General features: G+C 47.6%; 57 protein-coding genes and 1 other annotated feature (2 of these 58 cut by a window edge). Of the genes, 19 read left to right on the forward strand and 38 right to left on the reverse strand.

Annotation, left to right across the window (positions count from 1 at the left end):
- The 4 genes from P402_RS0101870 to P402_RS0101885 all read left to right on the forward strand — a co-directional run.
- Window positions 1-1,058: the 3' portion of a sensor histidine kinase gene (locus P402_RS0101870; RefSeq protein WP_026827170.1), read on the forward strand. Its footprint begins 328 nt before the window's first position; 1,058 of the gene's 1,386 nt are visible here — the last part of the coding sequence; the start codon falls outside the window, past its left edge; the stop codon is at window positions 1,056-1,058.
- 97 nt (window positions 1,059-1,155) lie between these two features.
- A complete protein-coding gene (locus P402_RS0101875; protein ID WP_026827171.1) occupies window positions 1,156-1,533 on the forward strand; it encodes a DUF1499 domain-containing protein in 378 nt (125 codons plus the stop codon).
- The gene (locus P402_RS0101880) at window positions 1,530-2,957 is read left to right on the forward strand and encodes a dihydrolipoyl dehydrogenase family protein (protein ID WP_026827172.1); all 1,428 of its coding nucleotides are present in this window, start codon (window positions 1,530-1,532) and stop codon (window positions 2,955-2,957) included. The genes P402_RS0101875 and P402_RS0101880 overlap by 4 nt, the downstream gene beginning before the upstream one ends.
- Before the next feature lie 3 nt (window positions 2,958-2,960).
- A complete protein-coding gene (locus P402_RS0101885; protein ID WP_026827173.1) occupies window positions 2,961-3,494 on the forward strand; it encodes a DUF420 domain-containing protein in 534 nt (177 codons plus the stop codon).
- An 84-nt stretch (window positions 3,495-3,578) separates the two neighbouring features.
- On the opposite strand, the gene P402_RS0101890 is transcribed toward P402_RS0101885, so the two are convergent.
- The 4 genes from P402_RS0101890 to tnpB all read right to left on the reverse strand — a co-directional run bounded on the left by P402_RS0101890 (window position 3,579) and on the right by tnpB (window position 6,788).
- The gene (locus tag P402_RS0101890; RefSeq protein WP_026827174.1) at window positions 3,579-4,352 is read right to left on the reverse strand and encodes a flagellar motor protein MotB; all 774 of its coding nucleotides are present in this window, start codon (window positions 4,350-4,352) and stop codon (window positions 3,579-3,581) included.
- Entirely contained in the window at window positions 4,327-5,112 is a 786-nt protein-coding gene (gene motA / locus P402_RS0101895; RefSeq protein WP_012371742.1) for a flagellar motor stator protein MotA, read from the reverse strand. The genes P402_RS0101890 and motA overlap by 26 nt, the downstream gene beginning before the upstream one ends.
- 97 nt (window positions 5,113-5,209) lie before the next feature.
- On the reverse strand, window positions 5,210-5,380 hold the full coding sequence (locus tag P402_RS17125; RefSeq protein ID WP_235188802.1) for a hypothetical protein: 171 nt from the start codon (window positions 5,378-5,380) through the stop codon (window positions 5,210-5,212).
- Between the two features lie 235 nt (window positions 5,381-5,615).
- Window positions 5,616-6,788: an IS200/IS605 family element RNA-guided endonuclease TnpB gene (gene tnpB, locus P402_RS0101905; RefSeq protein ID WP_026827176.1), complete on the reverse strand. Its 1,173-nt coding sequence runs from the start codon at window positions 6,786-6,788 to the stop codon at window positions 5,616-5,618.
- Window positions 6,789-6,958: 170 nt separating this feature from the next.
- Here tnpB and P402_RS0101910 point away from each other — a divergent pair, with 170 nt between their 5' ends.
- The gene (locus P402_RS0101910; RefSeq protein ID WP_026827177.1) at window positions 6,959-8,350 is read left to right on the forward strand and encodes a TrkH family potassium uptake protein; all 1,392 of its coding nucleotides are present in this window, start codon (window positions 6,959-6,961) and stop codon (window positions 8,348-8,350) included.
- Between the two features lie 62 nt (window positions 8,351-8,412).
- On the opposite strand, the gene P402_RS0101915 is transcribed toward P402_RS0101910, so the two are convergent.
- Genes P402_RS0101915 through P402_RS0101925 form a run of 3 tightly spaced genes read right to left on the reverse strand, consistent with a single transcriptional unit; the run spans window position 8,413 to window position 12,379 of the window.
- Window positions 8,413-9,156, reverse strand: coding sequence for a sugar nucleotide-binding protein (locus P402_RS0101915; RefSeq protein ID WP_026827178.1), 744 nt, complete (start codon window positions 9,154-9,156; stop codon window positions 8,413-8,415).
- The gene (locus P402_RS0101920) at window positions 9,153-10,238 is read right to left on the reverse strand and encodes an SDR family oxidoreductase (RefSeq protein WP_026827179.1); all 1,086 of its coding nucleotides are present in this window, start codon (window positions 10,236-10,238) and stop codon (window positions 9,153-9,155) included. Before P402_RS0101920 ends, P402_RS0101915 begins: the two co-directional genes overlap by 4 nt.
- Entirely contained in the window at window positions 10,235-12,379 is a 2,145-nt protein-coding gene (locus P402_RS0101925; protein WP_026827180.1) for a PAS domain-containing sensor histidine kinase, read from the reverse strand. Before P402_RS0101925 ends, P402_RS0101920 begins: the two co-directional genes overlap by 4 nt.
- Window positions 12,380-12,595: 216 nt before the next feature.
- Between P402_RS0101925 and P402_RS0101930 the strand changes: the two genes are divergently transcribed.
- Both P402_RS0101930 and P402_RS0101935 read left to right on the forward strand, forming a co-directional pair.
- On the forward strand, window positions 12,596-13,120 hold the full coding sequence (locus P402_RS0101930; RefSeq protein WP_026827181.1) for a restriction endonuclease: 525 nt from the start codon (window positions 12,596-12,598) through the stop codon (window positions 13,118-13,120).
- A 172-nt stretch (window positions 13,121-13,292) separates the two neighbouring features.
- Entirely contained in the window at window positions 13,293-13,769 is a 477-nt protein-coding gene (locus P402_RS0101935; RefSeq protein ID WP_026827182.1) for a hypothetical protein, read from the forward strand.
- A gap of 49 nt (window positions 13,770-13,818) precedes the next feature.
- Here the strand turns inward: P402_RS0101935 and P402_RS0101940 are convergent, their stop codons facing one another.
- Window positions 13,819-14,439: a DUF1836 domain-containing protein gene (locus P402_RS0101940; protein WP_026827183.1), complete on the reverse strand. Its 621-nt coding sequence runs from the start codon at window positions 14,437-14,439 to the stop codon at window positions 13,819-13,821.
- Between the two features lie 116 nt (window positions 14,440-14,555).
- Between P402_RS0101940 and P402_RS0101945 the strand changes: the two genes are divergently transcribed.
- Window positions 14,556-15,203, forward strand: coding sequence for a diacylglycerol/polyprenol kinase family protein (locus P402_RS0101945; RefSeq protein WP_026827184.1), 648 nt, complete (start codon window positions 14,556-14,558; stop codon window positions 15,201-15,203).
- Between the two features lies 1 nt (window position 15,204).
- Here the strand turns inward: P402_RS0101945 and P402_RS0101950 are convergent, their stop codons facing one another.
- The 7 genes from P402_RS0101950 to P402_RS0101980 form a co-directional block, all read right to left on the reverse strand.
- A complete protein-coding gene (locus P402_RS0101950) occupies window positions 15,205-16,068 on the reverse strand; it encodes a tetratricopeptide repeat protein (RefSeq protein WP_026827185.1) in 864 nt (287 codons plus the stop codon).
- Window positions 16,069-16,176: 108 nt separating this feature from the next.
- Window positions 16,177-17,301 (reverse strand): alanine dehydrogenase, encoded by a 1,125-nt coding sequence (gene ald / locus P402_RS0101955; protein WP_026827186.1) that lies wholly within the window; start codon window positions 17,299-17,301, stop codon window positions 16,177-16,179.
- A 120-nt stretch (window positions 17,302-17,421) separates the two neighbouring features.
- On the reverse strand, window positions 17,422-18,639 hold the full coding sequence (locus P402_RS0101960; protein WP_026827187.1) for a PucR family transcriptional regulator: 1,218 nt from the start codon (window positions 18,637-18,639) through the stop codon (window positions 17,422-17,424).
- 207 nt (window positions 18,640-18,846) lie between these two features.
- Complete coding sequence (locus P402_RS0101965) at window positions 18,847-19,701, reverse strand: sulfite exporter TauE/SafE family protein (protein WP_026827188.1); 855 nt, start codon at window positions 19,699-19,701, stop codon at window positions 18,847-18,849.
- Between the two features lie 107 nt (window positions 19,702-19,808).
- A complete protein-coding gene (locus tag P402_RS0101970; RefSeq protein WP_026827189.1) occupies window positions 19,809-21,365 on the reverse strand; it encodes a solute symporter family protein in 1,557 nt (518 codons plus the stop codon).
- Complete coding sequence (locus P402_RS0101975; protein WP_026827190.1) at window positions 21,362-21,688, reverse strand: DUF485 domain-containing protein; 327 nt, start codon at window positions 21,686-21,688, stop codon at window positions 21,362-21,364. Before P402_RS0101975 ends, P402_RS0101970 begins: the two co-directional genes overlap by 4 nt.
- Window positions 21,689-21,984: 296 nt before the next feature.
- Window positions 21,985-22,629, reverse strand: a complete 645-nt coding sequence (locus P402_RS0101980; protein ID WP_026827191.1) for a TVP38/TMEM64 family protein — start codon at window positions 22,627-22,629, stop codon at window positions 21,985-21,987.
- A 236-nt stretch (window positions 22,630-22,865) separates the two neighbouring features.
- Between P402_RS0101980 and trhO the strand changes: the two genes are divergently transcribed.
- The gene (gene trhO, locus P402_RS0101985; protein ID WP_034769600.1) at window positions 22,866-23,783 is read left to right on the forward strand and encodes an oxygen-dependent tRNA uridine(34) hydroxylase TrhO; all 918 of its coding nucleotides are present in this window, start codon (window positions 22,866-22,868) and stop codon (window positions 23,781-23,783) included.
- Between the two features lie 61 nt (window positions 23,784-23,844).
- Here the strand turns inward: trhO and P402_RS0101990 are convergent, their stop codons facing one another.
- The gene (locus P402_RS0101990; RefSeq protein WP_026827193.1) at window positions 23,845-24,624 is read right to left on the reverse strand and encodes an alpha/beta hydrolase; all 780 of its coding nucleotides are present in this window, start codon (window positions 24,622-24,624) and stop codon (window positions 23,845-23,847) included.
- Window positions 24,625-24,639: 15 nt separating this feature from the next.
- A complete protein-coding gene (locus P402_RS0101995) occupies window positions 24,640-26,316 on the reverse strand; it encodes a GGDEF domain-containing protein (protein WP_026827194.1) in 1,677 nt (558 codons plus the stop codon).
- Between the two features lie 125 nt (window positions 26,317-26,441).
- Window positions 26,442-26,663: a binding site (T-box leader), on the forward strand.
- 56 nt (window positions 26,664-26,719) lie between these two features.
- Here P402_RS0101995 and argS point away from each other — a divergent pair.
- Window positions 26,720-28,402, forward strand: a complete 1,683-nt coding sequence (gene argS, locus P402_RS0102000) for an arginine--tRNA ligase (protein ID WP_026827195.1) — start codon at window positions 26,720-26,722, stop codon at window positions 28,400-28,402.
- A gap of 30 nt (window positions 28,403-28,432) precedes the next feature.
- Window positions 28,433-29,038 (forward strand): hypothetical protein, encoded by a 606-nt coding sequence (locus tag P402_RS0102005; RefSeq protein WP_026827196.1) that lies wholly within the window; start codon window positions 28,433-28,435, stop codon window positions 29,036-29,038.
- Window positions 29,039-29,113: 75 nt separating this feature from the next.
- Here P402_RS0102005 and P402_RS0102010 read toward each other — a convergent pair whose 3' ends face one another.
- The 3 genes from P402_RS0102010 to P402_RS0102020 form a co-directional block, all read right to left on the reverse strand.
- The gene (locus tag P402_RS0102010; protein ID WP_026827197.1) at window positions 29,114-29,707 is read right to left on the reverse strand and encodes a metallophosphoesterase family protein; all 594 of its coding nucleotides are present in this window, start codon (window positions 29,705-29,707) and stop codon (window positions 29,114-29,116) included.
- A 63-nt stretch (window positions 29,708-29,770) separates the two neighbouring features.
- Window positions 29,771-30,184 (reverse strand): carboxymuconolactone decarboxylase family protein, encoded by a 414-nt coding sequence (locus P402_RS0102015; RefSeq protein WP_026827198.1) that lies wholly within the window; start codon window positions 30,182-30,184, stop codon window positions 29,771-29,773.
- Between the two features lie 87 nt (window positions 30,185-30,271).
- Window positions 30,272-31,156, reverse strand: coding sequence for a LysR family transcriptional regulator (locus P402_RS0102020; protein WP_026827199.1), 885 nt, complete (start codon window positions 31,154-31,156; stop codon window positions 30,272-30,274).
- A gap of 114 nt (window positions 31,157-31,270) precedes the next feature.
- Between P402_RS0102020 and P402_RS0102025 the strand changes: the two genes are divergently transcribed.
- Entirely contained in the window at window positions 31,271-32,053 is a 783-nt protein-coding gene (locus P402_RS0102025) for a 3-hydroxybutyrate dehydrogenase (RefSeq protein WP_026827200.1), read from the forward strand.
- A gap of 48 nt (window positions 32,054-32,101) precedes the next feature.
- Here the strand turns inward: P402_RS0102025 and P402_RS0102030 are convergent, their stop codons facing one another.
- Window positions 32,102-32,596, reverse strand: coding sequence for a YajQ family cyclic di-GMP-binding protein (locus P402_RS0102030; protein WP_026827201.1), 495 nt, complete (start codon window positions 32,594-32,596; stop codon window positions 32,102-32,104).
- A gap of 161 nt (window positions 32,597-32,757) precedes the next feature.
- Here P402_RS0102030 and pulA point away from each other — a divergent pair, with 161 nt between their 5' ends.
- Together pulA and P402_RS0102040 are read left to right on the forward strand one after the other, a co-directional pair.
- On the forward strand, window positions 32,758-34,770 hold the full coding sequence (pulA, locus tag P402_RS0102035; RefSeq protein ID WP_026827202.1) for a type I pullulanase: 2,013 nt from the start codon (window positions 32,758-32,760) through the stop codon (window positions 34,768-34,770).
- Between the two features lie 217 nt (window positions 34,771-34,987).
- A complete protein-coding gene (locus P402_RS0102040; protein WP_026827203.1) occupies window positions 34,988-35,470 on the forward strand; it encodes a hypothetical protein in 483 nt (160 codons plus the stop codon).
- 63 nt (window positions 35,471-35,533) lie between these two features.
- On the opposite strand, the gene P402_RS16805 is transcribed toward P402_RS0102040, so the two are convergent.
- Window positions 35,534-35,710, reverse strand: a complete 177-nt coding sequence (locus P402_RS16805) for a YycC family protein (RefSeq protein ID WP_081776595.1) — start codon at window positions 35,708-35,710, stop codon at window positions 35,534-35,536.
- Between the two features lie 115 nt (window positions 35,711-35,825).
- Between P402_RS16805 and P402_RS0102050 the strand changes: the two genes are divergently transcribed.
- The 3 genes from P402_RS0102050 (at window position 35,826) to P402_RS0102060 (ending at window position 40,005) form a co-directional block, all read left to right on the forward strand.
- Window positions 35,826-36,620 carry a hypothetical protein gene (locus tag P402_RS0102050; protein ID WP_235188803.1) on the forward strand — a complete coding sequence of 265 codons (795 nt, stop codon included), beginning with the start codon at window positions 35,826-35,828 and terminating at the stop codon, window positions 36,618-36,620.
- Window positions 36,621-36,680: 60 nt separating this feature from the next.
- Window positions 36,681-38,786, forward strand: coding sequence for an MMPL family transporter (locus tag P402_RS0102055; protein WP_026827205.1), 2,106 nt, complete (start codon window positions 36,681-36,683; stop codon window positions 38,784-38,786).
- A 103-nt stretch (window positions 38,787-38,889) separates the two neighbouring features.
- The gene (locus P402_RS0102060; RefSeq protein WP_026827206.1) at window positions 38,890-40,005 is read left to right on the forward strand and encodes an NADH-dependent flavin oxidoreductase; all 1,116 of its coding nucleotides are present in this window, start codon (window positions 38,890-38,892) and stop codon (window positions 40,003-40,005) included.
- A 50-nt stretch (window positions 40,006-40,055) separates the two neighbouring features.
- Here the strand turns inward: P402_RS0102060 and P402_RS0102065 are convergent, their stop codons facing one another.
- From P402_RS0102065 to P402_RS0102105, 9 genes are all read right to left on the reverse strand, one after another.
- Entirely contained in the window at window positions 40,056-40,628 is a 573-nt protein-coding gene (locus P402_RS0102065; protein ID WP_026827207.1) for a 3'-5' exonuclease, read from the reverse strand.
- 109 nt (window positions 40,629-40,737) lie between these two features.
- Window positions 40,738-42,129 (reverse strand): MATE family efflux transporter, encoded by a 1,392-nt coding sequence (locus P402_RS0102070; RefSeq protein WP_026827208.1) that lies wholly within the window; start codon window positions 42,127-42,129, stop codon window positions 40,738-40,740.
- A 166-nt stretch (window positions 42,130-42,295) separates the two neighbouring features.
- Window positions 42,296-43,375, reverse strand: coding sequence for a site-2 protease family protein (locus P402_RS0102075; RefSeq protein ID WP_026827209.1), 1,080 nt, complete (start codon window positions 43,373-43,375; stop codon window positions 42,296-42,298).
- A 78-nt stretch (window positions 43,376-43,453) separates the two neighbouring features.
- The gene (locus tag P402_RS0102080; RefSeq protein WP_026827210.1) at window positions 43,454-44,719 is read right to left on the reverse strand and encodes a sensor histidine kinase; all 1,266 of its coding nucleotides are present in this window, start codon (window positions 44,717-44,719) and stop codon (window positions 43,454-43,456) included.
- Window positions 44,716-45,399 carry a response regulator transcription factor gene (locus P402_RS0102085; protein WP_026827211.1) on the reverse strand — a complete coding sequence of 228 codons (684 nt, stop codon included), beginning with the start codon at window positions 45,397-45,399 and terminating at the stop codon, window positions 44,716-44,718. Before P402_RS0102085 ends, P402_RS0102080 begins: the two co-directional genes overlap by 4 nt.
- Before the next feature lie 11 nt (window positions 45,400-45,410).
- Window positions 45,411-46,301 (reverse strand): hypothetical protein, encoded by an 891-nt coding sequence (locus tag P402_RS0102090; RefSeq protein WP_026827212.1) that lies wholly within the window; start codon window positions 46,299-46,301, stop codon window positions 45,411-45,413.
- Window positions 46,302-46,401: 100 nt separating this feature from the next.
- A complete protein-coding gene (locus P402_RS0102095; RefSeq protein WP_026827213.1) occupies window positions 46,402-46,953 on the reverse strand; it encodes a maltose acetyltransferase domain-containing protein in 552 nt (183 codons plus the stop codon).
- A gap of 123 nt (window positions 46,954-47,076) precedes the next feature.
- Window positions 47,077-47,961, reverse strand: a complete 885-nt coding sequence (locus P402_RS0102100) for an SDR family oxidoreductase (RefSeq protein WP_026827214.1) — start codon at window positions 47,959-47,961, stop codon at window positions 47,077-47,079.
- Between the two features lie 226 nt (window positions 47,962-48,187).
- Window positions 48,188-49,540, reverse strand: a complete 1,353-nt coding sequence (locus P402_RS0102105) for an FAD-dependent oxidoreductase (protein WP_026827215.1) — start codon at window positions 49,538-49,540, stop codon at window positions 48,188-48,190.
- A gap of 441 nt (window positions 49,541-49,981) precedes the next feature.
- Here P402_RS0102105 and P402_RS0102110 point away from each other — a divergent pair, with 441 nt between their 5' ends.
- Together P402_RS0102110 and P402_RS0102115 are read left to right on the forward strand one after the other, a co-directional pair.
- Window positions 49,982-50,596 (forward strand): YitT family protein, encoded by a 615-nt coding sequence (locus P402_RS0102110; RefSeq protein WP_026827216.1) that lies wholly within the window; start codon window positions 49,982-49,984, stop codon window positions 50,594-50,596.
- Between the two features lie 75 nt (window positions 50,597-50,671).
- The gene (locus P402_RS0102115; RefSeq protein ID WP_026827217.1) at window positions 50,672-51,232 is read left to right on the forward strand and encodes a GNAT family N-acetyltransferase; all 561 of its coding nucleotides are present in this window, start codon (window positions 50,672-50,674) and stop codon (window positions 51,230-51,232) included.
- Window positions 51,233-51,560: 328 nt separating this feature from the next.
- On the opposite strand, the gene P402_RS0102120 is transcribed toward P402_RS0102115, so the two are convergent.
- The 7 genes in view from P402_RS0102120 to P402_RS0102150 are tightly spaced (at most 13 nt apart) and all read right to left on the reverse strand, a layout consistent with a single transcriptional unit that may run on beyond the window.
- On the reverse strand, window positions 51,561-52,256 hold the full coding sequence (locus P402_RS0102120) for a phosphotransferase family protein (protein WP_026827218.1): 696 nt from the start codon (window positions 52,254-52,256) through the stop codon (window positions 51,561-51,563).
- A gap of 13 nt (window positions 52,257-52,269) precedes the next feature.
- Window positions 52,270-53,652: a hypothetical protein gene (locus P402_RS0102125; protein WP_026827219.1), complete on the reverse strand. Its 1,383-nt coding sequence runs from the start codon at window positions 53,650-53,652 to the stop codon at window positions 52,270-52,272.
- Window positions 53,649-54,566 carry an FTR1 family iron permease gene (locus tag P402_RS0102130; RefSeq protein ID WP_026827220.1) on the reverse strand — a complete coding sequence of 306 codons (918 nt, stop codon included), beginning with the start codon at window positions 54,564-54,566 and terminating at the stop codon, window positions 53,649-53,651. Before P402_RS0102130 ends, P402_RS0102125 begins: the two co-directional genes overlap by 4 nt.
- A gap of 12 nt (window positions 54,567-54,578) precedes the next feature.
- Complete coding sequence (locus tag P402_RS0102135) at window positions 54,579-55,316, reverse strand: hypothetical protein (RefSeq protein WP_026827221.1); 738 nt, start codon at window positions 55,314-55,316, stop codon at window positions 54,579-54,581.
- Entirely contained in the window at window positions 55,313-56,044 is a 732-nt protein-coding gene (locus P402_RS0102140; RefSeq protein WP_026827222.1) for a glycosyltransferase family 2 protein, read from the reverse strand. The genes P402_RS0102135 and P402_RS0102140 overlap by 4 nt, the downstream gene beginning before the upstream one ends.
- On the reverse strand, window positions 56,041-57,474 hold the full coding sequence (locus P402_RS0102145) for an alkaline phosphatase family protein (RefSeq protein WP_026827223.1): 1,434 nt from the start codon (window positions 57,472-57,474) through the stop codon (window positions 56,041-56,043). The genes P402_RS0102140 and P402_RS0102145 overlap by 4 nt, the downstream gene beginning before the upstream one ends.
- Before the next feature lie 5 nt (window positions 57,475-57,479).
- Window positions 57,480-57,671, reverse strand: partial view of a lysylphosphatidylglycerol synthase domain-containing protein gene (locus P402_RS0102150; protein ID WP_235188804.1) — the 3' end only. It continues 648 nt past the right edge of the window; the window shows 192 of its 840 coding nt (coding positions 649-840); its start codon lies beyond the right edge, outside the window; it ends in the stop codon at window positions 57,480-57,482.

The raw sequence follows: 57,671 nt of genomic DNA on the forward strand, positions 1-57,671 counted from the left end.
GTCTGTTGAGCGGTGGAACGATCACAAAACGTTATGATGATCCGACGACGAATGAACATCTGCTTGAGGTGGCGGAACCGATCGTATCCTTCGGACAGACGACAGGAGCGCTACGTTATACGACGTCGCTTGCCAAGATTGATCAACGGGTCATTGAAATTTGTTTGGCGATTTTCTTATTAGGTGTCGTGATTTGGGGACTGGCCTACATTTATTCCTCCCGTCTCGTTTCGTCGATCGTTCGACCGATTCAGGAAGTTATCGGTGCATCCGATCAAATCGCAAAACAGCATTATGACGTCAAGGTCAATGAGGAGTATACGTTTGAACTGGGGGAACTTGCCCGAACGATCAACTATATGGGACAACAGATCAAGCAACAGGAAACATTGAAGGATGAGTTCATCTCCGGGATTTCGCACGAGTTACGAACACCGCTCACTTCCATTAAAGGATGGAGTGAAACATTACTGGCAGAACCGGAACGTTTACCGGAGGAAGCGTCGCTCGGGATGGGAATCATCCATTCGGAGACGGAACGGTTGATTTCGTTAGTGGAACAGTTGCTTGATTTTTCGAAACTGGAGACGAGCCGGCTCGTCTTATACCGGCAGGAAGTAAATTTGACTGAAATCATTGAAACGGTAACGGCACAATTGCGTCAAAAACTGGAAGAAAAAAACATCCGTATTGTCCGCAAATTGCCGGCACAGGTGATTGGTCTTTACGATGAAAACCGTTTAAAACAGGTCTTTTTAAATTTACTGGATAACGCGATCCGCTTTTCGCCGATTGACGGCGAAATCACAATTCGCCTTGTCCGCTCAGAACGTGTCCTCTTTTTATCTTTCAGCGATGAAGGACCCGGTATTCCTAAAAATCACCTCAGACATGTCACGGAAAAGTTTTATCAGGTTCAAAAAGGGAAAGGTGGAACAGGGTTAGGTCTCGCAATTTGCCGTGAACTGGTTGAAGCACATGAAGGGAAATTGTTCATCGATAATCAACCGGAAGGCGGAGCGATTGCAACGATCCTCCTGCCGGTCACGAAAGCATAACGGGAAAGTCAAATGAGAAGCGCTTTCGAAACTGAACTGGTAAAGTGAAATGAGGATAACGATTTACAGCAAGACGAAACGAATGGAGGAATCAGTCATGGCACTTGGCGTATCGAACGGCAGATTAAGTCCGCTTACAGGGAAACCGAACGCGGTATCGACACAGACGGATAAAGAAGCGTTGAAGATGACACCTTTACCGTTCAACGGAAATCTAGCAGAATCAAAATTTCAAATCATGCGAGTTCTTCAAAGTCTTGACCGGGTGACAGTAGTCAAAGAAGATCCAACGTACATTCATGTTGTCTTCTCGAGTAAAGTCCTTCGTTTTAAAGATGATGTTGAATTTTATTTCGACGAAGCTTCTCAAAAAATTCATTTCCGCTCAGCTTCCCGTGTCGGCTATTCCGACTGGGGCGTTAACCGAAAACGAATGGAAGACATTTCGGCACGATATAAGGAGGCTTCCCGATGAAAAGTTATCAGTTGGTCGTAATTGGTGGTGGAGCAGCCGGAATGACAATTGCGGCAGGAGCAGCCAGTCTTGGTGCCCATGTCGCATTGATTGAGCGTCATACACATTTAGGTGGAGATTGTTTGCATTACGGTTGTGTCCCGTCAAAAGCGTTGATTGAAGCTGCACATGACGTCCATGTCATGAAGCAGACGGCAGCCAAATACAACGTGACATTAAACGGAGACGCAGTGTACAGCAAAACAAAAGCAAGCGTCGACCGTGCCCGGAATATCATTCAGTCGCATGACGGAACGAAACGGTTCGAAGAGCTTGGTGTCGATGTTTACATCGGCGAAGCCAGTTTCTTGAGTGCCAATGAAGTTGAAGTAGCGGGTCAACTGGTTGTCGGAGAGAAATTCGCGATTTCGACGGGATCACAGCCGATCATTCCGCCGATTGAGGGGCTTGATACGATTCCGTACTTAACGAATGAGACGATTTTTGAACAAACGGAACGCCCTGAACGATTGCTGGTCATCGGCGGCGGAGCGATTGGTCTCGAATTATCGCAAGCCTATGCCCATCTCGGAACGGAAGTGACCGTGATTGAAGGTGCTAAATCCTTGATGCCAAAAGAAGACCGCAGCATGGTCACGGTACTACAACGACAAATCGAACAAGAATTGACACTCCATTTGGATACGACCGTCACAAGTGTCCGGAAAGCTGCGAACGGAATCGAAGTCACAGTCAAAACAGGCGAAGAATCCCGTGTCATTGAAACGGATGCCGTACTCGTGGCTGTTGGCCGGAAGCCGCGGATTGATGCGTTACGCCTTGATCGCGCAGGTGTTCATGTTGAAAAAGGTTATGTTCAAGTCGATGGTTCCCTTCGGACGAACCAACGTCATATCTTTGCTGTCGGTGATACGATTCAATCGTTGCCGTTTACGCACGTGGCTGGTCTTGAAGGGAAAACAGTCGTTACGAACGCTTTGTTCGGCTTACGTACTAAACCAGATTACCGTGCCGTTCCATGGGTGACGTTTACGACACCTGAACTGTTCCACCTGGGACTGACAGAAGAAGAAGCACGTCAAAAATACAGCGACATCAAAGTTTACGAAACCGGACTTGATGAAGTCGATCGGTTTGTCATCAATGGTCGGACGGAAGGACGCGTCAAACTGATTGCCGATAAACGCGGTAAACTGATTGGTGCCCATGCAATTGGTGAGCAAGCCGGCGAATGGATGCAGGAAGTCGTTTATGCGATGGCTCGTAAAGATAAGGTCGGTCAGTTATCCCGTGTCGTTCATCCGTATCCGATTCGTGGTGCTGCGGTCCAACGTGCAGCTGATTTATACTGGCGTGAACGTCTCTTTGACGGTCCGTTGCCAAAATGGTTAAAACGATACTTTGATTGGAAACAAGGAGAATAATACATGCAACAATCTGCTAAAAAACGTAATTTCGTTCCGGTCGTCATCCTCTTGACGCTCGTCATCAATCTGTTGGTCGCGCTGTTGTTTTTTGCACCGCCTTTACAGATCGGTGACGGGTTTGACTGGACGCTGCTTCCTTTTTTAAACGCCATCTTCAACAGCTTCACGTTCATGTTGTTGCTCGGTGCCTGGATTTCGATCCGTCGGGGAAACCGGATCAATCACCGTCGCTTTATCGGCGGTGCCATGACGACGACGACGTTATTCTTGATTTCGTACGTGACGTATCATGCGGTCAGTGAATCGACGAAGTTCGGCGGAGAAGGGTTTGTCCGTCCCATCTATTTCTTTATTCTGATTTCGCATATCATTTTAGCAGCGGTCATCGTTCCGCTCGTCTTGATGTCGCTCGCTCATGCATTGAATCAAAATTTTGAGAAACATAAGAAGTGGACGCGTTTTACGATGCCGCTTTGGTTATATGTCAGTCTCACGGGTGTTATCGTCTATGTGATGATTCGTCCGTACTATTAAAACCGCACATCAAAACAGGCCCATTCCGATTTTTCTCGGAGTGGGCCTGTTTTTGATTGCCGAATCGTCATACAGCAAAGGAGATTACGGTTTTACCTTCGTTTTATCCAAGACATTTTGTGCTTTGATGTCAATTAGTGGACGGATCAAGACCTCAACACGCCGGTTTTGACTGCGACCGTTTTCTGAATCATTTGAAGCAATCGGTTGATACTCTCCGTATCCGCTGACCGTAAATCGTTTTGGAGCAAGCTGTGGATTCCGCTGAAGGGCACGCATGAAACTGATGGCCCGTTCTGCACTGAGTTCCCAGTTCGACGGATACTGAACGGTATTAATCGGAATGTTATCCGTATGACCCGAAACCTGGATCTGACGCTGTCCTGCTTTGACAAGCAGGGTACTCATGCCTTGAGCGATTTGAATCGCATCACCTTTTACATCTGCTTGGGCAGGTGAAAAGAGGGCCCGGTCACGGATCGTAAAGACAAGCCCTTCATTCGTGACCTCAACTTTGATGTCTTTTTCAAGCTTCTGCTGTTTGATGTAGTCATTTGCTTCTTCTTTGATTTTTTCGAGTTCAGCGATTTCATAGCTTTGTGCTTTCGTTCGGGCATCAGTCTTTTTCGAGTCCTCTTCTTCCTGTGAGGTCGATAAGGAACTGTTCGTAATCATGCCTGAACCACCATTGAAGACAGAACTGAACGATTGAGACATTGCTTTCAGTTTGACGGCATCGACGTTACTCGAAGCGAAAAGAACGATGAACAGAGCGAGTAACAAGGTAAGGAGATCGGCATAAGGAATCAGCCAGCCTTCGGAAATGTGTTCATCATGCGGCTTCTTTTTCCGTTTCATACGTCGCACGCTCCTTCGGTGTCAGATAGACAAGTAACTTATCCTCCAGGTTTTTAGGAGATTCTCCGTTCTGGATTGATAAGATTCCTTCAATCATCATTTCATAGAGTTGGATTTCAGTGGCTGACTTCTGCTTTAACTTTGTCGCAAATGGGAACCATAGGACATATCCTGTGAAAATCCCAAATAGCGTTGCGATGAAGGCCCCGGAAATCGCGTGCCCCAGCTTTTCGATATCTGATAGATCGGATAGCGCGGCAACGAGTCCGACGACAGCCCCGAGTACACCGAGGGTCGGTGCATATGTACCGGCTTGCGTGAAGATGTTGGCATTCGCATGGTGCCGTTCGGTCATGTTTTCAAGGTCGCGGGTCATGACGTCTTCGACGTATTCTGACGGTTGACCATCGATAACCATCATGACACCGCGGCGCATGAACGCATTATCCACTTCTTCGAGTGCCGTTTCAAGTGACAATAAACCTTCTTTTCGGGCTTGTGTCGAGAGGGTTAAAAATTGTTGAAGCAATGTCTGTTTCGTCATCAGTTGTTGTTCAAAGAAAATGACTTTAAACAAAGCAGGGATGATTTTTAAGCGTTCTTTCGGGAACGAAATCATGATTGCTGCCGCTGTACCGACAAAAATAATAACGAGTGCCGCGGGGTTCAGCAATGCGATCGGAGAGGCCCCTTTTAAAATCATTCCTCCGACTAAGGTGATGAGCCCTAGTATAATACCAATAATCGACACGATATCCATTTCATTTGTGCCACCTTTCCCCATGTTGTCTGATCGTGAACGAAAAATAAAAAGAGCAGAAGAGGCGTCTTCTGCTCGGAAATCCAAAAACCGAGAATCACGCGCCGTTTTCATCGATAAGCAATTGAATGCTTTCGTTTCGTTCGTCACGTTCTATATCGGTTAATACATCGTATTTTTTTAATGCAATATACAATTCGTTTAGAATTGATTGATCCACATGTAGCGATAGTAACTCCTCGAATTGATAATATAGCTGTGCGGGCATCCATTGTGATTGGCGTTCCAGCCTTCGCGAGACATCTTCAATCGAATGTTCAGCCGTCCTAGGGTCCACTGTTTCCCTCAACCTCCTTTTATGATTAAACGTCGACTTTTATCTATTTTACCAAAAAAAAACGAAAACGTTTAGTAGATTGCAGATTTAATTGAACTACCTCCACCTACGCTTCACTAAGAGATGGAGGATTCCTGAGTTATCCGACCTAGCGGTTGAAACCTGATCAGGCTAGCCCCGTCGTCCCGACGGTTGAAGAAGCTAAGATGCGTTCTGCTTCTTGTTTGAGATTCTGTCCTGCATTCACATCACGATCGTGGTGGATGCCGCAAATCGGGCATGTCCATTCACGTAAACCAAGATGTTTCACGTCTTTGTGTTGATGGCCGCAACTCGAGCAGAGTTGGCTCGAAGCAAAGGTCTTTCCGACCTTCACGACGGCCTTCCCGTACCAGTCCGCCTTGTATTCCAGCATACGGAAAAACTCCGACCAGCTGACGTCCGAGATGACCTTGCTCAACTTCCGATTTTTCTGCATGTTCTTCACCTGCAAGGTCTCGATTCCGATGACGTCGTGGTTTTTGACGATCTCGGTGGATACCTTGTGCAAGAAGTCGATTCGCTTGTTGGCAATCTTTGCGTGGATGCGGGCGACCTTTCGCTTCTGCTTCTGGTAGTTCTTCGACTCGGAAAGTTTCACTTTCTTGTTCAAGGCCATGCGCTGACGACGAGAGAGCTTGCGTTGCTCGCGCGCCAGTTTTTTCTCGAGCGAACGGAAGTAGCGGTCGTTCTTGTATACCGTACCATCCGACAGGATGGCAAAGTTTTTCAACCCGACGTCGACGCCGACGGAGGAACCGGTCTTCGGCAGTTCGTGGATTTCCTGCTCGACGAGCAGGGAGACGAAGTATTTTCCTGAAGCGTTACGCCGGATGGTTGCGCTCAAGATGCGTCCTGCGACCTGCCTCGATTTGGCGAAACGCACCCACTTCAGCTTCGGAAGTTTGAGCTTGCTGCCGACGATCGAGACCTCGGGAAGCTGGTTCTTCTTCTCGATATTGGTCTTGTAGGATTGGACGGGATTGCGCTTCGATTTGAATCGAGGCCGTTCGTTCTGCTTCTTGAAGAAGCGGTCATACGCATCGGTCAGGTGTTTGACACTCGATTGAAGCGAATGGCTATCGACTTCTTTCAGCCAGTCGAACTCTTGCTTCAGCATCGGGATTTCTTTCGAACAAGAACCGTAAGACAGTCCTTTGCCTATCGCTTTATACGTCTCATCCCACTTCGATAAGAAGTAGTTGAAGACGAAGCGCGAACAACCAATGGTCTTCGCGATCAGGATTTCCTGCTCTTTTGTCGGGTAGATTCTAAATTTGTAGGCCTTATGCTTCAACATGATTTTCACCTCCTTGAGAGGTTTATACCCGAAAGGGAGGGGGGCGATTCACTTCCCACTTTCACTTCGTTTAGAAATGGGAGTACTTTCGCCTAATTTATATAGAACAAATGTTTTCGAGGGAGTATGATAGATACAATTGGGTCATTTCATCTAGGAGGAATACGAACATGTTTTCACATAAAAGACGTTCGCGATTAGCCAAGTTTGGACGATTCGGGGAACTGATTTATCATCAGTTATTCGATAAGCCGGCCCGGTTCATTGCGACCGGTTTTACCTTGACCATTTTATTGGGTGGTTTTTTCCTTTGGTTACCGATGTCTCAACAGGCAGGTCAGGATGTATCGTTCATTGACTGTCTGTTCGTCGCGACGTCAGCGGGAACGGTAACGGGTCTCTCAACGATTAATATTGCGGAATCCTTTAATCTGCTGGGACAAATCATCATGATGTTGCTGATTCAGGTCGGCGGACTCGGGTTCATGACGATTGCGCTTGTCCTATTAAGCGTGACGGGACGGAAAATCGGTATCCGGCAACGGATCATCATTCAGGAGATGTTTAACCTCGACAGCCCGGGCGGTACGATTCGTCTTACCCGTAACATCATCCTGACGACCGTCGTCGTTGAATTGATCGGGATGCTGTTGATTGCCCTCGACTTATTTATCCAATATAAGTATACGTTCGGCAAATCGCTATATTATGGATTGTTCCATGCCGTATCAGCCTTCAATAATGCCGGTTTTGCATTATGGGGCGATAACCTAGTCGGTTTTCAACAGGATACGACGTTCATCCTGACGATTTCAGCGTTATTGATGATCGGTGGACTCGGCTTTACCGTCATTGCGGATTTATCTGCTAAACGGAGTTTTAAGAAGATTTCCTTGCATTCAAAACTGATGGTATTATCGCTTGTTGTCATCAATGGCCTTGGGGTCCTCGCGATGATGATTTATGAATGGGTGTCGCACCTCGGATCGCTTCACGATAAATCCTTTTTTGAAGCGTTACACATCGTCTTCTTCCAAGTCGTCACGACGCGGACGGCCGGTTTCCAGACAATCGATTTAACGACGATGGTTCCGTTATCGATTGGATTGATGATGGTCTTGATGTACATCGGGGCAGGTTCTGCTTCGACGGGATCCGGAATCAAGGTCACGACGGCAGCTGTCATCTTGAAAAACGTCTGGACGTATCTGCGCGGACAACGGGAGACGGTCTTGATGCGACGGACAGTTCGACCACAGGCGATTCAAAAAGCTTACGCCATTGCTGTGTTCAGTCTCCTGTTCATTGCCTTGATTACGACGTTGCTTGCTTTGTCACAACCGAACATCTCCTTTGTCGGCTTGTTTTTCGAGACTGTATCAGCGTTCGGGACAGTTGGTCTGTCGTTGAATGTCACTGCGGAATTAAACGACTTCGGGAAAGCTTTGATCATGTTTATGATGTTGCTTGGTCGGGTCGGATCGTTGACGATTCTGTTCACGTTTGCCGCTCAACACGATCGCTTGATTCGTTATCCGAAAGAAAACATGTTGATTGGTTGATGTTCAACAACAGCCAAAAAAGTGTCCTCCATCCCGTATTGACCGGGATGGAGGACACTTTTTTAATGGACGAAGGATAGGCGTTCTGAAATCGGTCGGATGGCGACCCGTGAATCGGTCATCCGATCATCGCGCGTCATCCGGTTATCTTCGGTAATCTGCCACTTCGACCCATGCAGGATGTTCAAAGCTGTCGCGATTTCAAAAAATGAATGACTTGAATTCCCGTTTGCCAGATAAAGACCGGGTGTATACGTCGTGACAATCGTATAAAGCGTCTGTGCCGTATCCTCTAAAAAGGCGCAGGAAGGATACCACTGTGTGCTGGCGGGAATCGGACCTGTGACAGCGTGGCGTTCCAAATAATCAATCATATTATTGGAGCCGGCTGCCTGTCCGATCTGCCAACCGATCCGGACGATGTAGGCGTCGGGATTGACCGCTTGGATCAGACGTTCGCACGTTCGTTTATAAGCCCCGTACTCATCCATTGCTGCCGGCACGACTGCAGGATCATGCGGTCCTTTTTGATTGTCGGAATAGACGGAAGCCGTACTTGTAAAAAGAAACGGAATGTTTCGTTCAAACGACAGGCGTGCAAGTGTTTCGGCGAATTCAGCCGAACCCATCCCGATATGCAGCAACAGGTCGGGTTGAACACGATCGATGAACGCTTCCATGACGGCAGGATCAGTCGTTGAGACGACGGACCGGTCCCAGGCGGTGATGTCGTAGTGATGGGAACGGAAGACGTCTGCGAGGACGGGAGCGACCGTTCCGTTCATCCCGGTGATTAAAACGTTCATAGTGTTTCTCCTATCTGTGAATGTTGTGTTTTGTAATAGGCAACAAGGCGGGGAACCAGTTCCGCCAAATCCGGACAGATGATACCGGTCCCGTCCAAATCACGCAAGGCGTTACTCGTATCATATCGGGCCGGATGTACGAAGTAATCAAGCGTCTGCCGCTGCATCTGCAAGCGTTTGGCGATACGCGGCGTGAGCAGAGACGTGACCAGACGGAAGGGAACAGTACCTCTCGGGTAAGAACCGTAATAGACGACGTGAAGCATTTCGTAAATCGCCCGGGCGCCATGCGGGAAGGGGTCTGTCAGATGATAAGTCGTCCGAACCCCTGCAGGTGCATGACTGAGATAGGTCGTCGCGTTGACGACATAATCATACGGAACGAGATTAACGAGTGCGTTCGCTCGTCCGGCATAAGGTAACGGTGCAAATGGACTCAACAACCGTAAAGCATTCAGGATGAAATAGACGCCATCCCATTTCGGTGTTTCACCCGTCTGTGAATTCCCGACGACGATTCCGGGACGGATGATGGTATAGGGTAACGTTCCGATTTCTTCACGGAATCGTACTTCTGCAATGTATTTTGTTTCTTCATAGGCATTTTTAAAGTCCGCCCGATGTGATAATTCATTTTCAGAGATTGTTCCTGTTCGAAGACCGGAAACGTATGCCGTACTGAAGTAGACATACCGCTCCAGGTGGACGAACGTATGGGCAAGACGTGTCACATGAGACGTACCGGTGACGTTAATTCGAAAGGCAATGTCATAAGAAGTGGCTAAGTCATACAGGGCAGCGAGATGGAAGAGATGGGTGACACGACCAGCCAGCTCCTCCCGGATGGAGCCGGGCAAACCCAATCCCTCTTTTGTGATGTCGCCTTCAATTAAAATCAACTGTTCTTCCTTAAGCGGGGTCGTCCGTAAAAACTGTTCTTTCTGCGAAACAGCGCTCGCATGTTCATGTTTAAGATGCAACAGATAAAAGCAGTCAATTTGTTCAGGAACAAGAGCCAGGCGTTCAATCAACTTTGTTGCCAAAAAGCCGGGAAAGCCCGTCATCAGATAAGTTCGGTTCATTTCTTCTCAAAATCCTTTCGTGGATCAAGCTCCAATACAATCGTGAACGTCGATCCTTGATGTAATTCCGATTCGACAGAGATGGCACCTCCGTGGGATTCGATGATTTCCTTGCAGATGGCGAGCCCTAAACCGGTTCCACCGATTTTTCGGACGGCCGAATTGTCGACACGGTAAAATTTCGTGAATAATTTATCAAAGGCAGTTGAAGGAATGCCGAGCCCGTAATCCGTCACGCTCAAGATGGCCTGGTCTGTTGTTTTTTCGAGGCGTACATCAATCTGGTCGGAAGTGGGCGAATATTTGATGGCATTGGATAACAGATTGATGATGACCTGTTTGACCTTGTCCTCATCGGCAAAAATAACGATCGGGTCATCATCCATTGTGGCGTGAATCGTATGTGTCTCTGCCGTCTCACCGAATGTTTCAATCGTTTCGGCTAACAGTTGACGTAACGAAAACGGTTTGAAGACATAGTCTTGTTTGCCGCCTTCCATTCGTTGGATGTCTAAAAAATCATTCAGAAGATTAGTCAGGCGTTTGGCTTCTTCATGGACGATTTCAACGTATCGGGTCGTCTTTTCAGGTGTCGGTTGCCGGTAACGCAACAGTTCCATGAAACCAAGGATGGATGAGAGCGGCGTCCGCAATTCATGGGAGACGGTGCTGATCAGTTCATCTTTGACGTGATCCATTTTCTGTTCTTCCGTCCGGTCACGGAAGACGAACAAGAAGCCGTGACGAGAAAAGCGGCTGCGTTCTTTTTTGATCGAGGTCGCATAAAATTCAAAGTAATGATGACTTGATTCGTCCGGTTGCTGCAAGGTGAAGCGGAAGGAAATCTCAGAATGTTTCCCTGCCAGTAATTCCTCGACCTGTTGCAGCATGGCGTAACGTGTCGCTAAATCGAGATTCGGAATCATGCTGATTCGCTCCTGGATTTTACTTGGTGCGATGCCCGGCACATCCAGCAGTTTACGCGCTTTGACATTCATGTAGGCGAAACTGCCGTCTTCCCCCGTCAGTAAAAAGCCTTCATTGGAAGCTTGGAGGATCGATTGTGTAATATCGCGTTGGCGCATGATGGCATTTTTTTCCCGTTCCAACATTTTTTCGATTTTTTTCTGTTCGCTGATATCACGGACGACAGCGACGCGCATCCGGGTTTTGTCATATGTGATTTCGCGGGGAAACACTTCGATTTCGACAGAAGTGCCGTCTGCCCGCCGTCCGATGACTTCATATGGTTCTTCATAATGACTCGTGATCCGGTGAATGACGGATTCCTGAAACTCGGGTTGAATAAAATCAAGGATCTGATGTCCTTTCATCAGTTCGAGTCGGGTCCGGAAAATGATTTCCGCCGTCCGGTTAGCATCGAGAATGACGCCGTCATCATGAAAGATGACGGCTTCAAGGACAGATTCGGCAATCAGACGGAACCGGCGTTCACTTTTTGCGAGATGCAGTTCGACTTGTTTTTGGGAACTGATGTCCGTAATGAATAAGAAGAAACCACCATTTTGGAGACGTGTCATATACAAGCGACCATAAAACTGAGAACCGTCTGTTCGATGATACGTCCATTCATTTTCTGTATCCCGTCCGTGTAACAAGAGGATATCTTCATCGGACAGGTTTTTTAAATTTAACTGCTCCAGATGTTGTTTCCGGAGCTGGAATTCTTCCGGATCATGTATTGAGAGTGGTGTCATTTCCTGAGGCAGCGCAGCAGGATCGACGCCGAACATCGTCCCGGCTGTCTCGTTGATGTCTGTGATGCGAAAATCAGAATCTGTTACGAGAAGCGCGGCGTCAATTGTTGAAGCCAATAATTGATGGAAATCAAGGGACTTGATTGTGACTAAAAAGAAGTCGGTCTGCTCGACTGGGGAAATCATCAATGTGTAAGGAAGAGAAACGACCTGAATCCGATTTGAAATCGGGAAAATCGTATCTTCTAATAAAAAAAATGAAGCAAGGGACGTATCAGCTGACGACAGACGGAACTGTTGATGAAATGCAGGATTCGCAAAGTCGATGATACCAAGTCGATTCACTAATACGACAGGCTCTTCGAGAGCGCGCAACGTTGCATGAATGACTCTACTGGAAGAAGGAGATGAATGTTCTGCCATGAGCTGCCTCCTTAAAAGAAATGAGCGGTAAACGGATATGTGTAAAGATCAGTAAAGTGACGTATTCTCTATATATTCTCCATCCCATGACATCTTTCCTATCGCCTACGCGAGAGAAGCCTGAATTTAGTATGATGAATTCAGAGAATGATCCGAACCAAGGACTGTATCGTACGCAAAACAGATGAACAGATTCAGAAGGGCGGTAACAGAACGATGCAAAAACAAATGAAACGAAGAATGATGGCCTTGCTATTTGCGGTGACCGGAGGAGTCGCCACTTATTTTTTTTCGAGTTCTTGGGAACCTTTAATCTTGATTGTGAGTATAGTAGGGTGTACACTCTTTTTAATCCTTTCCTTCCTGACCCCGTCATTAGCAAACCGACTGGACCGGATGGAAGGACGAGAGTTTGAGGAATGGTTGGTCGAGCTTTTTGAAACAGCCGGGTATCGTGTCGAGTTGACACCGGCCTCACGTGATTTCGGAGCAGATTTATTGATTGAAGACGCACAAGGGTATAGGATTGCGATTCAAGCGAAACGATATGGTTCGGTCGTAGGACTCGAAGCTGTTCAACAAGTGGCAGCTGCTGTCCCGTTTTACGGTATGGATGAAGGGTGGGTCGTGACAAACTCGACCTATACGGAAGCCGCGTATCGTTTGGCAGAACCGAATCGGGTTCGGTTGATTGATCGAAACGAATTACTGGAATTTGCTCATGAAATTGGCTTTCGCTAATGTTGTCGAATGATTGTCGACAAAAGGGGGTTGTCAATTTGTTCAAACGGTGCAATAATCATTTTCGTTAACGAAATATCAGTCAGATAAAGAAAATCAAAATTATACGGAATGTCTAAATATACTGGGGACGAAATACCAGCACTTTTTAGCAGTGAGAGGAGAATTTCTGTTGCGCAAAGTTGTCTATGTGCAGGGTTGCGTTTTTTCGCAAGGTCATGCCGCGATTTATGATGAATCCCACCAAATGATTGGTGCGGTTCAACACGACGAAACAGGTCGTGTTCAAGTAATGAATGGTGAAGGTAGAGGGGTAGCGTTTGGTAAGTTCATCCCGACATGTAAGAAATGGGTCGTGATGAACCACGATGGTCAAGAAGTAGGTCAAATGCGTGAGAAATTTTCACTCTTCTCGAAGAAATGTGAGTACAACGTTTACGAACGCGGTACGTACACGATTTCCTTCGACCTGACAAAAGGAAAATTCTCAGTACGGAGTTCAGCGGGAGAAGTCGTCGCAGAATTGCTGCAAGACGGCGATGAATACCGTCTTGTCAAAGATGCGGATAAACTTTCGATGTACGAGTTACTCTCGGTTCTAAAAAGCCTGACGAATAACGTCAACTATAAATCACTTACAGCAGTTTAAAACAAAAAAAGATGTCCGGCCATTATTGATGGCTGGACATCTTTTTTTGTTAAGTTTGTAAGACATGCTGGAGACGCTGCTTCGCTTCATGCGTCAGGTGCGATATACGGCGTGCGTAGAGACAGAGCTGGAGAACATGGACGGTTTCAGGGCGATAGGCATTGATGCGCTCTAATGACCGTCTCAAACGTTTTTCTGTTAATTCAATTGGACCGCTTGTTTCCGCATGTTGTGTATACACAAGGTAGAAATCAAGGGGACTGATTAGGTCATCTTCATCGATGTTCGGATTTTTGAAGACAATCGTCAATAATTCACGTGTTTCTTCCAGTGAAAACAGATGCTTTAAATCATCAAGTAAGTAAATGATGGCAGCCTGGTTAATGGAGTACTTCTTACCACGGTGCGGAACACCGATGATGTCACGAACTTCACGTTTCGTCCAATTTTGAATCGTCGTTGCCGACATATGCTCCCCGATCAATGCATTGGCAAGGTGGACGATTTCATTAATGGACAAACCATTTTTAGAAGGATCAAACTGTTTGAGGCGGGTCATTACTTTCGGCAAATCGGCTTCCTCTTCTGACCCGAGTGTTCCGATTCCTTTGCCTTCTTTCAAACGAAGCAGGCAACTGGATAACGTTTGTACGGCTTGAGCATCATACATGCAGAATACTTCCTCTCTAGAACGTCATTTGACCTTATGTTAACAAATGAAGGTTCGAAAGAGCAAACGCCAATCGAACGAAGTACAATGAAACTATCAGAAAAAGGGGGATTCGTATGGAGTGGATTGCGGCAATCGGAACAATCGTCATCGTTGGAATCGTCTTAGCCCTTCTCGAATGGACGGGAAAGAAATTGCAGGTGCAACCCGAGACGATACGGAAGTGGATTCATATCGCGGTCGGGCACTGGGTATTCTTAGCACTCGCTTGGATGGAGCATTGGTATGTCGCCATCACACCGCTACTATTTTTTACACTGGTCAATTTGATCACTTTAAAGCGAGGAACCGGGCGAATGAATCAGGTGGAACGGGTTTCGTATGGAACGGTGTATTATCCGATCGCCTTGGCCCTGCTGGTTCTGTTCTTTTTCGAACAGGAACCGATGGCGCTTGTCGCAGGAAGCATGGTCCTTGCCTGGGGAGACGGATTAGCGGCCCTCGTCGGAAAACGCTTTGGGAAAACATTCTACACCCGTGGAAAAATCCGTCGTTCATTCGAAGGCAGCATCGCGATGTTTTTAGCATCTTTTCTCGTATTGACAGTGACATTTCTATTTTATGAAGAACCGGCCTGGCTTGCCGTCAGTTACGGTTTTTTACTGGCCAACATTGCGGCCTTGATTGAAGCGGTCTCTTACCGGGATACCGATAATCTGTTGATTCCGCTGACAATCGGAGCCCTTGTCGCATTCGCCCTTTAAATTACGGACGGTGAAACAGACGACGCATGAAGTACCGGGACCGGATTGTCAGGTAGAGCGGAATGGACCGGATTCCAGCATGCCGATACGTCAAGTCACGGCAGATTGTATCAAAAACGGTCCGATACATCCGGTCTTTCGTCTGATCGTAGACGGCCGCCCACATGCTGTGTTCGACCATCAGGGAAAGCATGGAATCGAGCCGGAAGACGGTTGCTTCATCCGGTTCGCCGTCCAGTGCCTGATGGAACAACTCATAACGCATTTCCGCATTGTTGGCGGCAATCGCATGGAACACCATATCGTGGTGGTGTTCCGGAATCTCGAACAGCAATGAGTAAAGAGACTCCAGCACATGTTCATCATGCCCCGGCATCGACTGCATCATATCGATTGTCATCAAGGTCCCTTCTCCACCGGGACCGATTTTTTTCAGATACTTGAGTGCATGTGACGCGGCCTCGCCGAAAAATTCCCGCTCGTGATAATGAACGGCTAAATGACGGTGCACACTCGGCTCATCCGGAAAAAGCGACAACGCATCCAGGAAATGCCGTTCGGCCTCATGTTGAAAATTTTCGACTTCACTCATCAAGCCAAGCAGGAGATGAGCCCGGACATGATCGCCGGTTTCGGCACGTGCCTGTTCGAGTTGCCGGCGTGCGGCTGAAAAGTTTTGTTCGTGAAAGAAGGCATAGGCTTTGGCAATCCCGGGAAGAGGGTGCCCGGGGTCCAACTGGTGCAGGCGTTCAATTTTTTGCTGAAACAGCTTAGGTTCGAATTCGGACGTCAAATGAGACAACAGATCGAGTTCTGCGAAGGGAATCGTAATCTCATTTGATTGGGCATGTAACGTATGGATCATGTGAAAACCACCTTATGTCGTGTTATATCTTCATGATAATTGAAAGAGAAGACAAGAAACAGCCCGTTGCTAAGGCAACGGGCTGTTTCTTGTCTTTATCGGATAGGCTTAAGCGTGTAGATGAAGCACATCTTCCACCGATTTGTACGTGTATCCAAGATCGCGTGCAACTGCTTCATACGTGACGAATCCTTGTGCAACGTTCAGACCTTTTTCAAGAGCGGCGTTTTCGGCAAGTGCGCGGTGCGTGCCTTTGTTCGCAAGCTCTAATACATAAGGAAGTGTCGCATTCGTCAAAGCGAGTGTCGATGTGCGTGGAACCGCACCCGGCATGTTGGCGACAGCGTAGTGAACGACACCGAACTTCTCGTATGTCGGATCATCGTGTGTCGAAATACGATCGACTGTTTCGAAGATTCCACCTTGGTCAATTGCCACGTCAACGATGACAGAACCGGGTTTCATCCGCTCGACCATTTCAGCCGTGACAAGTTTCGGAGCTTTTGCTCCAGGAATCAAGACAGCACCGACAACCAGATCACTTTCAGCGACAGCTTCAGCGATTGTATACGGGTTTGAAATCAATGTGTTGATTGAATTCCCGAAAATATCGTCGAGTTGACGGAGACGCTCCGGACTGACGTCGATGATTGTGACATCTGCACCGAGACCAACCGCAAGTTTCGCTGCGTTTGTTCCGACGACACCACCGCCGATGACCGTTACTTTACCGCGACGAACACCAGGAACACCTGCGAGCAGGATTCCCATACCGCCGTGTGGTTTTTCGAGGAATTGCGCTCCGATTTGTGACGCCATCCGACCGGCGACTTCGCTCATCGGTGTTAAGAGTGGTAATGTCCGGTTTTTTTCGACCGTTTCGTATGCGATGGCTGTAATTTTTGAATCGACGAGTGCGCGTGTCAACTCAGGTTCTGCAGCCAGATGAAGGTATGTGAACAATGTGAGTTCCGGACGGAAGTATTGATATTCCGAAGCAACCGGTTCCTTAACTTTCAATGCCAACTCGGCAGTAGCCCAAACTTCAGCCGCTGTCTCGATGATTTGTGCCCCTGCTTGCGTGTATTCTTCGTTTGTAAAGCCGCTCCCCATACCAGCAGTTGTTTCGACGATGACCGTATGTCCTTGACCCGTTAAAGCCGCTACCCCAGCAGGCGTTAACGCGACACGATTTTCATTGTTTTTAATTTCCTTTAATACTCCGATGATCATAAATGCGATCCCCTTTCGCGAATAAACAAACAGTGTGTCACTTCTCCTTCAGTATACGAGAAATGAAAGCGTTCTACTTTATCGGCGATTTCAAAAATACAAGCAATCCTTTGTGAAAAATCACAAAGGATAACGGTCCGCTTTTAAGTACAGATAAAGAAGGGCGCGTTCCGGAAGCGATTCCATCCGGATACCGGCTTCTTCCTCGATTCTTCGCATCCGATACAAAATCGTATTCGGGTGCACATGCAGGTGGGAAGCGACTTGTTTGACGTTTCCATCATAATGAAGGAACCACTCCAACGTCTCACATAACGAAGCAGCATGTTTCCCGTCATAGGCGCGTAATCGCTCGATCTCTTCTAAACGAACGGTCCTTCTACGAAGACGTTCGGAAAAAATCGGTAACAGTTGGAACAAACCAAGCCGCTCATATCGTGTGACGGTATTTAATTCAAACGGAAAAGCATCTTTTAACCGGAGAACGATGCCGGTTTCTTCATACCGTTCCGGAATCGACTGGACGCCGGTAAACACTTCACTGCTGGCAGAGATGAAGTTTGTATAGTTAAACCGTTCCGCGAGCATCTGCCGGAACGACTGGATGAAGGCATCAAATTGTAAGCGTTCATGTTGGGCATCTTGATCGTTTGTGCTGATCCACAAAATAAAATCAGTCTCATCGTACGCGTACAAAAGCGGTCGGACGGTTTGCTGGATAGTCAGCAAATAACGTAACCGATCAGCAAGTCGCGGTGTGATGGCTTCTGAAAATCGAATCACCATTAGGCGACTGATTCCGGGTGGAGCAACGTGTAGTTTAGAGAAGGTCTTTAAAATTTCCGACTCGGGCATATCTTCATGAAGTAATTCAAAAAAGAATTGCTCCGTTTTTTCTTCTTGGCGTTTCTTTTGCATATCGATGGCGAGCAATTGCCGTTGGGCCAGCAAAGCTCCCTTTTTTAAGTCGGATAACTCCGTTTCTGAAAAAGGCGTACTGCGGGCGATCGACCAAATGTACCCTAAAATTTCTGTATCTTGCTTGATCGCAATCGCGACACGGTCATTCAAACCGACACCTGTACGGGCTGAAATGATCAACGGTTCATCCTGTGCCGCAAGATTCTGAATGACTTCGTCTTTCCACAGTTGATCAATGACCGATTCAGGAACGCGTCGCCCGATAATCGTTGCAATCCGGGCCGGGTCCGTATCGGCAGTGTGTGTACTATAAGCAAGCAACCGGTGATTCCGGTCCTCGATCGTAATGGGAGCACTCAGTGCGACACCAATCGCTTCCGCTAAATCCTCAAGGGAATGATACGTCGCTTCCAACATAAAAATCAGACCTTCTTTCTCTTTTAAAAATACTGTTGAAGTAAGTATATCTTTGGTTGTGTATAAGAACAAAGAGTTTTCCGGTAAGTTGTAAAATTTAACAAATTATAAAGAGTAGATGAATATGAAAACCAGGCACAAAAAAGACCTCCCGACCGTTATCCGGATCTGCCGGGGAACGGTCGGGAGGCGAAATTATAGGGAAAATCAGCGTCGGACAGAGCGTTTACGACTGTAGACGACGAGTGTCAGTAAGAAAACAAGACTGAGGGCAATCAAGACAATCAGTGAAGCCGTATTGAAATGAAGGACTTCAAGAAGGACGCTTGTTGCAACGGTCAGATAAAAAATACCAAGATATTTTTTGACGAAAGGACTGTCAAAATGAGCCAACTGTTTCGCACCGATTGGAGCACCAAGTAATGCTCCGATTATTAGCATGACCCCGACGAGGAGATCGACATCTGTACTTGCGACCGTATAGTTGACGAGGCCGGACAAGACGATCAGTAGGGCCGAAGCAATACTCGTTCCGACTGCCCGTTTCAATTCATATCCGGCGATACCGACGAGTAGTGGTGTAATGATGAAACCACCGCTGACACCAAGCAACGACGAGATGAATCCTGCGAACAGCCCAATGAAACCAAGTGCCAGATACCGGTTTTTCCAACCGGTTTGTGCACCTGACGAGGACTTTGGACGTAAAAACTTATTGGCAAAGTATAATAATAAACCGATATACACAACCGAGATGACGAGATGGGCGCCGTTCACTTCCTCTAACCGGAGAACGATTGGGGTCGCGATGGTAGAGCCGATGATGCCGACTAAACCGACGACCAGGCTGTCACGCCAGACCACATTTTTCAGGCGGAGGTGCGAGAGGGTACCGGATACGGTCGATCCAAGGGTTAACATTAAACTGGTCGCGATGGCGACACTCGGTGCAAAACCAAGAATCAACAACAACGGGGTCAAAATGATTCCGCCGCCGATTCCAAAGAAACCAGAGATGATGCCAATGAAAAAGCCGAGCGGTAAAAAATAATAAAAGTCCATTTGAGACATTCCTTTCACGTTATATCATACGGTTAGTATGGCAATTCATTCATAAAATGTAAAAGGGAACGGCTCCTTCAAGGGGGTTGAAGGAGCCGCTAAGGGGATTATTCTTTTGATGCAGCAACTTCAGTTGCTGCATCAATACCGGTATTGGCTTTGACAAGAATACGTTCGAAGTTACCGGCTACTTCGTCCGATTTCGTAACAAGTGTTCCGATGATCGCACCTAGAAAACCAAGTGGAATCGAAACAATTCCCGGATTCGACAGTGGGAATAATGCTTCCCCGACGAATAAGGCTGAACCGTCAACTGCCCAGATATTAGGACTGAGCGCGACGAGAAGCAGTGAAGAGAAAAGACCGACGACCATACCTGTGACAGCTCCGCCAGTATTGAAACGGCGCCAGAAAATCGTCAGCAAAATGACGGGCAAATTGGCACTGGCTGCCACTGCAAAGGCCAGTGAAACGAGGAATGCGACGTTCATCGATTGAGCGAATAACGCGAGTACCATCGAAACAAGTGCGACGGCAATGGAGGCGAGACGGGCAGCCGTCATTTGTTCTTTTTCCGTCGCTTGCCCTTTACGCAGAATATGACTGTAAAAATCATGGGCAAAGGCGGAAGCAGCCGATAAAACGAGTCCGGCAACGACGGCAAGGATGGTCGCAAAAGCGACAGCCGCAACGAAGGCGAACAGTAAATCTCCGCCAAGCGCCTGTGCGAGAAGAGGTGCGGCCATGTTTCCAGCAGCATTCGCAGCGATGATGTCATCTGCTCCAACGAAGGCAGCGGCTCCAAATCCAAGGAAAATCGTTAAGATATAAAAGGCGCCGATGATCCATGTCGCATAAACAACTGATTGCCGGGCAGTCGGTGCATCTTTTACCGTAAAGAAGCGGATTAAAATGTGCGGCAATCCGGCTGTCCCGAGAACAAGTGCCAAGTTTAAGGAAATCGTATCGAGCGGTAACTTAAACTTGTTTCCGGGATTCAAGAAGGCGTCACCGAGCGGTGTTGCTTGTTTTACTTCCGAGAACATCTTCATGATTGAGAAATCGAATTTGGCAAATACCATGAAGGAAATAACGGCTGTACCGGCCATCAATAGAATCGCTTTGATGATTTGTACCCATGAGGTGGCCGTCATACCGCCAAAAACAACATATACAGTCATCAAAATACCGACGATGATGACGCTTGTCGTATACGGAATCCCGAGTAGCAACTCAATCAAAGCACCGGCTCCAACCAGTTGCGCAATCATGTAGAAAATCGAGATGACGATTGAGTTCATTGCGGCAACACCACGAACTTTCGAAGCATTGAAACGAGCAGCAATCATATCTGCCATCGTGTATTTCCCTAAGTTGCGTAATGGTTCGGCGACGAGGTAAAGAACGACGAGGTAGGCAACGAGAAAACCAATGGAATAAAAGAATCCGTCAAATCCAGCCAGGGCGATCATACCGGCGATTCCGAGGAAGGAAGCAGCAGACATGTAGTCACCGGCAATGGCGATTCCGTTTTGAGCGCCGGTCAAACCACCGTCCGCAGTATAAAAATCATTCGCCGTCTTTGTTTTACGGGCAGCGAAATATGTAATGACGAGTGTTAACCCGACAATCGCAGCGAATAGGGCGACAGCGGTATAGTTCATCTGGATTCCTCCTTGATCTGTTCGACCAGTCGATCAAACGAACGTGCCTTTTTGTTGTAAAGCGTACAAAACGTCCACGTCATGATGAACTGCAGGAAAGCAAATAACCAAGCCCCTGTGATATCACCAAGCAATGGCCGATTCAAGAAGGTGAAGTAGCTTGTCATGACGGGAAGCGTAAAATAAAAAATGAGACAAAATACAATCGCCGGTAAGATGAATGTATTCTTCTCGCGCATCAATTGTTTAAACGATGCACTTTCGACGATTGCTTCAGCAGAGCGTGTTGTTTCCGTCTTCGCTGTTTCAGATACCTGGTGCATGAGACGCCTCCTTTGGAAATGAATTTAAATTCATTATAGAGACACTTACTTTGGAAAATCTATCCTAATTTAGAAGGGAGAAACAAAGATGTTATATCAGTATTGGTCTTACCAATTATTTGTAAGCGTTCTCAATGTTGAACAAAATGTGAACGTTATTCTAGAAATATATTAATGTAGAAAAATGATTCAAAAGTCCTGCCTGGAAATATAAGCGGAAACGGCATAACGAAACGCTAAATCGGGACAATTAAAACGACACACCCTGATAAAGAGTGTGCCGATGATTGATCAAATCATTTGTTATTGTGCTCGATTTCTTGTTCAAGATCACGCAGTGACTTGGAACGTCGTGCGAGGGCGCGGCGCTTGATGATTTCTTCGACGCCACGACTGACTCCCCAGATGGCGAGTAAAATCAGGAACAGAAAAACAAGGCGAATCGGCCGTTCCAAAAAAGTCGACCATTCTTTACCGATTAAGGAGAAGATGATTACGACAATCAGTCGTCCGACTCCAGCCGCAATCAAATAAGTCCGAAGTGACAGTTGAATCATTGCAGAAATTGCTGTAATGATGAATGCCGGCATGAACGGAAGTGAAAAGAAAAAACCGAGTGAAATCGGACTCATATGACGAACCCGTTCAATCCACTGTTGGGCGGCTTTATGTTGTTCAAGCCACCTCGTGACAGGGCGACGGAATAAATAACGGATACAGGCAAAGACGACAAGTGAACCGAGCATACTTCCGACCCAAGAGACGAGTACACCCATCCAAAATCCATAAGTCGCTGCATTGGCGGAAATGATGAGAACAAGCGGGAGGAACGGAAAAAGTGATTCCAAAAAAGGAGCAATCAATCCGGTCGAAGCACCACCCGGAAGATCCTGGAGAAACGTAATCATCTGTTCAATCCACTGACGGACGGTTTGGAGCATTCGGAATCCTCCTTACAAAATAAACTGCTAATTTCTATTTTAACTCTTTACTCATCAGAAAGGAAAAACTTTATCGCGTCGTCCGCTGAACTGGCAATTGTACATTTCAAATGAAGTTGGTATTATACTTAAATGGGTGCGTTTTGCAGGCGTTCCCAGCTAGCTAATAGCTATGACGCTTCGTTCGCCAACGTTCGTTTTACTGCAAAAAACTGACATGGGGGCCAATGAGGATTATGAAACCTTATCGCGTACTATTATTTTATAAGTATGTTCCGATCGACAATGCGGAACAATTAACAAAAGAGCACCTTGCGTATTGCAAAGAGCTTGGCATCAAAGGAAGAATCTTGATTGCTCCAGAAGGAATCAATGGCACACTGTCTGGAACAGTCGAGCAAACCAATCAATACATGCAAGACTTGCTTGCCGATCCACGGTTTAGTGACATTGAGTTCAAAATCGATGAGGTCGACGAACATGCCTTCAAGAAAATTTTCGTTCGTTATAAAAGCGAACTTGTCACATGGCGTTTTGAAGATGAGTTCAACGTGCCGGAAGAACATGCCACGTATCTTGAACCAACTGAGTGGAAAGACATGATGCAAAACGAAGATGTCGTCATTCTTGATGTTCGGAACAACTATGAATACGATCTCGGTCATTTTAAAAATGCCGTCAAGGTCGATGTCGATGCTTCACGTGAATTCCCGCAATGGCTTGATGAAAATGAACATTTGTTTGAAGGGAAAAAGGTCCTGACATACTGTACGGGCGGTGTCCGTTGTGAAAAATTCACGGCATATTTCCGTAAACGTCAAAACAGCGACGACATCTTCCACTTAAAAGGCGGCGTCGTCATGTATGGGAAAGATGAAGCGACACGTGGAGAAGACTGGGAAGGGGAGTTGTATGTGTTCGATGAACGCATTCAAGTACCTGTCAACGAAGTTAATCCAACGGTCGTCTCGACTTGTTATTACTGTGGAAAAGACGAAACACGTTACGTGAATTGTGCAAATCCGGAATGTAATCGTCAACACTTCTGCTGTGAAGAGTGTGAACCGAAAGTCATGCGTTCTTGTTCAGACGAATGCCGGGAACACCCGCGCAACCGTTATGTAAAAGAACAAACGGAAGAACTGGTAAAGTGATCAAGTATGAATGAAAACAGGCTGACGAAATCCGGGATTCGGATTCCGTCAGCCTGTTTGTTTAGGTGGAGAACAAGAAACGGAGGATATCCGGCATTCGTTTCGCCCATTCAGTTTCGTGATGGATGGCACCGGGGATAATTTCATAAGCCGCTTGTGGAACTTTTTTATGAACCGCTTTAGCAAGAACATCGTTCGTATGCAGGTAGTCATTTTCCGTCATCGGTCCGCTGGTTTCTTTTGTCCCGACATCCATGTAACAACGATGGTGCTCGGATAATCGTGGACTACGCTCGATAAATTCCAGTAAAGAAGAAAAATTCGCCCAACCAGCCGTCGATAAAGCAGCGACACGCGTAAAGACTTCCGGATAAGCAAACAAGCCGTACAATGAAATGACACCACCCATGGAACTGCCGATCATGGTCGTATCTGTCGGAATCGTCGCATAATGCGTGTCGATATACGGTTTTAGTTCGTGAACGATCCAGTGCATGTATTGTTTTCCGTTGCCACCAATCGTCTTGCGATGGGACGGATAGGCCGTGCGCATTAAAAGAGCTTCGTCCGTCCAAGGCGCATATTCATCATATCGGTCCATCCCATCATCCGGACTGTCGATGGCGACGATCATCGCACGCGGCTGAACGGTGTGCAGTGCGTGATGGACTTCCCAGCCTTTTCCGAAAGAAGCGGTCTCACCACTAAACACGTTTTGTCCATCATGCATATAAATGACCGGGAGCGCTTCGTCGACAGGTAGTTCGGTCGGACGATAAATCCGAATGGTTCGAGGCGATGTAAGGGTCGGGATTGTTCGGGCAATTTCAGTAATCGACAATAGAGTCACGACCTTTCAAAGATTAGCGTAATGAGCAGTACAATTGCGACCGTTGTGTTTTCCACCGACATAAAGAGCATGATCCGCTTGACGAAGCGATTCTTCGAACGACCGTTCAGATGGATATTCGACGGTGTCGACGCCGAGACTGATGGTGATGGATAAGCGATATCCATCGACGACGAACGGTCGGTCGAGGACAGCATGACGAATTTCTTCTGCAAAATCGATGGCTTGTTTCTGTGGCGATTGATTGAGTAACAAAACAAATTCCTCTCCACCGTATCGTGCTGCGAAGACATGCTGCTTTTTCTGTTGCACGGACCGAATTCTGCGACCAAGCTCACGCAGGACAAGGTCACCGACCTTATGGCCATACGTATCATTGACGTGTTTGAAGTGATCGATATCAAATAAAATAATTGACAGCGGATAGCGGTCGGAGGCGAATTGCTGTGCCCCTTCTTCGTAAAACGCACGGCTGTTGGCGAGTTCCGTCAAAGCATCAGTCCGGCTTTCAGCGTAGAGTTGATATGTTTCCCGCGAACGGTGCAACACCCGGCAGAAAATACGTAACAAACGCGAAAGCTCATCGGCACTTGTCGCATCATAGGCATCAGCGGTTTGATGAAACAGGACGATCGATACATCGACATCTTCGTTTGTGATGGACGGAATCGCAATCATCGAATGACGATCAACAGGTAAGTCAATCTGGATATCTGTACCCCAATCGAACCGAAGGCCATGAATGATTGGTGTCTGCAGCTGTTCAGCCGACAAGGAATGGAACAAAGGCAGGACATCAACGATTGTTTTCGTCCGTATGTTGTAGATGGTTTGCTTGCGTTGTTGCTGAATCGAAATCCATCCTTCTGAAAAATCAATCAGGTGGGGCAAGTCGCATAATAAGGAGTCAATCGTTTCTTGTTCGAACCGAGAAATCAGCAGACGTTCTTTCGCGTCATCAAACCGTTTGGCTTTTTCATTCGCTTCCATCGTCACGCCTCGCTGTTGGAGCAACCGTTTGAACAAAAGTAAGATGAGTGCTGAGACGGAAGCGGCGATGAGCGGGTTTTCATCATAAAACCAGATGCCGAGAAACGCACACAGCATACTCGTCCCGTAAACCAGTGTCTGCAAACGGACAAGACGGATCCAATCGTATTTCAGATACAAGACACGATTGACGAAACGGCACTGCAAGTAAGAGACGAGCATGACCGCCGTTAAGTATCCTAAAAAGGGAATGATCGCTTCCGAGTACGTGAATCCAGTACCGACGGGCCCACCGAGTGCCAAGTAAACGAGTGAGGGATAAGCGAGATAAATCAAATCAAACAGGACATTGATCGGATACAAGTATAAAAACCGTTTGAGACGGATTTCTTTTTTATGAGAAAAAATTTGAAAGATGACGATACCAATCTGACTGAGCAAGATCGACGGCAATAAACCGTAGTTGAGAAAGATAAACAAGATGATCCCTTCCTGAAACGTATAATAAATGCCCCCCCGACGGACGTTGTCGAACTGGAACAAGATGATAAGTGCAAGAAGGTAGGCTGCATTGCCGAATGAGAGTGGAAAGTCGATGAGTGTCGGATGGGTAAGTAAAGTGAAGGTAAGCAGACTAACAACGAGACACAAGACGAGCCAACTGTTTCGTGCGACTTTTTGATAGTAGACCATGATGCGTCTCCCTCCTTTAACAGTCCTTCCCTACTTATACCCGTTTTGTGGAAATTATGATGAGAGATTTACAAAAAAATAAGGTTGAGAGAATGCAGTGAATTGCGTATAATGTGAAAGATATCAAACAATCGATGACGAAGAAAGTAGCGATATGATTTAATCGGCCAGCGAATCAGGGAACGGTGGAAGCCTGAACAGATTAGACCATCGTGAAACGCACTTCCGAGATGCTATCCGAATCCATGTGATCAGGCCTAGCCGGGGGACCCCCGTTATCCCCGCTAAAGTGGGTGTCGTACCGTCGACATCAAGAAGAGTGGTACCGCGGTCATTCCGTCTCTTTGCGTGTTGCGCAAAGGGCGTTTTTTATTGGAAAAAATAACTGTTTGGAGGAAACAAGATGAGTTACAAGCAACAGTATGCCCAAGTATTACATGATGTGATCGGTGACGCATTGTCACAAGAAGAAATTGAACAGTTGATCGAACAACCAAAACACGAGGATCACGGAGACCTGGCGTTCCCATGTTTCCAACTCGCGAAAGCATTCCGCAAAGCACCGATGATGATTGCGACAGAGCTGGCTGAAAAAATCGATAATCCACTATTCTCGAACGTGCAAGCAGCCGGACCATACGTGAACGTCTTCTTGAACCGGGAAGTGGTTTCGCGCGAAATCATCAAACGTGTGTTAGAAGAACAACAAGCTTACGGATCAAGCGAAGCGAACGGCAAAACGATTGTCACGGATTTCTCGTCTCCGAACATCGCAAAACCATTCTCGATGGGACATTTACGTTCGACAGTCATCGGAAACGCATTGAACCAGATTTCACGGAAAAAAGGATACGAAGTCGTCGGCATCAACCACCTGGGAGACTGGGGTACACAGTTCGGCAAGTTGATGGTTGCTTACAACATGTGGGGCAAGGAAGAAGACGTCCGCGCTGAGCCAATCAAAGAATTGTTGAAACTGTATGTCCGTTTCCATGAAGAAGCGGAAGAAAATCCGGCTCTTGAAGATGAAGGGCGGGCTTGGTTCAAAAAACTCGAACAGGGTGACGAACAAGCGACGACACTTTGGACATGGTTCCGTGAAGTTTCGCTTGTCGAATTCAACCGTGTGTATGAAATGCTGGGTGTCAGTTTCGACAGCTTGAACGGTGAAGCCTTCTATAATGATAAGATGCAGCACGTCATCGATTTATTAGAAGAAAAAGAGTTGCTCGTCGAGTCGGAAGGCGCCATGGTCGTCGACCTCGAAGCTGAAGGAATGCCTCCTGCTTTGATCAAGAAAAAAGACGGTGCGACATTATACGCGACACGCGATTTGGCTGCTGCCGTCTATCGTCTTGAGACATACGGTTTTGAGCAAGCCTTTTATGTTGTCGGTGGCGAACAAGCCCTTCACTTTAAACAGCTGTTTGCTGTTCTGAAGAAACTTGGTTTTGAAAATGTCGACGGTATGCACCATGTCCCGTTTGGTCTGATCATGAAAGACGGGAAAAAGATGTCGACACGTAAAGGACGGATTGTCCTTCTCGAAGAAGTGCTTCAAGATGCAATCAATGTCGCGAAACAAAACATCGCTGAGAAAAATCCGAACCTTGCCAATGCCGAACAGACGGCACGCGAAGTCGGTGTCGGTGCTGTCATTTTCCATGATTTAAAAAATGAGCGCATGAACAACATTGAATTCGATTTGGAGCAAATGTTGAAATTTGAAGGAGAAACAGGTCCATACGTCCAATATACGAATGCACGGGCAAATTCATTATTACGTAAAGGCGAATATGATGGATCAGCATTTGCCGGTAGTGCAGACGACTATTCATGGGGTGTCGTCTCGATGCTGAACCAGTTCTCGACAGTGATTGACCGGGCGTTTACACGTCGCGAACCATCGATCATCAGCCGTTATGTCCTTGATTTAGCTCAAAGCTTCAACAAATATTACGGACAGGTTCGTGTCCTCGAAGACGATGCGGAAAAACAATCTCGCCTCGCGCTCGTAAAATCGGTTACGATTGTATTGACGGAAGGATTACGCCTGCTCGGTGTCGGCGCTCCAGAAGAAATGTAATATAAATCAGATTAAAGATGGGGTTATCATATGAACAAAGAGACAATGGAACGTTTACAGCACGCATCTACACAAATGAATCAGGAAGATTTGGCTGCATCCATCGCTTTTATTGCTGATTTTCACGGAAAGGTTGCCACGTGGCTGCCAGGCGAATCAGTCGATTTCATCTTAGATTTCGTGACAGCACCAGGAGCTGATCAAATTGCTCCGATCAGCGGTGACGCACTCGATACGAAAAGTAACTTCGAGTTCTTCATGGCAAAAAAACAAACGCGCAAAAAACTCGGTGAGTTATTGGCGTTATGGAAAGCTCCCCGTACAAAAGAGACGTTGAATCAAATCGATGCTATCGGTCTGAAGAAATGGTTGGCACGAAATGAATTTCGTTCGGAAGACAAGCCGTGGGATTATTTGAACCGTCTCCATGTTTTGTTATTCCTCGATCAAATGACGACTGTCATCGATGATCATCAGTTGACGACATTGTATGAGCAACTTGTCCGGAAAACACCGGTTCCAACAAGCTTCGTCCGCCGTCAAGGTGAAGTTCGCCGTGTCGTGAATCAATTTGCCGATAAAACAGAATTTACACAAGTTGATTTAGTTCGCGCTTCACTTGTTCGTTCTCTGTAAAAGAGACGACATCAAAATCCCCCGCTTCATTCACGAGCTGTGAATGAAGCGGGGGATTTTTTTCATGTCAGATATTCATTTGACTTGATGAAAGGTGATGGTTTCGGCCGTCGTATCGTATAGTAACCATTCGCGTTCGACCAGAACCGGTCCGACGTTGATGGCATAACGGCCACGTTTGATGGAAATCGGAATATCATGATGAATGGCCAGACGTTTACCCTCTTTAAATAATCCGTGCACATGGCTGTGTCCAAAAAACAAGAGCCGGTCCGGATAAGAGGATGTATCAGGCGTCAAATCATAGCTCCATTTCAATTGATCACCATGAATGAACAAAGCCGACGCTATTTGCTTCGTCCGATCTGATGAGCGCAGTTGATCGAGATGACTGGATATCCCCATTGGAATCAATGAAAACAAGCGTTCTTCCTGATTTCCAAGCAACGTCTCAAAAAACAGCAATTTCAAAAAATCGGGATCAAGCGTCACGATTTGTTCGATTTCTTCAAACGTATACCGTTTGGCCCGCTTTTTTCCGATGTGACACTCATGGACATCCCCGAGCGAAAAGACAATGGCTTGCGGAGCCGTCTGTTGAATATCTGTCAACACAGCACGTGTATCGGATAATGAACTGTGCAAATCCGTGATGAGTGCATACTGCATCTGGCATCGCTCCCTTGTACTAAGAGTATACCCTGCGTTTCATGCTGCTCATCCTATTTTTAATTAAGCTGGGTCGACTGTGACACCGCGTTCAGCAAAGACAACTTTTGCGACTTCGAGTGCATTAAGAACACGGGGGAAGCCAGTGTAAGGAACGAGATGCATGATGGCTTCAACGATTTCGTTTCCTGTCAATCCGGCTGTTAATCCAGTATTGATATGAAGAGCAAGCTGAGGCTCTGTCCCTTGTGTGACAAGTGTAGCAATCGTGACGATTGCCCGGTCACGATTGACAAGTCCGTTCCGGCTGTAGACTTCACCGTAAGCAAAATCTGTAATCCATTCGCCGACTGCCGGTGCGATGTCTTTTAACGACTCGGCGATTTTTTCGTGCGTCGATTGTGCAGAATTTGTATCTGTAAACTCGTTTAATTTTTTTAGTCCTACTTCGTGTCTGTTGTTTAAGTCTGTAGCCATGATGAATAACTTCCTTTCTGTTATGAACGATACGGTTTATCTTAAAGGAAGAATACTCATGCTACAAATACATGATTTTTATACTTGTCATTCTTTTAAGGAATGGATTTCTCGAACAAACCGAATCCATTCCCGCGTCACGTAGGACTGATAACGCCCGGTTGGAACAGCGACACCGAGTTGCCATGGCACACGGACATCAAGCGGAATCGTCTTAACACCGTTGATCGTCATTTGTTGAGCTAAAGACCGTGGAAGAACGGTCACGGCATTGCCTTCAGCGACGAGTAAGCACAAGAAGTCCCATTGCGAGCTGACATGGGCGATCGTCGGTTGAAAACCTGCCGCTTCGCAAGCCTGTAAGACGACATCGTGAAGGGAGAAGGTTTCATTGAAGAGAACGAACGGCATCTCGGCGACATCCGCCAGTGCAATCGACGACCGGTCAGCAAGCGGATGGTGTTCCGGTAAAAATAAATGCAGTTCTTCTTCAATAAAGGGATACACCGTCAAATGTTCATCGGCCGGAAAGACGGTGGCAATCAAATCGACTTCACCGGCAACGACGGCCTTTTCAAGCGCATGTCCACCGGCTTCTGTAATTTCAATCGTCACCATCGGATAACGTTCACGGAACAGGCGAAGCAGACGTGGGAAAAATAAGGAACCGATCAGAGGCGGTACACCGATTCGGATTGTTCCTTTCGTCAAGTGCATGACGTCGTAGAGATGGGATGGCAGATCAGCGAGCTGATTTAATATTTTTTCACCTTCGACAAGTAACGTTTCCCCGGCATCCGTTAACACAATTTGCCGTTTACTCCGATCAAACAGTTCGATATCCAGTTCTTCTTCTAAATGGCGGACCATTTTACTGAGTGTCGGTTGCGTGACATGGAGGTGATCCGCTGCCCGGGTAAAACTTTTGAAGCGGGCGACTTCCGTAAAATATTCCAATTGGCGAAAATCCATCTGATTCACTCCTATTCGTTTTTGTTATATCTATCATAACAAGTATTCATTTTTATTATTTATTGTCTAAGCGTACAGTAAAAGAAACAAACGAGTAAAGAGGAGTAGATGAAGATGAAACAACTTGAAGGAAAAGTCGCATTGATTACCGGAGCAGCAAGTGGGATCGGTCTTGAGATCGCAGAAGAATTTGCGCAAGAAGGTGCAAAAGTCGTGATTGTTGATTTACAGGAGAATGCAGCGAAACAGGCGGCAGAAACACTTCAAAGTAAAGGATTTGAAGCCTTTGCTGTGGCAGGGGATGTCACGAGTGAAGTTGCGATTCAGTCAAGTATCGAACAAACGATGAGTCATTATGGACGAATCGATATCGTCATTAACAATGCCGGTATGCAACACGTCTCACCAATCGAAGAGTTCTCGACTGAAAAATTCGATTTACTGCAAAGTATCATGTTGCGTGCGCCGTTCCTGTATACGAAATATGTCTTCCCAATCATGAAAAAACAAGGATTCGGCCGTATTTTAAACATGTCATCGATTAACGGATTAATCGGATTTGCCGGTAAAGCGGCTTACAACAGTGCGAAACACGGTGTCATCGGTTTGACGAAAGTCGCAGCACTTGAAGGGGCGACATCCGGTATTACCGTCAATGCGATTTGCCCGGGTTATGTCGATACACCACTCGTCCAAAAACAATTGTCTTCGCTTGCCGAAACACGGAATGTGCCACTCGACCGTGTACTTGAAGAAGTCATCTATCCATTGGTGCCGCAACACCGTTTACTGCAAGTCAAAGAAATTGCGGACTACGCGATTTTCCTCGCGAGTGACAAAGCAGCCGGTGTCACCGGTCAAGCGGTTGTACTTGATGGGGGATATACGGCTCAATAAGAACGAAAAAATACCCTTTCTCCAAGCTAGAGAAAGGGATTTTTATACTTAACGGAAATTGAGGAACTGAACGTCGACCGATAATGGCAATTCGCGGACGATTTGCATGACTTGCTGTAAGTCATCCCGCGATTTTCCTGTGACACGGATTTGATCGTCTTGAATCTGAGTTTTGACCTTGAGTTTTGATTCCTTGACGGCATTGTTGATTTTTTTAGCATCATCACGATCGATTCCGCTTTTGAGAATCACGCGTTGACGGACCGTGTTTCCGGCTGCCTGCTCGACTTTTTCGTATTGCAGGTTTTTCGTCGGGACTTCGCGTTTAATGAGTTTAGCTGTCAGGACGTCTTTGACTTGATCGAGTTTAAAATTGTCATCTGAGATCAGAATCAAATCTTCTTTCTCGAGTTTCATGTCGCTTTTTGATCCTTTGAAATCAAAGCGGTTCGTGATTTCCTTTAAAGCGACTTGCATCGCGTTTTTGACTTCCTCGATGTTGATTTGTGACACGATATCAAATGAATTGTCTTTTGCTGCCATAAAAATCTCCCCTTTCGTTCCACAACCATTTTAGCATATTTGTCCGCAGATGCTTTGACTTCACGCTGAAGTTTCGGCAAAAGAAAAAGGAAGAGAGACAGTCGAATCGTTCATCTGTATGAAATTTTGTTATAATGAAAACCATGAAATGAAAGGGGTGCATGGCTTTGAAACAAACAGCAGATATGTTGACGCTCACACCAGAAGAGCTGGATGAGCGGTATGCCTATAGAGGATCGGATTTAGGAGCGACCTTTGATGAAAAAACGATACGGGTCCGTTTATGGGCACCGACGGCGGAACGTGTCGTGATTCGTTTGTACCGGACATTGCGGGCAAGGAAAGTTGAAGAACTTGAATTGGCGGCAGATCAGCAGGGGACATTCGTCGTCGAACTGGATCGTGCTGTGTATGAAGGTTACTTTTATACGTTTCAAGCCAGCATCAACGGACAGAAAGTCGAAGCGGTCGATCCGTATGCGAAAGCAGTCGGGACAAATGGCAAACGGGGAGCATTAATTGATCCGTCCACCACTCAACCGGAGCGTTGGATTGAAGAACGCCCTCTGTTCCACTCGTCACAAGATGCTGTCATCTATGAATTACATGTTCGGGACGCGACGAGCCATTCGGCGAGTGGGGTTATCGAGCGTGGAACTTTTCGCGGATTGACGGAAGCAGGGACACGGACACCATCAGGCGGATTGACGGGGCTTGATTATCTGACGGATTTAGGTGTGACGCATGTCCAACTGCTTCCGATTTATGATTTCGGTTCAGTTAATGAGGCAGCGCCGAACGATCCGGATAACTACAACTGGGGATACGATCCCGTCAATTATTTTGCGCCGGAAGGATCCTACTCGTCCAACCCGGATGATCCGGCAGCGCGGATCCGGGAATTAAAAGCCTTGATTCAAGCTTTGCACGACCGAGGTATTCGTGTCGTAATGGACGTGGTTTTTAATCACGTCTATGATGCGGAAACGGCACCACTCGGACAATTCGTCCCGGGTTATTTTTACCGGCAGGCAGCAGACGGAACACTTTCGAATGGAAGCTTTTGTGGAAACGACACAGCATCAGAACGTTTCATGATGCGTAAGTTCATTCTCGATTGTGTAACGTACTGGGCAAAAGAGTATCATCTGGACGGATTCCGGTTCGACTTGATGGGATTACATGATATCGAAACGATGAATCAAGTCCGTCATGCACTCGACCGGATTGATCCATCCATCTTGATTATCGGTGAAGGGTGGGATCTCGACACACCACTCGCAGTCGATCAAAAAGCCAACTACTTTAATGCGCCACAGATGCCGGGAATCGCCCATTTCAACAACGGACTACGTGATGGTGTCAAAGGTGACGTTCAGACACCGCTTGATCGAGGATTTATCAGTGGGGCTTTTGAGCGGACAAGTGAAGTCAAACGGGGAATCGCCGGAAACGTCTCTTCTCAAGGGTTTGCGGATGAACCGAATCAAGTCGTTTCTTATGTCGAAGCACATGATGATTTGACGATTTGGGATAAATTGTCCGTGTCACGGCCGGAAGATACGGATGAGATCCGCCGGAAACGGCAAATGCTTGCGAATGCGATTATTTTAACCGGACAAGGCATTCCGTTTTTGCATGCGGGTCAAGAATTTTTCCGGACGAAAAATGGCATTCGTGACAGCTTCAATTCCGGAGAAATCGTTAATCAACTGGATTATGAGCGGGCAGAACAATTCCGTTTTGGTGTCGAATATGTCAAAGGGTTGATTGCCCTGCGGCGTCAGTATCCGATGTTCCGTCTGGAAAACACAGCGATGATCCGGAAACATCTCCGTTTCCTTGAAGAAGGAGAAGGCATCATCGCCTATGAATTGAAACGAACGTACGAAGGATATGTTGAACGTCAGCGGGTGTACCACAATGCGACGGAACACGATGTGACAATCGAGTTACCGAGCGGCGAGTTCGAAATTCTCGTCGAAGAAGGGGTTGTAAAAATCCATGCCCCTCGTCTGCATGAAGAAAAACAACTTATCGTAAAAGCACTATCGACGACGGTCATTGCCGAACGGAAAGCAGATTATAAAAAATATGCGGTGGCAGGTGGCGCTGCACTGACGATTCTTGGTTTGCTGTATGCAGCGAACAAAAGACGCAAGAATAATAAATGACGTATTTTCAAAGAATGGGAAAATCGGAAGAATCGGGGTTCACTAACGTGGACTCCGATTTTTTTAATACAGCCCTGCAGTCCAGAACGTGACAGTCGTGTTGCGGTGTCATCGTAATGACTTAATGATTTTTCACGTTTACTGTTTTAATTCAATGCTTAGGGGAACATACTATAAGTAGTATTTAGAGTGCTGGTTTTTTGAAAGGATGTATCTTATGTTCGGCTTCAATGATATCTGGAAATTTTTCTTCTCGTTTTTTTTGTTATTACCAATCGTCACGTTAATTCATGAGATGGGTCATTATTTTTTCGCACGCCTATTCGGCGGCAATATGGAAATCAACATCGGATCGGGAAAATCGTTATTACGTGTCGGACCCATCCGCTTAAATCGTGTCTATTTCTGGGACGGATGGTGTCAGTATGAGGCACTTCGTCATGAAAATAAATTTACGAACATCACCGTCTACGCCGGTGGAGCTATCTTTAATCTGGCGAGCATCTTGATCGTGAACGGTTTGATTTATGCAGGCGTCTTTGAAACTTCGATTTTTACGTATCAATTCGCCTATTTCTCGTTCTACTTCATTTTCTTCTCGTTATTTCCGATCGATCATCCGAACGGTTATCCGAGTGATGGAAAAGCAATCGTCAATGTATTTCGTTACGGAAAGTCCGAATACAATCCGCAATCATGAGGATATGCAAAATAATGCCCTTCTCTTCCTGCAATCAGTGCAAGAAAGAAGGGCATATTTTCATCATTTGTCTTGTGAAGATGTGTCATCTGCAGGTGAAGACTTGGATTGTTCAGTCTCTAATTCGACCAGTTTTTGAATCAAAATATGCCGTGGCATATGCATTAACTGTTCGAGCGGCACATTGAGACGTTTCGAAAGTTCAACAGCTGTATCAGCAGACAGTTGTAGGGGTTTCATAGTTTACATACCTCCTTTTTGTTTAGCTTTAGTATACAGGACATGTTCTTGGAGCGCATCGACAGTAGCTAGAAATGAAGAAGGTTGATACCGTAGGAAGTAGGAAGTGATGCGTATGTATAAACCAGCCGCTGAGCTGTTGTTCCATGAATCTGTTTCACTCTTTGACCGATTCGGCGATGACCTGATTTTATATCGGGATCAAGGCGGGTTTACAAAATGTGATCTGGATTTGAGAATACGATGGGAGACAGCATGTGCGTATGTTCCGTTCACCTGGTTCTTTGAACCGGACGGATACCGTGTGTTCATCGTTTTTGAAGAAACTTCACTGTTTGGTTTACTAGATTTAAGAGACGGATGTCTCCAATATATGAATCGTCCCGTCATCTTTGCTGATGCATGGTTCAGTAATCTTTATGAATGGCGAGGCAATCAAATTTTTATGTACTCGGCTGAGACCGATGTCGTTCGTTATTGTTTTGAAGAACAGGAAGGAACTTTCTCGGATTATGACGAAGCTCCTTTATTAGGACGTTTGATTGAACGGGGTTATCATCCGCAGTATGCGTTCGAACGTCTGTTGGCACCGGCAACGATGATTTCCTATGATGTGACTCAGTCGCGTTATGTCATTTGGGATGCGTTTACGGAACATGAACAATTGATTCCTTTTTCCGAGTACGACGATTATTTGCTGGTCGATAGCCGACACCATCTGTTTTCCATTACGGATGCCAACCGATTCTATCTATATGAAAAAGATCAACTGAAATTTAAATTTGACGGGTGCCAGTCTTCCGTCCTGTTAAAGACGGTTTTGCTGGATGAAGCGGCACAGCGTCTGGCCATCGTTTCGACGTCGGCGAATTTCGGAAATACGTGGCTCCAAATTTTTCAAAAGACGTAAACACATCCTTTGTCTTAGCAGGCGAAGGATGTGTTTTGTATACGGGGAGGAAGATGACAGATGGAACGTTTTGGTCAATACGTCGTCCGTTTTCGAAAAGGTATCAGTGTCACCTGGATAGTCTTGTTGCTTCTGCTTGGTTATTTTGCGGTGCAACTACCGGATCAGCTTAAAGGAAACGGCTTTACCCGGGACGGAGAATTTCAACAAGTCGAACGCACGTTGGAACAAGAATTTAAGCAGGACCCTCATCAAATTATCGTTTTGTTTGAAGGAGAAACAGAAACCATCCGGCAGGAAATGGAGCGTCACGTCACTGCTTTTCGGACCATTCAAGGCGTCGGACAGGTCGTCGGGGTACAGGAAAATCCGGAAGCTTTAAAAGACGGAAAAGGATACGTTTCAATCGGGATACCGAACATTGAACCGTCTTGGGTGAAGGCAGTGCAGGAAAAGCTCGATCCACAAGACGGTAGTACGATTCGACTAACAGGAGAACCGTTAATCGTCGACGACTTAAATACAGCATCGAAAAATGACTTGGTCCGGGCTGAATTGATTGGGGTACCGGCAGCGTTACTTGTCTTATTTCTCGTTTTTGGTACTCCACTTGCTGCCATCTTGCCGCTCATCATGGGTCTCGTCACGTTCATTTTCGGGGCCGGGACGCTGTATTTCATCGCTGGACAACAGGAATTATCAATCTTTGTCTTAAATGCCGTAGCGATGATTTCACTTGCCCTCGGAATCGATTTTTCCTTGCTTTACGTCAATCGTTTCCGGGAAGAACGGACTGCCGGACGGTCGATTACGGCGGCAGCGGAAGTCTCGGTCGCGACAGCCGGACGATCGATTTTATTTTCCGGGATTTGTGTGTTCGTCGGGTTGGCGGGTTTGCTCGTCATTGATGTCGACGTGTTTCAAGCGGTCGCAATCGGCACATTGGTCTCGGTGCTCGGGGCCGTCATCAGTGCTGTTACCTTGCTACCTGCCCTGCTCGCACTGCTAGGGGGGAGTCTGGAAAAAGGGCGGATTTTCAAGGCTGACTCGGAGCAAGGCGAAGTCCGGTGGCGTAAGTTGGCCCGGTTCGTCATGAAGCGTCCGGTTGCCGTCAGTTTATTTTCGTTGCTCCTGCTGTTGCCATGCTTAATTCCATTGCGTGATTTAGAGCTGAACATTCCGCAAGCAAGCGCGTTACCGGAAGATTATGAATCACGCCTCGCTTTTGAAGCGTGGGAAAAAACTTTTGGCGACGATGGGATCGATGCCGTCGTCTTACTGAAAGCTGATTTTCAAACGGAACAAGGTGTCGAAAAACTGGAAGCGTTGACGACACGACTCGAAGCAGATGGCGGAGTAAGCAGTGTCGTTTCAGCGACGGCGCTGGCTGAAGCAAACGGACGGACCGTTTCCCAGCTTGCTGCGAGTGAACAGGGGAAAGAACAGTTGGCGCCTTTGATTGCATTTGATCGAGGCATTGCTAGGATCAATGTCAAGTTGACGGGAGATCCGGGAGACAAGAGTTCACAAAAATGGGTCCGCGAAGTGCGGGATCAAGGGTATCAAGTCGGGGGACCCGCAGCCTTTAATCAGGAAATTTATGATGAAATCTACTCGAAGATGCCACTTGCGTTAGGTCTTGTCTTGCTTGCGACATTCATCATCCTGTTGTTTGCGTTCCAGTCGATCCTGATTCCGATTAAAGCAATCTTGATGAATCTGCTCAGCCTCGGTGCAACATTTGGTTTACTCGTCATTTTATTTGAATCAGGCTTGGTTTTCCCGGCCGAAACAATCGGTATTTTAACACCGGTCTTCATCTTCTCGCTTGTCTTCGGATTGTCGATGGATTATGAAGTGTTCCTCGTCTCACGAATGGAAGAATACTACGATGAGACCGGGAATAATGATCTCGCGACGGAAATGGGACTGGCGAAAACGAGTAAAATCATCACCTCTGCCGCTTTAATCATGATTGTCGTCACCGGCGCATTTGCTTTTACAGGAGTCAGTCCGATCAAACAGCTCGGTGTCGGGATTGCTTTGGCGATTTTCATTGATGCGACCATCGTTCGGATGCTTCTCGTTCCGGCATTGATGAAGCTGTTCGGACACTGGAACTGGTGGTGGCCGGGCGGACGGCGAAAACGAAAATACCGGATCTGATAAGTACTCAGAACATCAGTGAAGCACATCATTAGTCATTTAAAGCAGGACGAGCGTATACTGACGATATTCAAGTTAAGATTTCAGAGGAGGATATGCTTCAATGGCTAATGAAAAGATGTTTGATACGTTTACACTTCCAAACGGAGTGACACTTAAAAACCGGATTATGATGGCGCCGATGACAAACTACGCGGCGGAAGAAAACGGTGAAGTTTCAGAAGCGGAGCTTGCATACTACGCAGAACGTTCAGGTGGAGTCGGTGCAGTCATCACAGCATGTGCCAACGTCACGGCAGACGGTCAAGGATTCCCGAATGAGTTTGGCGCAGAACGCGATGAATTGATTCCGAGCCTGAAACGTCTTGCGACAACGATCCAAGATCAAGGCGCAAAAGCGATTCTGCAAATTTTCCACGCAGGTCGTATGGCACCACCGGAACTCGTCGGCGGACAAACTGTCAGTGCAAGCGCAGTAGCACCAGAACGTGAAGGCGCAATGACACCACGTGCACTTGAAGCAGCGGAAGTCGATGCGATCATCGAAGCGTTCGGTCAAGCGACACGCCGTGCGATGGAAGCTGGATTTGACGGAGTTGAGATTCATGGTGCGAACACGTACTTAATTCAACAATTCGTTTCTCCACACTCAAACCGTCGTGATGACAAATGGGGCGGAAGTCTTGAAAAACGTCTGGCTTTCCCGCTGGCAGTTGTTGATGCGGTCGAAGCTGTTGCAAAACAAGATCCATCATTCATCGTCGGTTACCGTTTCTCACCGGAAGAAGTTGAAAATCCGGGAATTACACTCGACGATACGATGCAACTCGTCGATGCTCTTGCGAAAAAAGACCTCGACTACTTGCACGTTTCCGTCATGGACTTCTTTGCCGGATCGATTCGTGATCAGAATGAAACGCGTTCACCGATCAGCCTTGTACAAGAGCGTGTCGGTCAACAGGTTCCGGTCATCGGTGTCGGTTCACTTCATACGCCGGAAGAAGTCGAGCGTTCGCTTGAAGTCGTGCCACTCGTCGCGCTTGGTCGTGAGTTGATCATGGAACCGAAATGGGTCGAAAAAGTGGAAGCGGGAGAAACAGATTCAATCCGGACTGAACTCGATCCGTCAGCACAAGCAGAACTCGTCGTACCGGATGCATTATGGCAAGGAATCACGAGCCGTCCAGGCTGGTTCCCAATCAAACAAACAACAAAATAAGAAATACGAAAAGGAGCAACTCAGAATTCTGAGTTGCTCCTTTTTTAGTGTCAGTAAGCGACTTCACCCATCCGGACACCACAAAAACGGTGCAGCTCGACCGGATGTTCGATATTTGTCCGGTCCAACATATCCTGCAGCAACAAGGCGCAGATGTAGGCATCTTCCTTGGCATCATGGTGCTTAAACGAGACATTTAAAAATTCTGCCATCGTATTTAACTTGTGGTTCGGCAACCATGGATACAGTTTCCGTGATAACTTGACCGTACAGCCGTACTGAAACGGCGGCATTTGATACAAGTCGTATTTTTGAATCGCTTTTTGGAGTGCACCCATGTCGAATGCCGCATTATGAGCGACGATAAGCTCTGCATTTTCGATCAAATCAAACAAGCCATGTGTTGTCATTGCCTCCGGTAAGGCCGGTGCATCCCAGACGTCACTCGGCCGAATGCCGTGGACACGGATGTTGCCGGCATCAAAGTCTTCCTCCGGGTTGATCAAAACTTGTTGGCTTGTGATGACTTTCCCCTCGGATAAAATGGACCAGCCGAAAGCGCAGATACTACGGCTGTTCCGATTAGCTGTTTCAAAATCGATCGCCAGTGTATAAGGTTCCATATCATCTCTCCTTTTTTAAACAGCATACCGTATTTCGATTCAGAATGCATGTTCGTCTTTTGTTTCAATGAAAACAGTCCGTCTGCCGAGCGGCATGACGGACTGTCGATTATTTTGCATGTACGGCTTTTTCTTCCGGCTCCGCGTACTCATCCGGCTTAAAGAGCATGATCCGGTCACGATAGGCAAAGACGACCGCCGTCAAAACGGCCATTAAATCAGCAATCGGGAAGGCGAACCAAACCCCCTGTACTCCAAAAAAGACCGGTAAAATCAATACGAGTGGAATCGTATATAATGTTTGCCGGGAGAGCGACAAGAACAAGGCAATCCGTGCCTTGGCGAGTGATTGATACATCCCGTTGATAATCATCTGAATGCCGTAGACAAATGAAATGGCGAATAAAATCCGCATCGCCGTCGAACCTTCATCGAGTAAGGTCGCGTCTTCCGTAAACATCCCGACCCAAAAGCGAGGGAACAATTGGATCAACAGCCATAGCGTGATCGATAAGGTCAAACCGTAACGAATCGCCAGCTTGATTGCTTGTGACATCCGGTCAAACTGTTTCGATCCGAAGTTATAGCCGACAATCGGCTGCATCCCTTGGACGATTCCCATGATTGGCATCCCGACGAGCGCCATGAATTTGTTGATGACGGCAAATGTCGCCAGTTCCGTCGTTCCGCCGTACCGGACGAGCATATGGTTGACGGTGATGAACAAAACGGATTGCGAGACTTGCATGATGAAGGACGAAGATCCGATTTGTCCCATCCGCACAACGAGTTTCGGATCAAAGCGGAACGCTTCCCGATTAAGTACTAAGCTCGTTTTTTTGGCTTTCGTGAAAAAGAACCGGAAAATCAGGATGGAACCGACGATTTGAGCGACGACCGTCCCGAGTGCCGCTCCTTGAATCCCCCAGTCGAGTCCGAAAATGAACAATGGGGTCAAGACGATGTTGATTGCGACCGTCGTCAGCATGACACGCATCTGATAACTGGCACGTCCCTCGGCCCGAAGCATTGCACTGGATGCCATCGTCAGCATGAAGAACGGGGAACCGAGTAACAGGACACGGAGGAAATCAATACTGTACGGCATGATCTCCGGTGTCGCACCGAACACACGCAACAACGGTTCGACGAAGATGAACGCTGTGATAATGGCGAGCATACTGACAACAAAGACCGTCATCAGGACGTTCGCATAGGCACGACTGGCACCTGCCAGATTTTTTTGACCGAGCCGCTGAGAAGCAATGGCAGCACCGCCGATTCCGACCGAGTTCGAGATGGCCATCAAGACCAGTTGAACGGGAAACGCAATTCCGACAGCCGCGACGGCAACCGTCCCGATTCCCTGCGCGACAAAGATCGTATCGACAATATTGTAGAGAGCGGTCACGAGCATCCCGATCATCGCCGGGAGCGACAGTCCGATCAGGAGTTTGTTAATGGGTGCTTCTCCCAATCGAGCCGTATTTTTATTCATCATCAGGAGAGCCTCCTTTTTCTTAAACAGGTACATGGATTTTCATTCAGATTAGTCGCTTCGACAACCGGATGCAAGCAATCGAATCAAGCAATGTGCAAAATAAGATGCTCTCATCGAAAAAGGCATCCCACATGCAAACAGCGGAATGCCTTTTTTCTGCTTATTGTTAAGACGGGGTCGGAAGATATCCTTTGGAATATTCGAAGGCGATAAAAAGAATCGCACCGAGTGCCAAGTAGGCAAACAGTGTAATCGTCTGCTGTTTTTTCGGCATTTGGTGATACTCAACCGATTTTTCAGCTTCCAGCAACGGTTCGATCCGTTGATCGAGGCGACGCAGCAAGGCATCATAATCATTGGCTGAATCATATTGGTAACGAAGCAATTCATCAGCGGCACTTTTCGCCTCTTCCGGGCTTGCGCTCCTTAAATCCTGGAGATCATGCCGGAGTGACCAGGCAATCGGATCATAGGTCGAGACGGGGGTGTCGTCCGTTTCCTCAACGTCAGGTTCCATGACGGTTTCCGTTGCTGTTAGCTGTTCCTGCTCGACTTTCGCCTGCAACACCCGGTTACGGGCAGCACGGTACAACATTAAAACCGACTTACTGTTTTCATATTGTTTAGCGAACTGATATCGTTTCCAGACCGCACTTCCGCCAAGGAACGCAATCAGTAGAAGGATGATGCTGAAATGTGTCACACCATAGGCAATCAGGGCGGCGAGACCAGCGACCCAGACGACAATCGGCAATCCGGCTAAAATCCGTCCGCCGTCAAGCGGGCTAACCGGCAGCAGGTTAAACAGGTTCAACAAGGCCCCTAAATGGAAGATGACAAGCCAAAACTCGTTTCCGGTGACCGCGTATCCGATTAAAAGCGGAATGAGAGAAAATAATCCGGCCAGCGGACCGCCATAAGCCAAAATAGCTTCTTGTTTCGGCGTCCGGAATGTATCCTTGATTCCAATGACCGCTCCCATGAACGGAACGAAAATCGCCGGTCCCGTCTTAAAACCAAGCCGCTTGGCTGCTGCGAGATGTCCCATTTCGTGAATGAACAAAAGATACAGTAATCCGACACCAAACCAGACACCGAAAATTTGCGCGTAAAACAATAACGAGATGCCGAACGAGATTAACGTTCCGCCGAATTTGGAGAACTTTAAGAGAGCAAGCAGAACCTTACCTTTTGAGAGCAGAAATGCTCCGGCGACGGCTAAGCCTCCCCAACGTTTTTTATCCATCGTCCATAACCTTCTTTCATCATCTGACTCTTGTCTCTAGTGTACGCTAAAAGACGATGGAAGGTTTCGTTTCAGGTGTCAGTTGAATGTGATGAAAAAGCAACTTCCGCCGTCCGTTCGGGCCTCGCTGCCAACGGACAGATGATGATGTTCCGCCAATGCGGCAGCAATCGACAGGCCGAGACCGCTGCCGGACCGGTCACGGGCTTCATCAAGCCGGTAAAACCGGTCGAAGAGATGTTTGCGCTGCTCGGCGGATAAAGCGGTTCCGCGGTCAAGGACTTCGAGCCGATCCGGTCGAAGCCGGATTTCCGGATCTTTCGCGTATTTGATCGCATTGTCGATAAAAATCGTCAAAATCCGGACGAGTGCTTCGTGATTTGCGGTGACCGTCCCGGTTGCATCGACCGGAATCTGGACGTCATAAGCATGGTGCATCCGGTCCGCGACTTCCGTGCCGAGCTGTTTCAAATCAATTGTCTCTGTCGTCGTTTCACCATATCCGAGCCGGGATAATTCGAGCATTGGTTCAATCAGTCCGCTTCGCATTGCATGTGTTTCGTTCAAGATATTGCTGATTGATTCTTCGAGAACATCGGGATTCGTTTTCCCCCAACGCTTCAGCAACTTCGCATATCCTTCAATAACGGTCAGCGGCGTCTTCATCTCATGCGAGACATCAGCAACGAACTGCCGTTGCTGTTCCATCGTGTGATCGACACGTCCAATCATCCGGTTAAAGACTTTTCCGAGCTGGCCGATCTCGTCATTTTGTTGTTCCGGAACGGTCTCGAGTGTGCCGGAGTCGGAAATCCGTTCCATCGTCTGACCGAGGTGACGCAGCGGACGTAACGTCTGATAGGCGATGAAGAAACTGCTGAGGAAGGCGATGATGATGGCGGCAATCAGGACGATCGAGAAGGCGAAGATCAAGGTCGAAATCGTATCATCGACGGTGTCGTCTTCAAACAGATAAGCTTGATCCTCATGAACGACGCCAAACCAGTTACCGGATTTGAACGGTTCGTCCCTGGTCGTCGGAATGCCGGGGAGATCGCGTGCGCGCACATCGCCGTTGACGGTGGCAGAATCATCATCATCTTCATCGTTCGCAATGACCCAGCGTCCGTCGTCACGGGACAGGACGACGGAATCTTCATGCAGCGTCAACAAAGCTCGGGTCGAGGAATCATCTTCCATCAGCTCCTCGGCCTGTTCGAGTTGAGTGAAGCGGGATTCGATCAAGTGATCACGCACGACATAGGTGACGACTAGAAAAGATAAGAGCAACAAGAGTGTCGTGAACAACGTCACCGATAACGCCAGTTTGGTTCGTAACTTCATCCTTTCTCCTCCCTTAAGACATAGCCGATACCACGAACGGTCTGAATGAGGGGAGACTGGCTGCGGTCCATTTTTTTGCGTAAATACCGGATGTAGACATCGACGATATTCGTTTCTCCGAAGTAGTCATAACCCCAGACCCGATTGAGGATTTGCTCACGGGTCAAGACGTGTTCCTTATTTTCCATCAGATAGGACAACAAATCGAATTCGCGTGGTGTCAAATCAAGCGGGACGTCGTTTCGAAACGCTTCATGCCGGTCCAAATCCAGTAAGACATCGGCATAATACAACTGATTGGATTCGACGGCGGCGCGTGTCGTCAAGCGGAGTAAGGCGCGGATACGTGCCAACAATTCTTCGATTTCAAACGGCTTCGTCACATAATCATTGGCGCCGAGATCAAGACCTGCCACCTTGTCATACACTTCGCCCCGTGCCGTCAATAAGATGACGGGAACCGGATTACCTTTTCCGCGAAGCCGTCGAAGCACCTCGAAGCCGCTGAGCTCCGGCATCATCACGTCGAGTAAGACGAGATCGATATCGTTCTCAGCAGCTACTAAGCCATCTTTACCGTTGAAGGCGACCTGCGTCGCGTATCCAGCGTGGTTTAATTCCAGTTCAAGTAGGCGGGCGATTTTCGAATCGTCCTCGACGATTAAGATGGTCGGTGCCATAGACTTCCTCCTTACGACTGTTCGTCGATTTCTGTCACTTGCTTCGATCCGTTCAACTCAAGTTCGACTTGTGAACCGACCTGTACATCATTATCCTGTTCCATGTTTTGCGCACGTTCAAACGTCACGTTTTTACCGTTTTGTTCAATGACGACTTGTGTGTCCGTCACACGGACCAATGCACCACGGATGTCTTGATCTTCCGCTGCATCGTCTTCTTGGCGGTCATCGTTCCGGTCGTCCCGATCACTTGCATCTTCACGGTCGAGCTCCCGGACGAGACCGGCTGCTGTCAGTTCAAGTTTGACGGTATCACCGGCTTGCGCTTGGTCGATCTCTGCGCGCTCGCTGAAGCGGTACGTTTGATCCGAACCATTTTGAGTCAAGACGATTTGTTCATTGGACAGCTCTTTGACGACACCGGTGACTTCATTGCGGTCAGCGTCGGATGAATCGTCATCTCGACCATCCCGATCATTTTCACGTTCGAGTTCCCGGACAAGACCGTCCTGATTGAGTTCAAGTTTAATCCAATCGCCGGCCGTAGCTTGTTCGATTTCGGCAGATGAGGCAAACGAATACGATTGATCCGTTCCATTTTGTGTGAGTGTCACCGATGTGCCGGATACTTCTTTTAACGTTCCTTCTATTTCTTGATCATCCCGAAATGCACTCGGAAGCGACTGCTTGACGTTGCTTGAAACTTTTGTTGAAGCTGCTTCGACTTTTTGTCCAACTTGTTCTGAAGTCGTGACCGTTGAATTGACGAGAGAATGTCCCGGACCGGTGAAAAGTAAGAAGGCGCCGGCCCCCGTCAAAACGGTTCCTGTGATGGCGATTGAAGCGAGACCGCGTTTTACAAAATTCTTTTTTGGTTTATCCGTACGTTTTTCGTTTGTCATGATGATTTCCTCCTCGGTAGTGGTAGCTGCTTTTCTTATTCTTAGAATAGCGCCCGCAAGTGAGAGGAGACTGAGGATTAGATTAAAATTTGATGAGAAATCAAATCGGTTTGATGAAGCGGGCAGGATTCCCGCCGACGACAGTGTTTGGGGCGACATCTTTGACGACGACACTTCCAGCCGCGATGACGGCATTGTCCCCAATCGTCACGCCCGGCGTGATGACGGCACGGCCACCGATCCAGACGTTGTCCCCGATGACAACCGGTTTCCCGAATTCATAACCGCTGTTGCGTTCGATGGGATCTAACGGATGCGTCGCTGTATAAATGTGGACGCCCGGAGCAAGCATACAGTTGTCGCCAATCGTAATCGGACAAATGTCGAGCAGCACACAATCGTAATTGGCATAAAACCGGGCACCAAGCGTGATGTTGTAACCATAATCACATTTAAAAGACGGTTCGATGTAAAAATCCGTTTGTTCCGTCCGTAAAAGTTGTTGCAGGAGCGATTTTCGGGCAGGCAACTCTTCGATGCTGAGTTGGTTAAATTGATGACAAAGCATTTGGGCCCGTTTCCGATCGGCGACGAGTTCCGCATCCCCGGCTAAATACAACTGACCTTGAATCATCTTTTCTTTTTCTGTCACATGAATCATCTCCTATCATATGTATACCTTCATTAGACTAAACCGGACGGGGAGAAGCAACTGATACCAAAAAAAAGCGGTTTTGATGTCGCCATCAAAACCGCTTTTTACTCTAGCATTCAATTAAGCGAGTTCAATTCCGCCTGTGACACCATAAATTTGTGCCGTGACATAACTAGCATCATCTGAAGCGAGGAAGACATAGACGCTCGAAAGTTCGACCGGTTGACCACTCCGTTTAAGCGGTGTTTCCTGACCGAATTCTGGAATGTTTTCGCTTGGTTGACCACCTGAGATTTGCAACGGCGTCCAGATTGGACCCGGTGCAACAGAGTTGACGCGGATGCCTTTTGGCGCGACTTGTTTCGCAAGTCCACGTGTAAAGCCGTTGATGGCAAATTTCGTTGACGCGTAATCGAGCAGGTTCGCACTTGGGTTGTAGCCTTGAACCGAAGTCGTCGTGATAATCGAAGCCCCTTCTTTTAACAACGGGAGGGCAGCTTTAACGACCCAAAACAAAGAAAAAACATTGATTTCATATGTTTTGCGGAGTTGTTCCGTCGACAGGTCCATGATGTCCTCGACGGCTTGCTGTTTGCCGGCGACGAGTGCCAGAATATCGATTCCGCCAAGTGATTCGTGTGCTTCTTTGACGAGTTGCTGACAGAACGTTTCATCACTGAGGTCGCCCGCCAGTAAGTATGCTTTTTGGCCGGCAGCTTCAACAAGTGCTTTAACTTCTTCAGCGTCTTGTTGTTCTTCCGGTAGATAGTTGAGGAACACATCTGCACCTTCACGTGCATAAGCAATGGCAGCGGCACGACCGATTCCAGAATCGCCCCCTGTGATCAAGGCTTTTTTCCCGATCAGTTTACCGGAACCTTTATAACTTTCTTCGCCACAATCCGGGATTGGCTCCATTTTTGCCTGGACAGCCGGTGCCTCCTGATATTGTTTTGGGAAGTCATCATTAAAATATTGTGTAAGTGGATTGTTAGACTGTGACATGAACTGATTCCTCCTAGGTAGTGGTTTCATTTGCATAAGAAGTATGTTCCCTGTCACTTCACGTCTAAACGTCAATTGATTAATCAAGTGAAATTTTCGTTAAGTGGAAAAGTGCGCTCAACAAGGCTGTAGCAATAACTAATCGAAGCGGACAAAGAGCAAATAAAAAAATCGAAGTCCACAGATGTGAACTCCGATTTTGATTAAAGATGGGGTAGTTGACCGATCAGACACGTTCCGATGTCAGTTCTTTCATCCCTTGTAAAGCTGCTTGATTCAGTAAGTTCCATGGTTTGTTGTAGTGCGGTTGGAAGAAGAAGTCGACGAAAGCGAGTTCTTCAAGCGTCATCTCATTTTGAATCGCGACCGACAATGTATTCATCGCCTGGGTGAGGTCGACTTTTGAGATGATTTGTGCACCCACGACACGATGAGTCGTAGTTTCATACACAAGTTTCAGTTGGACATTTTCAGCTGTCGGCATGAACTCAGGACGGTAGGCATCTTGAACCGTCGTACTTGTCACTTCTAAACCGAAGAACGGAGCAGCATCTTCTGTCAGACCGGTCGAAGCAATGTTTAAGTCATACAACCGGAGACCGGACGTTCCTTGTGTGCCTTGGTAGCGGATCGTCGGAGCGAGTAAATTTTTCCCGACGAGTGTCCCCATACGGACGGCATTTGTCGCGAGCGGAATATAAGCGTGTGTCCGGGCAGGATTGTAGTAGACGGCACAGCTGTCACCGGCAGCAAAGATGTTCGGATTACTGGTCCGCATATAGTCGTCGACGATGATCGCTCCGTTCGGCAACATATCGATTTGTCCTTTTAACAATTCCGTACTTGGTCGGAAACCGACACAGAGAATGACGAGATCCGTTTCGAACGTTCCTTTATCCGTGACGACTTGTGTGACATTACCGTCCACGCCGGTAAAGCTTTGAACGGTCTGGTTCAACTCGAGGTGAATCCCGCGGTCTGTCAATTCGTTTTCAATGATATCCGTGAATGAACGATCCAAGTATTTATTTAAAATCCGGTCGGCACTGTCGATGAACGTGACATCTTTGCCGTATGCTTCGAATGCTTCAACCAATTCAGCACCGATGTAACCGGCACCGACAACGGTAATCCGCTGGGCATCCGTTGCTTTTTTGATGATGGTTTGTGCGTGGTGATAGTTTTTGCAGAGCTCAATTTGATTCAGTTCAATCCCGGGAAGCATCGGGATGATCGGCCATGAACCAGTCGTCATAATCAATTTATCGTACGTATCATGAACGGTTTCACCCGTTAAGAGATTTTTTGCAAGAATCGTTTGGTTCGTGCTGTCGATTTCCAGGACATCATGTTTTAAGCGCATCTCGGCACCGAGTTCAGTCAGTTCATCCGGTGAAGAATAAAACAGCGACTCCGCATGCTCGACGACGCCACCGACGTGAAGCGCAATGCCGCAAGAAAGGAATGAGACGTTATCGTTTCGTTCGTAAACGGTGATATCCAGTTGCTCGTGCTGTGAAGTCAATTCTTTAACTGCTGCTGTTCCTGCGTGTGTACAACCGATGACTGCTACTTTCATGAGTAAAGTCCCCTTTTTGTTTGTGATAAAGATCACATTCATTTGATAGTCTTAGTGTATTACTTCACAATGTTGTTTTCAAGTAGTTTGTTCACTATTGAGCATAAGTTTGTCGGAATTGTGAATGAGTGAGCAAATCGGGTTTCGAGGAGTTATGAATAGATTGTTCATCTGTATCGTTTCTGTTAAAAACGTGTAAAACTGTTTTAGTTTCTGAAGTTCGGGTTATAATGAAACAGAGAACTAAACGAAAGGGTGGAAACCGATGGATACCGAGAGGATCGATCATCTATTCAGCTTACCTGATTTTTAGCAGTGCCAATCTTCATTGAACAGGAAGGTAATGGCTTGAAAAAAATCAGGGAGAGCGAAAATAGATGAATACCCAAACGGGACAACTACAATCTCTCCCATGGAAGATACGGGAGAGGACAATAACACATGAAACGAATCATAACCATCTTAAGCGGAACGCTACTTATGGCGTTCGGCTACTACACCTTGAATGAACAATTTGGATTAGCAGAAGGCGGATTTATCGGTCTGTCTTTACTCGGACGTTACTTTTTTGACATTAATCCATCGATTTCGATGATCGTACTCGACATTCCGTTTTTTATCGGAGCGTTATATTTTAAAGGAAAACGTTTTGTCAGTGAAGCACTCGTATCGGCAGGCGCATTGTCGCTGTTTTACGAAATGTGGTACCGACTGGATCTGTTTCATTTTCCGGAACAGGCATGGCCGGCAACACTGATTGCTGCTGTCGCCAGTGGAATCGTGACCGGCTATGGTCTTGGTCTCGTTCTGAAAAGTGGCGCGGCAACAGGAGGAGACGATTTGTTGTCGATGGGCCTCAGTAAGCTGACCGGCTTATCAATCGGGACGATTTTATTTGGTCTTGATGCCATCGTCCTTGTCATCTCACTCGTCTATCTGCCGTTGAGTTTAACGTTGTATACGTTGCTCGCAGTCGCGATTGCGGGACGTGTCGTCTCGGTCATGACACGCGAACCGGTTACTGCACCGGCTGCTGCGGTAGCTGAACTGAAATGAAACGAAGCAAAATCCTTCCTGACGACAGGAGGGATTTTGTTTTAGGATATAAAAGAGAAGAAAGGGGCAAAATCGATGATTAGACAAGCAACTGCCAATGACGCGGATCAAATCGCACCGTTGATTGAACAGGCGATTCATGAAATTGCGGAGACACTGACGGGAACACAGAAGAAGGAATTGATTTTGGAACGGCTCGCGCTGTTTGTTACGCAAGCGGGAAACCGGCTCAGTCACGAGAACATTCTCGTCAAGGAGCTCGACGGGCATGTCGTCGGCATCGTCATCGCATACGCGGGAGTGGATGCAGCACAGTTGGATGAACCGATTAAACGTCAACTGCTCGAATGGACAGGACAAGAGGTGAAGATTGATCAAGAGACGGAAGGAAACGTCTTTTATCTGGATACATTGTCGGTGGATGCGGCATATGGTGGAAAAGGAATTGGGTCTGAGCTGTTGCAGGCAGCGGCGGACGAAGGGGAACGGCGTGGATTACGGGCGTTTACGTTAAATGCGGATCAGACGAATGCTGGTGCGCAACGCCTGTATCGGCGTCTTGGATTCGTCCCGGTCAAGACGATTGAAATCAGTGGCGGACAATTTGATTATATGGAACGACCGTATTCAATTTAAATGATGAGGGAAGTACTTCGAATTCGTTTCAAGATTCGTTGATACGCAGACAAGACTTCGCTTTCCGCGGGCGAAACGTGAGCCTCCGCGTCGCCTGCGCGACTTACGGGGTCTCACCTGTTCCGCTTTTCCCGCAGGAGTCTTCGTCTTGTCTGCTTCTCAACGACGTTTTGTTAAGCTGTTAAGATCGACACATTAAGAATCTGGATTCAAAAAATTACTCGCTTCATGCGACTCCTACAGGAAAAGGCGTGGAAAAGAGTGATTTTTTATGTTCAGCTTAATTAAGTGACGATGATTTGTGATTCGCTGGAGTCGACCGGATCCATCACTTTAAAAAACGTTGTAACAGAACGGATTCGACAGGCGTAATCTGCTCTTTCAAACGGGAAGCTGCACACAACCGTAAACAAGCCTTAAATCCGGTGACTTTTCTGATGCGCTTAAAGTAACAGACACGGTACAAATGACTGAGGATGAAGCGGGAAACGCGTTCTGCCGGATTTCGTAAAGACATTCGCCCCCCGTAGCGAATCAATAAAAAAGTACGGGCGACGTCCATCAGTGGATTGCCGATGGAGGCATCCATCCAATCGATGACATAGACGTCTTCTTTGACAAGCAACAGATTATACGGGTGAAAATCACCATGACATAAAGTATGTCCCGCTACAAGTGTAGTGTGAGCAGGATACCGTTCTTGAAGACGCGGTAACCCGTCGACGGATAACGTATGAAGATACCTTTGTAAAGTGACGATGGTCGTCATGTAGCGGAGAATCTGAACGGGATGACGTTTCATCAAATCACCGAGCGATTCCCCTTTCAAGTACTCCATGCGAATGGAATGATCAACTTGATTATAGACACGAGGTGTCATCGGAAAGTGGTTCTGGATAGACAGATGATTTAAAAATTCCTGCTGGACCGCTGCATGCGGAACGTGTGCATGAAACTGCTTTCGAACAATCGCCGCAGTTTCTTGTTGAATCGTTGCCGTGTTGCCGGTTCCAATGATATTCATCCAAATCCGCTCCTTATCGTAAGATCATCCGATACAGCCGTGCCTCCGCATCCTCCGGTTCGAACCGGGGATCACTCGTAAAGCGGAAAACTTCCTTCACTTCAATCGGTACATCTGCCGCCCGTAACCGTTTGAGCAATCGTCCGGTCAGGTAGACCTCCTGTGATTTTGGTTCCGCCCGCCATTTGCTGACGGATCCAATCGGGACGATCGTAGCGTCAGGACGCGCCATCAAAAACTGACGTTCTTCTTCATCCGTAAAGATGGTCGCGGACGCCGGTAAACCGGTAAGGGCTTTCGCCAGCTGAATCGTAGCCGGTTTAGTAGTCGCTTGTTGATACAAAGCGATACTTCCGATCAGCAATTGAATACATAAAAACGGAACGAGCCAACGGATCGACAGACGGCGGACGAGTAAAACCACAAGCAGTAAGACGAGTGGTAAGACATGTCGCGGTTTATCGATGTTTTGGGCAAACCAGACCCAGAGAAAATAACCGGTTCCGGTAACGCTCCACCAGAGAGGGAACGAACGGAGACGTTGGCAAAATAAGAGTAGTCCCGATCCGAGACCAATCCAAGTAGCGAACCCAAGACCATGCCAACCGATTTGTTTGATTGTCAGTCCAAGTCGTTCCAGCAGGGTGGCGTCATCCGTTTGCGCCGTGCCGCCCCAGTCCGAGAAATGACCCGTCACGAAGCTGAGTGATAATTGGGCAAAGGAGGCCGGTCCGCCGACAGAGAAGGCGACCGGTAACAGCCAGGCGAGTTGGGCGAGGAGCAGGACTGCCATCTCTGACACCACTTGCCAAGCGTCACGCCGCACTTGCCACAGTAAAAACAAAAGGATGATTCCAAACGGTGCATAGGATAACCGGGTCGCCATCAACAGGCCAAACAAGAGGTACGGCAAAAGACGGAAATGCCCCTGCCGTGCGCGTTCGACACTCCAAACGAACCAACAAAGAACACCAAGGGCGAGACCATCCGACATCCCGGTTGCGGACAAGACGACAAGGGAAGCCGTCGACACGACCGTAAAAGCAGCCAGCAGACGAACCGCATCGAATCGTCTACGTTTGAACAGCAGGTACAGCGGAACCAGTCCGCTCGTGAAGCCAAGAATCGAGACGATTCCAAGGGCGCGGACAGGTTCGAGCCCGAGTCGTGCCAGACCGGTCGCGAGTAAGATGAAAAACGGGTATCCTGGGAAATGCGGCTGTAAATTCGCCAAGTCATACTGTCCGACCGCTAACGTGAAGTTGGCGATGTCGTAGCTTGCCACAAACGGACTGACCAGATAAAGGCGTCCGGCGGTGCACACGGAAATCAGAATGATACACATGAAAAAAAGCGATCGTCCACGTTGTTGTGGATGACCGCTTCGAACCGTCACGAGACCTCCTTCAGTTTCTTGACGGTTTTTGGCGCGCGATTTTGACGCATCAACATGAAACCTGCAAAGGCGAAGTATCCCCACCAGGCGAAAACTTGCTCAATGGAGGGATTATGGCTGTAGCCGAACATCGCCCCCATGAACGTTCCGATTTGACCGCTGATCAATGTCGTATTGCCGGTGTCCCTTAAATACTGGACTTGATCGATATAGTGTTCCGGCATGAAAGCCACGATGTTATAAAGGGCGGCCGGTGTACCGTCCGCATTCGTCAACAGACTGCCGAGCAACCCAAGATCCTGGAATCGGCCAATCGTTTGGACGAGCATGCCGGCAGCGATGAACAAGATCAAGACGCCTGTCACTTGGAAAAAGCGTTTGACGGGAATCTTCATCGTACCGGAAACGAACAGGTAACCGAAAATCAAGGCGAGCAGGAGACCGGAGACAGCACCGTAGCTGGTCAGAACCTTCTCGATTTCACCACCTGAAATCGCAGCGAAGAAGAAAACCGTTTCGATTCCTTCCCGGACGATGACAAGGAACGAATGGACGATCATTGTAATCGCACTGCCGGTCGAGACAGCGGCAGCGACTTTCGCTTGCGAGGCCTGCTGGTTTTCCTTTGCCTCCTTGCCCATCCAAAGCACCATATGGGTCAAGAGGAAAACAGAGATGATCATGATCCCAAGACGCAAATACGTATCGCTGCCGAAGCTTGCGAAACTCGTAAAGACGACTTGGAACAAGAAGGCGACACCTAAACTCGCGAGTAAGGCAAGTCCAACACCGGCGTAGACCCATTTTTTATATTGTGGTGCATTGAGCCGATCGAGATAACCGAGAATCAAGCCGACGATCAAGACGGCTTCGAGACATTCGCGAAGGGTGATTAAAAACGCCTGAAAATCCATGTGTCTTCCTCCTTATTGAGCGCGTCGTTTCTTACGCTGACCGATGATGACGATGACGATTAAGATGATGACAAGACTGATGGCGACCGTTTTCCAAATGTCGTCCGTCCCAAAGGATTGACCGAAGATTGAGTCCTCTTCATCGAAGACACCGGTCTTTTCCTCCCCCGGTAAAACGAACAGCGGGGTGACGGTATCTTCAATCTGTTTAATGTTTTGATCAAATGTTTTTCGATCGCTTGCTTTTTTCCCGACTCCAAACAAACCGGGGTTTCCAAGCGCCGCAAGTGAATCATCAAAAGCAGTATACAATGAATCACTTGTCTTTGCACCCTCACTTTCTTTGACGTAAGGAGCGAGCACATCATATGTGCCGCGTGCTTTAGCGAGCAACAACTTGGCCTGTCCGAAATCATCGAATTGTTCTTGTGCAAAGTGCAGACGACGTTCGATGTTTTGACGCAAAGCCACCCGGTAGGCTTGCTTGGCGGCATCGGCATCTTCCTTGGCTAACGACGCATCGATCTTTTCTTTTGCTTCCGGGAAGTAGAGCGTGAATTCCTTATCGTAGGCATCGATGGTTTCTTTGGCTAACGTGTAGTCCTTTTGGTCAAGCTGTTCCTCAAACTGTTTATAAGCTTCCGCGAAAGCTTCCTTTCCTGGATCCCCGTAGCTGTAGGCGAATGCCGGCAACGGTGTAGTGAGCAGGAACAAGAAGGCGATGACGGTGATGAAAAGCGGTTTTCTCATCCAAGATGCTCCTTTCGTTCAAAACGTTCTTCAGACGACAGTGGGACGATTGGGCGACGCCATTCCCGGTAAATCGCAGGGAGGACGCGCTGGATATAGTTAAAGCGGATAAAGGACTTTCCGGCTTCGCGCACACGGTAACGAATCGGGACTTCCTGCAGCCGGAACCCTTTTCGAACAAGATTCAGTGTCAGCACTTGGGCATAGTTATAGTCGTGGATGATTTCCGCGTGTTTACACGCCGCACGGGAAAAGGCACGCATGCCGCTTTGTCCATCGTGAATCCGACGTTTTAATAAGACACACTGTAACCAAGTAAAGACATGATTGCCGATATACCGATACAAGCGCATCCCGTCGACGGTTCCGAGAAAACGGGAACCAAACACATAGTCGGCCTCGTCGAGAAGAATCGGTCGGACGACGTCGGGAATCTGATCCGCCGGGTATTCGTTATCGGCGTCAATCATGACGGCGACGGTCGCACCATGGGCATAGGACCGGAGCAGCCCTTCCCGAACGGCAGCTCCGAGTCCGCGATTTTTAGGAAAACGATAGACATGGGCTCCGTGTTGCCGGGCAATCTCGGACGTCGCATCAGTGGATCCGTCGTCGATGACGATCGTTTCGACAGGCAGTCCATCGATTTCAGCCGGAATGCGTCTTAAGACAAGCGGCAAGGAGACTTCTTCATTGTGGGCCGGAAGAAAGACGACGATTTTTTTCATGAGGATTCCTCCTTAAAGGCTTCCGTCAGTAAGATACCGCGGCTGTCGTGCGGGATAGCAGCACCAAGCAACTTCGTAATCGTTGGTCCAAGTGACAGGATATGTCGGTGTGTATCAACTTTCAGACCGGCATGGACGTGTTTGCCGTACATCCAAAACGGAACAAACCGTTCTCCTTCATCGAGATGACCATGACCGCCGATCCCATCGGCTTGTCCGTGATCCGCCATGACAATCAGTGTTGCATCGTCGAGCTTACCGAGCCGGTCCAGTTCTTCACAAAATTCAGCCAGTAAGGCATCGGCTTCTTCGATTTTCTGAACGTATTCGGAATACAGGGTGCCGCGGCTGTGACCGGTCTGATCGGTGCCGATCAATTGAATCGCCAGTAAATCCGGATCTTCTTGCTGGACGATTTGTTTGGCGCGATCGATGATGTTGCGGTCCGCGACATCATTATGCATGACGGCTGTCACGGTATGAACGTCTTTGGCACCGAAAGCATCGACGAGATGAGCGATTCCAAGAATCTTACCGGTTTTCCCGACGTCGCGCAACCGGTCAAAGACCGTATCGGTTTTGACCCCCGTCGTATTCCAGACCATGTTCGAATGGATACCGTGTTCTTCCGGACGGGCTCCGGTGAACATGGAACTGAAACAGACGACCGTTCGAGCTGGATAGACGGTCTCCATGTTCGTATACTCCGTTCCTTCTTGGCGGAGACGTTCGAGAAACGGCGTGTTCGCCGCCATGTAGCGATCTTTCCGCATGCCGTCGACAATCAGGACATAGACTTTTTGTGATGTCGGAATCGGTGCATCGACGGTTGATTCGGTCGGTAGTTTCGGTTTCCAATCGAACAGGTAGTGATGCAGGATCCAGGCGAACAGGAACAGCCCAAGCGGAAACCAAAGATAGGACCAATCCAGTGTCTGTTCGATTGAAGCGGTTTGCCAATACGCGAGTAAAAGTCCGACTTTCGGCAGTTGTTCTTGGGCATTTCCGCTCGTCGAGTCACTGTTTTTAAGGACCAGTTTCCAAAAACGTGTGAAGTTGAGCCAGTTGGTCCCGATCCGGAGGTGATAATAAATCGTTCCCCAGAAAAAGACGGTGAAGAAGAAATAAAGACCGGCTCCATACGCAAACAGCGGCAGGAGACGCGTGTCCGTTCCTTCGATGAACAACCAGACGATTAACGGAAGCCAGAGATAATTCCGTAAGAACAACGGAAAATCAAACTTCCAATATAAGACGAGCAGTGGCAGGGTCATCAGGAATCCAAAGCCGACACCGCTGAGCGAGCCTTGCGTCAAAATCAGATAGCTGAGAAACACACCGATTGTAAAAATCGGTGTGAAGGGTTTGCCTTCATTCAATAAGTTCCACATCCGTGCGGCAACTTTTTCAAAACGGGAAGCACTTTTCATGCAGGTCATCCTTTCGTATCGTGCTTCTTAAACTGGGTGAACAGTAATGTAACAATCGGGAAATGGCGGATGAGCACATAGACCGGCGCCAAAAATGCGAACGCATATTTAAAGAGATGCGTCATCAAGGCGAGCTCGTATGGGTTGGCCACACCCGCAAGTTGCAGGACTGTTCCCATCGCAAGTTCATACGTTCC

Source organism: Exiguobacterium sibiricum 7-3 (assembly GCF_000620865.1).
Lineage (GTDB): Bacteria > Bacillota > Bacilli > Exiguobacteriales > Exiguobacteriaceae > Exiguobacterium_A > Exiguobacterium_A sibiricum_A.

Coding starts and splice junctions, on each gene's coding strand:
- P402_RS0102015 (WP_026827198.1), bottom strand. CDS start 30,184: ATGGCTACAGACTTAAACAACAGACACGAAGTAGGACTAAAAAAATTA.
- P402_RS0102065 (WP_026827207.1), bottom strand. CDS start 40,628: ATGGAACCTTATACACTGGCGATCGATTTTGAAACAGCTAATCGGAAC.
- P402_RS17125 (WP_235188802.1), bottom strand. CDS start 5,380: ATGCCCGCACAGCTATATTATCAATTCGAGGAGTTACTATCGCTACAT.
- trhO (WP_034769600.1), top strand. CDS start 22,866: ATGAAACCTTATCGCGTACTATTATTTTATAAGTATGTTCCGATCGAC.
- pulA (WP_026827202.1), top strand. CDS start 32,758: ATGGCTTTGAAACAAACAGCAGATATGTTGACGCTCACACCAGAAGAG.
- P402_RS0102135 (WP_026827221.1), bottom strand. CDS start 55,316: ATGAGAAAACCGCTTTTCATCACCGTCATCGCCTTCTTGTTCCTGCTC.
- P402_RS0102005 (WP_026827196.1), top strand. CDS start 28,433: ATGAACAAAGAGACAATGGAACGTTTACAGCACGCATCTACACAAATG.
- P402_RS0102050 (WP_235188803.1), top strand. CDS start 35,826: ATGTATAAACCAGCCGCTGAGCTGTTGTTCCATGAATCTGTTTCACTC.
- P402_RS16805 (WP_081776595.1), bottom strand. CDS start 35,710: ATGAAACCCCTACAACTGTCTGCTGATACAGCTGTTGAACTTTCGAAA.
- P402_RS0101980 (WP_026827191.1), bottom strand. CDS start 22,629: ATGCTCCAAACCGTCCGTCAGTGGATTGAACAGATGATTACGTTTCTC.
- P402_RS0102030 (WP_026827201.1), bottom strand. CDS start 32,596: ATGGCAGCAAAAGACAATTCATTTGATATCGTGTCACAAATCAACATC.
- P402_RS0102055 (WP_026827205.1), top strand. CDS start 36,681: ATGGAACGTTTTGGTCAATACGTCGTCCGTTTTCGAAAAGGTATCAGT.
- P402_RS0102010 (WP_026827197.1), bottom strand. CDS start 29,707: ATGCAGTATGCACTCATCACGGATTTGCACAGTTCATTATCCGATACA.
- P402_RS0101970 (WP_026827189.1), bottom strand. CDS start 21,365: ATGAACTATACCGCTGTCGCCCTATTCGCTGCGATTGTCGGGTTAACA.
- P402_RS0102085 (WP_026827211.1), bottom strand. CDS start 45,399: ATGGCACCGACCATCTTAATCGTCGAGGACGATTCGAAAATCGCCCGC.
- P402_RS0102040 (WP_026827203.1), top strand. CDS start 34,988: ATGTTCGGCTTCAATGATATCTGGAAATTTTTCTTCTCGTTTTTTTTG.
- motA (WP_012371742.1), bottom strand. CDS start 5,112: ATGGATATCGTGTCGATTATTGGTATTATACTAGGGCTCATCACCTTA.
- P402_RS0102020 (WP_026827199.1), bottom strand. CDS start 31,156: ATGGATTTTCGCCAATTGGAATATTTTACGGAAGTCGCCCGCTTCAAA.
- P402_RS0102075 (WP_026827209.1), bottom strand. CDS start 43,375: ATGGATAAAAAACGTTGGGGAGGCTTAGCCGTCGCCGGAGCATTTCTG.
- argS (WP_026827195.1), top strand. CDS start 26,720: ATGAGTTACAAGCAACAGTATGCCCAAGTATTACATGATGTGATCGGT.
- P402_RS0101880 (WP_026827172.1), top strand. CDS start 1,530: ATGAAAAGTTATCAGTTGGTCGTAATTGGTGGTGGAGCAGCCGGAATG.
- tnpB (WP_026827176.1), bottom strand. CDS start 6,788: ATGTTGAAGCATAAGGCCTACAAATTTAGAATCTACCCGACAAAAGAG.
- P402_RS0101875 (WP_026827171.1), top strand. CDS start 1,156: ATGGCACTTGGCGTATCGAACGGCAGATTAAGTCCGCTTACAGGGAAA.
- P402_RS0101940 (WP_026827183.1), bottom strand. CDS start 14,439: ATGTATGATGCTCAAGCCGTACAAACGTTATCCAGTTGCCTGCTTCGT.
- P402_RS0101960 (WP_026827187.1), bottom strand. CDS start 18,639: ATGTTGGAAGCGACGTATCATTCCCTTGAGGATTTAGCGGAAGCGATT.
- P402_RS0101920 (WP_026827179.1), bottom strand. CDS start 10,238: ATGAACCGAACTTATCTGATGACGGGCTTTCCCGGCTTTTTGGCAACA.
- P402_RS0101910 (WP_026827177.1), top strand. CDS start 6,959: ATGTTTTCACATAAAAGACGTTCGCGATTAGCCAAGTTTGGACGATTC.
- P402_RS0102025 (WP_026827200.1), top strand. CDS start 31,271: ATGAAACAACTTGAAGGAAAAGTCGCATTGATTACCGGAGCAGCAAGT.
- P402_RS0102070 (WP_026827208.1), bottom strand. CDS start 42,129: ATGATGAATAAAAATACGGCTCGATTGGGAGAAGCACCCATTAACAAA.
- P402_RS0102120 (WP_026827218.1), bottom strand. CDS start 52,256: ATGAATATCATTGGAACCGGCAACACGGCAACGATTCAACAAGAAACT.
- P402_RS0102080 (WP_026827210.1), bottom strand. CDS start 44,719: ATGAAGTTACGAACCAAACTGGCGTTATCGGTGACGTTGTTCACGACA.
- P402_RS0102145 (WP_026827223.1), bottom strand. CDS start 57,474: ATGAAAAGTGCTTCCCGTTTTGAAAAAGTTGCCGCACGGATGTGGAAC.
- P402_RS0101930 (WP_026827181.1), top strand. CDS start 12,596: ATGCAAAAACAAATGAAACGAAGAATGATGGCCTTGCTATTTGCGGTG.
- P402_RS0102090 (WP_026827212.1), bottom strand. CDS start 46,301: ATGACAAACGAAAAACGTACGGATAAACCAAAAAAGAATTTTGTAAAA.
- P402_RS0102100 (WP_026827214.1), bottom strand. CDS start 47,961: ATGTCACAGTCTAACAATCCACTTACACAATATTTTAATGATGACTTC.
- P402_RS0101925 (WP_026827180.1), bottom strand. CDS start 12,379: ATGGCAGAACATTCATCTCCTTCTTCCAGTAGAGTCATTCATGCAACG.
- P402_RS0102140 (WP_026827222.1), bottom strand. CDS start 56,044: ATGAAAAAAATCGTCGTCTTTCTTCCGGCCCACAATGAAGAAGTCTCC.
- P402_RS0101965 (WP_026827188.1), bottom strand. CDS start 19,701: ATGGACTTTTATTATTTTTTACCGCTCGGCTTTTTCATTGGCATCATC.
- P402_RS0102060 (WP_026827206.1), top strand. CDS start 38,890: ATGGCTAATGAAAAGATGTTTGATACGTTTACACTTCCAAACGGAGTG.
- P402_RS0102105 (WP_026827215.1), bottom strand. CDS start 49,540: ATGAAAGTAGCAGTCATCGGTTGTACACACGCAGGAACAGCAGCAGTT.
- P402_RS0101885 (WP_026827173.1), top strand. CDS start 2,961: ATGCAACAATCTGCTAAAAAACGTAATTTCGTTCCGGTCGTCATCCTC.
- P402_RS0101975 (WP_026827190.1), bottom strand. CDS start 21,688: ATGCACCAGGTATCTGAAACAGCGAAGACGGAAACAACACGCTCTGCT.
- ald (WP_026827186.1), bottom strand. CDS start 17,301: ATGATCATCGGAGTATTAAAGGAAATTAAAAACAATGAAAATCGTGTC.
- P402_RS0102110 (WP_026827216.1), top strand. CDS start 49,982: ATGAAACGAATCATAACCATCTTAAGCGGAACGCTACTTATGGCGTTC.
- P402_RS0101995 (WP_026827194.1), bottom strand. CDS start 26,316: ATGGTCTACTATCAAAAAGTCGCACGAAACAGTTGGCTCGTCTTGTGT.
- P402_RS0102115 (WP_026827217.1), top strand. CDS start 50,672: ATGATTAGACAAGCAACTGCCAATGACGCGGATCAAATCGCACCGTTG.
- P402_RS0102130 (WP_026827220.1), bottom strand. CDS start 54,566: ATGGATTTTCAGGCGTTTTTAATCACCCTTCGCGAATGTCTCGAAGCC.
- P402_RS0101890 (WP_026827174.1), bottom strand. CDS start 4,352: ATGAAACGGAAAAAGAAGCCGCATGATGAACACATTTCCGAAGGCTGG.
- P402_RS0101950 (WP_026827185.1), bottom strand. CDS start 16,068: ATGATCCATACGTTACATGCCCAATCAAATGAGATTACGATTCCCTTC.
- P402_RS0101915 (WP_026827178.1), bottom strand. CDS start 9,156: ATGAACGTTTTAATCACCGGGATGAACGGAACGGTCGCTCCCGTCCTC.
- P402_RS0101945 (WP_026827184.1), top strand. CDS start 14,556: ATGGAGTGGATTGCGGCAATCGGAACAATCGTCATCGTTGGAATCGTC.